This is a genomic window from Spirosoma agri (assembly GCF_010747415.1).
Taxonomy (GTDB): domain Bacteria; phylum Bacteroidota; class Bacteroidia; order Cytophagales; family Spirosomataceae; genus Spirosoma; species Spirosoma agri.
Window position 1 is genome coordinate 3,863,984 of sequence record NZ_JAAGNZ010000001.1, and the last position, 57,671, is coordinate 3,921,654.

The window sequence follows — 57,671 nt, forward strand, 5'->3', positions numbered from 1 at the left end:
AAAATGGACAAATGGGAAGCCACTAATTAATGAGCGGTGCGACTGTGTACGGACGTTGGCATTGCTCTCTCTTGCCTGCTGTTCGGGGCAGTCGATCACAATAAACGGTATTTCAGTGCCTGTACGTACGCACACAACACGGATAGTAGCACTACTACATCGTCAGTAAAAGCCTGTAAATGACGCTAGTAGTTACAACCCGTTTGCTTGCGAAACGCAGTTTAGTAAAGGTAGTGATTCGCAACGCCGAATACTAATTAGTTCAAGCGCACCAGCGTATTCGTGTACGTGAGCGTTGCCTCGCTTACACCCGTAGTACCCGTCAGGGGTGCTGCACTATCGGGATTGGAGGTGCAGGCCAGGGGAATGTGGCCTTCTGTAGCCAGCATACCCGATGTGGCATCCAGTCCGAGCCAGCCCGCGCCGGGTACGTACACTTCCGCCCAGGCGTGTAGAGCCAGCGAGTTCTCTTTCGGGTTAGACGGATCGTCCTGATCAGCTGCATCCGGAAAAACCTGAGCCAGATAACCGGACACGAAGCGGGCGGCCAGCCCAACATGACGTAAAATCTGAACCAGAAGCCAGGCGGAATCCCGACAGGAACCAATTGCCTGTAATAATGTCTCCTCGGGAGTCTGCACACCGGGCTGCAACCGGGTGGTATACTCAATAGCTTGATTAACCCGCCTGTTGAGGTCAATCAAAAAGTTGATCGTGCCCTGTTTTGTCTGATCGATTTGCTGTATCCACTGATTCAGTAAGGGGCCATCCTCCGTAATTTCCAGATAGGGAGCCAGGTCTTTTCGAAGCTGATCTTCGTATTGAAACGGGAACGATTCGGCATACGTGTCCAGAAAGAAGTCGAATGGATTGACAGGCTCCAGCAAGGCCGTAATTTCGACTTTTATGGACATCGCCTGCGTGGCTTCGGCAAAGTCGATCCGGGCAATGAAATTGCCGAAGGGGTCCTGCTGCCAGTGAACGAGATGATTGGCGGGCTCAATCGTCAGCGAATACGATTCAATCAAAGCAGGACTATGAGCCGCGGGCTTGAGCCGAACCAGATGAGGTGACAGAAAAACCATCCGATCATATGCGTAATGGGTATCGTGGTGAATAGCAACTCGGACAGACATGCGTGTTTACCTAAAGTGACGATAGCAATACGGGTACTTTTTCGATACTAGTTGGTCGCGTGTGCACCAGCTTTCGATTTGACCGACCCTGTGGTTCGGCTCATCGAGACGACCTGCGCGTGCTGGACGGGCCGACCCAATTTTTCTAAAAGGCGGTAATGCGAATAGAGCGCCGACCCGAATGTCTTATTTTCCAGATAAGGCAGGTCAAACTCGTGGGCTGTCTGTCTGACAATATTGGTGATAGCCGGATAGTGAATGTGGCAGACTTTAGGGAATAGATGGTGTTCGATCTGGCGATTCAAACCGCCACAAAAGAACGCAGCGGTTGCACTGCGGGGCGCAAAATTGGCCGTTGTCTGCATCTGGTGAATGGCCCAGGCATTCTGTATGTCGCCCTGATTATCGGGAAGTGGAAAGGAAGTTCCTTCAACAGCGTGCGCCAGTTGAAACACAAGGCCAAGCACCAGTCCTTCGGCCAGGTGCATCAGCACAAAACCGATCAGTAACTGCCACCAGGTTATGTCGAGAACCAGAAAAGGAATGACCAGAAAGAAAAGATAATAAAGCCCTTTGGAAACAAACAACTTGATCATTTCTTTCCGCGGGTGCGCTGACGTATCATGCTGACCAATCTGACTCTTGAAGAACTTCACGTAGTCTTTACGGAAAACCCACGACAGTGAAGCCAGCGAGTACAGCGGAAACGTGTACCACTGCTGATAACGATGCCACGGCTGAAGCTTATCATCGGGGTCTAGCCGAACCAGACCGGGAGCCACTTCAATATCTTCGTCATGGCCGGGAATGTTCGTGTACGTATGGTGAACAATGTTGTGCGTAATCTTCCACACGTACGGATTCGCTCCCAGCAGATAGAAACTACTACCCAATAGCCGATTCACCCAACCCCGTGACGAAAAGGCGCCATGAAGCGCATCGTGGGAGACGTTGAAGCCAATAAAAGCAGCAAACATACCCAGTAAAACGGCCATAGCCAGCATAGTCCACAGACCAAACTGGTTGGACAGAATCAAACCATATAACAGCGCGTAGCCGGTTAGGAAGAAAATTGCTTTGCTCCACATGGCACTATTGGCATGTGGAGAAATCGCCTGCTCACTGAAGTAAGCGTCAACTCGCTTTCTGGCCGTAACAAAGAACTGCGAACGGTTTGTGTTTCTGAATTTTACTTGTGTTAGCACCTATTGGATCAGTTAAAGATTTGTCCGATTTCCTGAATTTTTCTCAGAATCGGTAAGGCCAAATGACCTTTTTTAGTTAAAGAATATTCTACCCTCGGCGGAATCTCGGCATAGGCAGTCCGCTCTAGAACGCCCAACGCCACTAACGATTTTAACTCGCTGGCTAGTACTTTTTCGCTTACACCGGGTAGCATTTCACTGAGTTGTCGGTAACGAAGCGTTTTTTCACCCAATAACAGAATAATGTACAGCCGCCATTTCCCGGAAACTATCCCTAGCGCGGTAGTGATCAACTGAAAGTCGGGTTCAGGAGGCAACTCGCTTCGGTTACTTTTTGTCATGATAGGCAGTGATGGACTACACCGAACCAACAAGATCAACCAAATTAAGACGGTCTCAGCATAGTCAAAAATCTTCGTTTACAGGCTGAACAGCGTTGCCTATACCTTCGCTGAACAAGTTGCGGACTATCCTGAGCAGGACATTAAAATTAGAAACCTTAGATGTGCTCGATAAAATCAGAAAATTAGTACTGTGATTAGCAAAAGGAGTTGAGTATGAAAAGACGGGTTATCAGCAAATTCTCGATAACGCAACGTTGATAGTTTTATGCGCCTGCAACCTATTCGTCGTTCTGGTGATTCAAGGTTGGCACAAAAAACAAAATGAAGAGAGACGGACAGCAACTGTTTGCCACTATACGAATGGTAACTATCTTACTTGCCAGTTAGTTCCTTACCATTCGTAAAGCAAATATAGGCAGATATTTATCGCAACAATTACGTCGCCGTGTATTTAACGTAAAATTCATTTTTGATATACGATAATTCTTACAAAACAGATGAGTACCTAACAAAAGTAGTACACAAAATACCGTAATCAACTGTATACAATCAGGATTAAACGGTTTGGCCAGCCCATCTCCGGCCTTAATCATTTACGCTACTAAACGGCCTTACGCGGATGTAGCGCAAAAAACGCTACCTGGGCACGTAAGGTAGTTCACGACCGATAGCCGTATTTCCTTACTTACCCAAGTAGCGTCCGTTCTACTGTTATACCATTTACCTAGTCTTCGGTAGTGACGAATAATTGTGGTTTGGGCGATTCGATGCCGTCTTTACCGAACTGCCGGGCCACATTCTCGAGCATGTAGTAATAGGTCGCCCAATACGTTTCGCTCTTTGTCCAGACCCGCACATCGTAGTCGCGCGAGTTGGCGTTCAGTTTGGCGATCAGTACATCGTGTGCCCGATCCTTAAGCGCATAGGGACAGCCATCGACAACATTCTGAAAACAGGCTTTTGTACTATCCAGATCGTTCTGGCTGCCTACCGTATATACCTGATCAACCCGAATAATCCCCCTGGTGCTGATGTTAACAATTGACGTTGTTGATAATGGACCGTTCGGCAGAATAATCGTCTTGTTATCCAGCGTGACAAGAATGGTGTCAAAGATCCGAATGGCTTCCACGCTGCCCGTAAACCCCTGCGTCGAAACTAGATCGCCAACCCGAAACGGCTTGAACGTCAGAATCAGAACGCCCCCCGCGAAGTTGGCTAAACTACCCTGCAAGGCCAAACCGACGGCTAATCCGGCCGCACCAATAATCGCCACAAACGATGTTGTTTCAACGCCCAGTGTACTGGCGATACTGAGAAGCAGCAGCACGCGCAAAACGGCGTTGAGCAGCGACAGCAGGAATGGTTGAACGTCGCGATCGACGTGCCGTTTCGTCATCACAGACGAGAGTAGCTTTGTCACCCAGCCAATGAGCCAGAGTCCGATAATGAGGGTCACGATAGCCAGCAAGATGCGGCCACCGTAGAGCGTAGCAAAAGTAAGCACCTGATCGTAGATGCGCTGGGCATTCGTTTGCGCCTGTTCCATACCTAGTGAAGGGGATTGATTCCACAGTCAGACGTGAACAGGCTGACTAAGTAACTCACTGAAACGCATGTTCCTTAGTACATTTATCCATCCCCTCACTCATCAAAGCCACTTTTTCCGGCGGAATATCCAGACCGTCAGGGCCGACGATAATACCATCATAGCCAGCGCAAACGCATAGCCGTATTTCCAGTGGATTTCCGGCATCTCATCGAAGTTCATACCCCAGATACTGGCCAGCAACGTTGGTGGCAGAAATACCAGCGACACGACCGTAAAGATTTTAACGATGCGGTTTTGCTCCAGGTCAATCAAACCGAGGTAGGTATTTTGTAGAAACTCCAACCGTTCGAAAATGAAGTTCGTGTGATCAATCAGCGAATTTATGTCCTTAATGAGTGTCCGAAGGCGTTGCTGTTCGATGTCATTGAACCAGCCATCGGAGCGAATCATGGACGAAATAACCCGTTGTTTATCGACCACATTTTCCCGAATCGACATTGTCAATTCCTGGTAATCGTTGATATTCAGCAGCATTTCGCGATCAAGGTTCGCGTCGAGGTCGAGCATCCGGTTGATCGCTTTGATTTCGCTGGATACCATCTCGATCAGGTCAGCGTCGTAATCGATCCGTGATTCAAAAATTGAGATCAGAATTTGCGCGCCGTCGCTGAACACCGCCCGACGCGATTTGATCCGTTTGACCGTGTCGGCAAATGATTTCAGATCGGCGTTACGATAGGTGAACAGCGTGTCATCTTTGAGCAGAAAACTGACCGGAACCGTCACGTACCGCTGTTCTTTATCGGGAATCAGGAAGTTGGAATTGGCAATCAGGAAATCGTCCTCTTCAATGTACCGGGAACTGCTTTCGATTTCCAGCTGCTCCTGCTGGCTCAGAAAGTCCACATCAAATTTTTCCTCGACGCTCTTGATTTCGCTGGGCGTTGGATTTTGCAGGTCAACCCAAAGCGTTCGTGCCGTATCCGAAAAAGAGTCAATATCGCGGACTTTGCGGACGGAGGTTTCATCAAGCTGAAAAATACGAATCATGAAGTTGAGTGCAGCCAGTTATTATGGCTGCAAAGTTCACAAAAAAACGGAGCAGTGGCTAACTGCTCCGTTTTTAAACAAATTAATAACATAGACTAAGCACCTATTTCTGCTCGTATTTGTCTTTGTAGGTTTTGTATAGCCGCTTGTGCCGATCGTCAAGATTCACCTTGCGGCCCTGGATAAATACCTGCTCAACAACGTTGGTACGCATGTCGAGCGCGTCGCCTGCCGATACGAACAGCGTAGCCTGTTTGCCTTTTTCCAATGTACCGGCCACGTTGTCGATGCCCAGAATTTTGGCGTTGTTCGAGGTAATGAGCTTCAGGGCTTCTTCCTTATCAGCGATGCCAAAGCCGGAAGCTGTTCCGGCCAGAAAGGCCAGATTGCGCGTCCGCCACCAGCCATCGGCGTAGCTAAGGCCAACGAGTACACCCGCTTTGTGCAAAATGCCCGGCATCCGATACGGCAGGTCAACATCTTCATCTTCGCGGTTTGGCAACCGGTGCAGTTCGCTCAGGATGACGGGGACATTGTTGTCCTTCAGAAAGCTCACGACCCGATTGGCTTCTTCGCCCCCAACGATGACCACTTTAGGAATACCGAGCGATTTGGCAAATAGCACCCCTTCGACAATATCTTTACCATAATCGGCCCGAACGAAGAGAGTCTGCTTGCCCGAAAACAAACCGCGCATGGCTTCCAGTTTCAGGTTCATCGACGACGGATTCGACAGTGCTGCGTAGGCTTTCGCATCGTTGAAGGTAGCCTGCAACGCGCTGATCGCTTCGGTCCGCTTCGAGTTTTTGCGAATTGTCAGCGAGAAATCCTCAAAATTAAACTCACGGGCAAAATAGCTCGGCCAGTTGAGCCAGATACCGTCATCTTTTTTCAGAACGGCATCTTCCCAGTTCCAGCCATCGGCCATCATGATACTCGAACTACCCGACACGATGCCGCCCTGCGGAATGGCCTGCGTGAGCAGAACGCCGTTATTGCGGATCGTCGGAATGATTTCCGAGTCGGTATTATAAGCAATCAGCGAGCGAATGTTTGGGTTCAACTCCCCGATCTCCTGTTTATCAACCGTCGCCTTTACGGCCCCGATTTCCTGCAAACCCACCGTCGATGCGGGGGAAATAAAGCCGGGATACACGTGCTTACCCGACGCGCTGATCACTTCGGCACCGGCCGTTGGTGTGCTGCCATCGCCCAAAGCCGTGATGACGCCTTTGTCGAACACGATGACGCCGTTCTGGATCACCTGTCCATTGCCGACGTGAATGGTTGCACCCGTCAGCGCAATGGCCCGCTCCTGGGGTCTGGCCGGGGCCGGATTCTGGGCGTAACTCGTAAGTACCCCCAGTGTGAGTATTGATGTTAGTAGTCTTTTCATGGTATGTCTATCAGTAGAATCCGGTGCGGTCACCAGCCTATTTTTCTTCTTCCCCTTCGGCCATAAGCCCTTCGACATCTTCGCAATGCCACATCCGTGACCGGCGGAACGTCGGCCGCTGCGTAGGTGTACCGCTTGCTTTGGCCGCTAACGTTTTCTGGATCAGGCGGGCACGCTCGGCCTGCATGGCATCGCGTTTGGCATCTTCGTCTTTCAGGCTGAAGTAAATCGTCCCTTCGATCATCGTGATTTCAGGACGGGCATAAATAGACAACGGATGCGCGTTCCAGAGCACCAGATCGGCATCTTTACCGACTTTGATACTACCCATGCGGTTATCCAAATGCAACAGTTTGGCCGGGTTGAGCGTCACCATTTTCCAGGCATCTTCTTCGGGAACGCCACCGTATTCGACGGTTTTAGCCGCTTCCTGATTCAACCGGCGGGCCATTTCAGCGTCGTCGGAATTGATCGAAACGGTTACCCCCTGCTTGAACATCAGCGCAGCATTGTACGGAATGGCATCGTGTACTTCCATCTTGTAGGCCCACCAGTCCGCGAACGACGAACCGCCTACGCCATGTTTGGCCATCTTATCGGCCAGTTTGTAGCCCTCCAGAATGTGGGTGAACGTATTGACTTTGAAACCCAGCGAGTCGGCGACTTTCAGCAGCATGTTGATTTCCGACTGCACGTAGGAGTGGCAGGTAATGAACCGTTTCGAGGCCAGAATTTCGGCCAGCGCGTCCAGTTCAATGTCCCGACGCGGCACCGTTGCGGTTGCTTTTTCCTTGGCAGTCAACTTGTTGTAGCTAGTCCACCCTTTCGCATATTCCTTCGCGCGTGTGAAGTGATCCATGTATACCTGTTCCACCCCCATCCGCGACTGCGGAAAGCGAAAGCCTGCGCTTGGGTTGTTGGCCTGTTTCACGTTCTCGCCCAAGGCGAATTTGATAAAGCCATCCGCTCCTTTGATGAGCATACCTTCCGGCGACTCGCCCCATTTCAGCTTTACGATGGCCGATTGACCGCCAATGGCATTGGCCGACCCGTGTAGCAGTTGCGACGTGGTAACGCCACCAGCCAGTTGACGGTAAATATTCACGTCTTCCGAGTTGATCACGTCCGACATTCGAACCTCAGCCGAACTCGACTGCCCGCCCTCATTGATGGTCAACAGCGCAATGTGCGAGTGTTCGTCGATGATGCCGTTGGTCAGGTGCTTACCGGTGCCATCAACGATTTTGATGTTGGCTGGCGCGGAAAGGTTCTTACCGATCTTAGAAATTTTACCATCCGTAACAAAAACGTCCGTATTCGTTTGAATACCATCTTTTTCGTTGGTCCAGACCGTTGCATTCCGGATCAGGATGGTTTCCGCTTTGGGCTTTTGCAGATTGCCCATCCCCACGAATGGATACACAACGGCCGTTGACGACGTGGCACTGGTAGACCGGGCTGCCGTCAGGGTTGCGCTAACAGCCGTAGTCGATTGGGGGGTGTCCGCCGATTTGGTAGCCGACCAGGTGATGCGTTTTCCGTCCGGTGTTTCGCCGTCGCCTTTGATGCTCGTTGGCGATGTGCGATAACCGGTCAATCGTGTCGTGCCCGAACCGGGGCGACGGTCAAGTTGAGTCTGGATCGAAATGATATCTCCGCTAACGGCTACTTTCGGCGTAATTTTTACCGTATCGATCTGAATCTGATACTCGGGCTTATCCGCCGTTTTGCCGGTGATGTTCAGTTTGATGTTGCTCCGGTCACCGACGGTCAATTGCCAGGAGCCCCGCAGATCAGCCGCGTCTTTCTGGTTAACGATGTATTGCTTGCCGCGTATCCAGTTTTCGAAGATCACATTATCCGCGCCGAACAGATTGCCCGATGTGATAATAAAGTTGGCGACTTTACCTTTCTGCAACGTGCCGACCTGATCATCTGCTTTCATCAGCCGCGCCGGAACAATGGTCAGTGCTTCCAGCGCTTTCTGCTCCGACAACCCGTTTTCGATGGCTTTACGCAGATTGGCCCAGAATTCGGTTTTGGCACGCAGTCCCGCCGTTGTGAGCGCAAACGGAATGTTTGCCGTGGCCAGACGTCCTGGATTGAGCGGAGCCATTTCCCAATGCTTGAGTTCGGCGATGGCCACATTATCGGCATCCCACGCATCTTCCACATCGTACGGTTGCGGGAAATTTACCGGCACGATAAGCGACGCGCCGGTTGCTTTTATTTCGTCCAGCCGCTGGTATTCATCGCCTGATCCTTTGATAATGTATTGAATCCCGAACTCGTCCCCAATCTTATCGGCCCGGAGAACGCCCAACTTATCGCCAGCTTCGAAAATAGCGGGTAGCGGCTGATTCCGGTTCAACGCATCGAGCGACAGGTTGGCTTGCTCTTTGCTACCACCCCGCTTGTACCAGTCGGCATCGTACAGGGCCTGCCGGAGCAAGGCTACCGACCCCATCAGGGAGTTTGGGTAACTCTGCCGCGACGTACCTTTACTGAATGAGTAATGAGCCGTCGCGTTTTCTTTCAGAACGAGTGTATTTTCCCGATCATCGGCCAGCGTCACCAAGGCACCCGTACCCCGGGCAATTCCATCGTGCGGGTGCGTCAATACGGCACCGAAACCCAGTTTCCGGAGTTCATCGGCTTTGGCGGGTGTTGCCTTGAACAGCAAACTGGCATTGTTTTCGGGCTGAACGGCCTGGTTCCAGTAGTACGCTCCTTTCTTGTTCGATTCCAGTTGAGGAGCACCACCCCGACCACCACCGGGTCCACCGGCAGCGGGAATTTCTGGCATACCGTAATCGGAATCGATGTCGATCAGCGCGGGGTAAATGCGTTTGCCCTTAAGATCGGCAACAACGGTTCCGGCGGGTAAGCTAACCGTACTACCGACTGCTTCAACGCGACCATCGCGAATGAGCAGCGTAGCGTTTTGTAGTGTCGTTTGCGGATCGACAACGATGGTGGCGTTGGTGAACGCATACAATCCTGGTCGTTCATCATAGACACCATTGCGGGGGAAGGTTGTCTGAGCCATAGCAGAATAGGTCAGACCAGCCGCAAAGAGTGCCGTCAGGAAATGTCTTGTCATGAAATTGATTGATTGGTTGATGATTGGGGTTAACTGCCAAAAATACAGAAACTATTACATTCATCGATCTTTACCAAAGAATATATTGCCACAAGCAGCGAGAACGAATAACTTTATTGTTTTAGTAAAATTCTTTCTTTGCATTGATCAACCTACCGCTCGTCTTGCAAGCGTAGTGCTACCCTCTTTCCGGCCTGATAGTATGGATACGTTCGACTTCGTTTCGTAGAATCAACCGGTTTCGCTCCGCCATATAGCACGGCTTAACTTAATAGTAGGTATCTAACGAGCCGGTATGAACAGTTTTTAACCGACAAAATGAGCGAAGGTCCATACTGTTTCAAGCGCACTCGTTACCAGGCGAAACACCCTTTAATCACATTTTAACCACTGATTACCAGAACTATCACAGCATGGTTTTTGGATTTGTTCGCATTTGACTTAACATTGGTCTGGCTTATTATCTGCTTACCAACACTAAGCTGAATCAGTGAATTTTCTACGCTATTTGCCGCGTCTTTTTGGCTCCACCCCTAGTCGCGTGAGCCTCGTTGCCGGTCTACTCTTGCTACGGCTATCGGCCAGCATCAGCCATGCCGAAAGACAGGATTCTACTGGTCTATCCCGGACAAAGTCGGATACCAGCTTCGTCAGAACCGGCCCTCATTATCAGGACATTTCTGACGTATTTAAACGCTGGTTCCCCCGCCTGCCGATCACGCTGCATGATTCCGCATCGCTCCAGGAAGGTAAACGCTTTTTGCTGGTAATTCCGCAGATCGGGTATACGCTACAGACTCGGGGTCTGGCTGCCGTCGTTGTCAATACCGCCTTCCGAAACCCACGCGCCAATATGTCGACCATGATGGGCACCTTGTCCTACACGCAAAATAATCAGGTTATCCTGATGGCCAATTCGGCGATCTGGAGCGCGGACAACCGATTACTGTGGACCAATGACTGGCGGTTAATGCATTATCCACAAGCCACCTATGGGCTGGGTATGTACACGTCTACCGATCGGGTGATCAACATGGATTATGCCTATTTCCGGTTTTACCAGAGTCTGTTACGTCGTTTCGCCAGAAATTTTTATGCCGGAGCCGGTTATCAGTTGGATCTCCACTGGAATATTGACAGCTACAACAATCGGCGGGAAGTCACCCGTATTTCCCGGTATTCATACGGTGTTGCAGGCCGTTCCGTGTCATCGGGTCCCACGCTACAGGTGTTGTATGACAACCGGCGCAATGCGATCAATCCCAACGGCGGTTTGTATCTGAATGCCGTTCTTCGCGCCAATATGAGTTGGCTGGGCAGCGACGAAACCTACCAATCGTTGTTGATCGAAGCCCGGAAATACGTCCACATGCCAGCGCAGTCGGACAACATTCTGGCATTTTGGTCTTACAACGCCCTCACAATCAATGGCGATCCTCCGTTTCTGGATTTACCCAGCACGGGATGGGACAACAGTGGAAACGTAGGGCGTGGCTTCATTCAGGGGCGCTTTCGGGGGAAGAATCTGCTCTATGCCGAAACAGAATACCGGTTTCACCTAACGGGTAACCGGCTCCTGGGTGGTGTCGTTTTCGCCAATGCCCAAACCGTGACCGAACAGACCAGCGGACAATTCGAGAAAATTGTTCCGGCGGTAGGTGCGGGCCTTCGCTTGAAAATGAACAAGATTTCCCGCACCAATCTCTCTATTGATTACGGCTTTGGCCTCGACGGGTCGAAAGGATTATTTTTTAACCTGGGGGAAGTTTTCTAATGAACGGACTACAGTATACGTTTACTCTAAACCAGCGAATTAGGGAGTAAGTAGTTTGCGTAAGTATAATTTCTTCAAAATCCCTATACTTTATAGTTTATCGGAGATAAATTGCGGCTTTGGTGGCCTCTTCCATTACATCCCGTTATTAATTCATCGCACTGGTGAAACTTCGATCTATTCTATTAATTGCCCTGTTTCTGTCGGGCATTTCTTCGCTGTATGCACAGAAGAAGAACGAGTCCTACCAGCTTCATATCAGTCAGGCAACCTCACCCATTGTGGTTGACGGAGTTGCGGACGAACCCGCCTGGCAGGCAACCGAGTTAGCCACCGATTTCTGGATGGTGCTGCCCATGGATACCAGCCGCGCGAATGTCCGTACCGATGTTCGGATGGCTTACGATTCGCAGAATCTGTACCTGAGCGCCATTTGCTACCACGGTGACGTGAAGGGGCCTTACATTGTCGAATCGCTCCGGCGCGACTGGTCCTTTCCCAAGAACGATAACTTTATCTTTTTTCTGGACACGTTCGACGACCAGACCAATGGATTCGCGTTTGGCACGAATGCTGCCGGAGCGCAATGGGATGCCCTGTTGTATGAGGGCAGCAAAGCGAATTTGAGTTGGGATAATAAGTGGACATCGGCCGTACGTAACTACCCCGACCGGTATGTCCTTGAACTAGCCATCCCGTTCAAAACCATCCGCTACAAACGGGGCATTTCGCGCTGGGGCATCAATTTCGGCAGACAGGATCTAAAGACAACCGAAAAGTCGTCCTGGACACCGATCCAGCGTCAGTTTCCAACGGCCTCGCTGGCCTACACGGGCGTGTTGGTCTGGGATCAGCCACCACCACAACCCGGCCCTAACATATCCATTATTCCTTATGCGCTGACGGGACTGGCTCGCAACTACGAGGAGAAGACACCCACCCAAAACCGCTTCGACGCCGGGCTCGACGCTAAAGTGGCCGTCACCTCTTCCCTGAATCTGGACCTGACGGTAAACCCCGATTTTTCGCAGGTAGACGTTGATCAGCAGGTTACGAACCTCGACCGGTACGAGTTGTTTTTCCCCGAAAAGCGGCAGTTCTTTCTGGAAAACGGCGACCAGTTTACCAATTTCGGCTATTCAACGATACGTCCTTTTTTCAGTCGTCGGATTGGCCTGGGTGGTGTACCCATTCGTTTTGGGGCCCGACTCAGCGGAAAACTGAACAAAGACTGGCGCATTGGCGTGATGGATATGCAGACAGGGCGGGTTGACGAGAACGGCTTACCGGCGCAGAACTTTGCGGTTGTGGCCCTGCAAAGACGCGTCTTCGCCCGGTCGAACGTGGGTTTTCTGTTTGTCAATAAGGAATCGCTGGACTATGAGCCGGTCGTCGACAAACCCACTTATTCGCGTTACAACCGGAATTTTGGGGTAGAATATAATCTGGCGTCGGCTAACAACCTATGGTCCGGAAAAGCAATGATCCTGAAGTCGTTCAGCCCTGAACCGGCCAACTCATCGACGTCCGGCAGCGATGCCGTTTATGCCGCCAATTTACAGTACAACAGTCGCAAATGGCTTATCAGCGGGCAGGTCGAGACAGTGGGTGCTAATTACAGTGCCGAAGCGGGCTACGTGCCTCGCCGGGGTTATGAACGAGGTACGGCAACCATCGGCTATACCTTTATTCCAACCGGTGGACCCATTCTCAGCCACGGCCCAATCCTGACGTCTACGTACTTCTTCGATCCGGCCGGGCGGCAGAGTGACAACGAAACATACGCCAGTTATGCGCTTACATTCCGGAGCCGAAGTATCCTGACCGGCTGGGTTGCCACGGATTATGTTCGGCTACTCCAGCCTTTCGATCCCACCAACTCAGGACGTGAGACGCTGAAAACCAACTCGGAGCATAACTGGACGGCCTGGGGTACTCAGTTTACGTCGAAACCGCAGAGCCTGCTGACGTATGGGTTTACCACGCGTTATGGCGGGTACTATGCCGATGGAACCCGACTGAACCTGACTGCCGATCTGGGGTATCGTTTTCAGCCCTACGTTAGTCTGGCGGCCAGTGCCAATTATAATGACATTCGGCTGCCTGGCCCGTGGGGAACCACTAAGTTTTGGCTCGTTGGTCCGCGCTTCGATCTAACCATGACCAATACGCTTTACCTGACAACTTTTCTGCAATACAACGAACAGGTGAAGAACATGAACCTGAACGCCCGGATTCAGTGGCGCTACAAACCCGCTTCGGATCTGTTCATCGTTTACACCGACAATTATCTGCCTACGATGGGTCAACCCGGTTCGTTTTCCGTTAAAAACCGGGCGCTGGTTATCAAGTTTACCTATTGGTGGAACGTCTGATGATCAGCATTTAAAACAAAGCGTTCGACTAGCTGTTATCTGAGAAATTGTCCCGCCATAAGGGGCTCATTTACTACACAAAAACAGTTAACGTTATGAAAACTTTGTTGCGTTTTTTCCCACTGGCCTCTGTGGCCCTGTTCATGACCTTCTTCCTGACTAGCTGCGCGGCTATCGGTGATATTTTCAAAACGGGCGTCTGGACTGGCGTGATCATGGTCGTTGTCGGTATTGGTGTCGTGATCTGGCTTGTATCAAAACTATTCGGTGGCGGAGGCAGAAACGTCTAACCCATCTTTCAGAAAATGCAATAGAGTCAACCCCGTTCAGGAGTTGACTCTATTGCATTTTAAGCCAAAAATCCAGTCTTTTTTCAATCAATATAGTTGTATACCTATTGCCAATAAGTTATACTTGCTCCACAGACAAACTAAATCCTAGAACGATGTGGAAGTCTTTATTTCTCCTTCTATTGCTCCCCGGTCTTAGTCAAGCTCAGGACTCAACGCGAGCAATCAATTATCTGGAAAAAAGTGTGTGGCGGCTGGAATTCTTCGGACCGGGCGTTATCAATGAGAGTCGTTTGGGTCAGAAAACGACGTTCGTTTCTCAGCTGCGCTTTGTGTATTCGGGGGCTTTCGAACAGACCAAAACAATGGGTGTGACGGAGCAGCGTTCGGCGTTCAAAATTTATCCTCAACTGTCGGTAGCCGGACGCTATTTTTACAACTTCGAACGTCGGCTGGCGAAGGGAAAATCCACCCGGTACAATTCGGGCAACTACGTCACGGCAAAGCTACTATATACGCTTCCATCCGTCATCGAGCGTTCGTCGGGCGGGTTAGAAGCACCCAATGTGCAGGGTACAGCGATACAGGGTATGTGGGGTTTTCAGCGGACCTACCGCAAAAATTTCTACCTCAATCTTGAAGTAGGCTTAGGGCTGCGATCGTACACCAGTTACCCCCTATACCTACCATCGTACTTCACGCTCGGTTATACATTCCCGAAACGGAGCTAACCTAAAAAGCCGGTTCTTGGTGCAAGAACCGGCTTTTATTTAGTAAGATGGAACAGACTGCAATCCATTACAACTCCTTCATCCAGTAGACCATCGTCTTGGGCGTCGATACCGTTTCGCCACGATCTGGCCAGTCCAGCGTGCTGCGCAGTGATTCCTGTTTTGCGTAACCCCGCTTTAGCCAGAAGGCATCGTTCGGACGATAATCAGCCGGTTTGGCCGGATGGTCTTCACCCCGCTCAACGGCACAGAAACAAGTCGTGGTAAAGGTCCCGAACTTACGGGCATGGGCTTCGCGCTCATCAAAAAAACGGTGACCCAGACCTTGACCCCGATACGTAGGCAACAAAATACTTTCGCCAAAATAAAAGACACGATCAAGGTCATACGATCCCTGCTCGAACGGTTGGCGCACGTCAGCGGTTTCGTCCCGTAGCGGGATCGCCGTCGTTGCGCCGACCATCGTTGCGCCATCGTAGACCGCAAACAGAAACGACCGCTCCGACTGGGCGTAGGTGTTCAGGTACTCTTTTTCGTAGGCTGTCGTTCCTTCATACAGGTACGGATAGTCGCGAAAGACAGCGATGCGTAACTTGGCCAGCTCGTCGAAAACCGAAGCGATTTCGTGCCCTCTTTTTGTGTTAAACGATAGTGAACGCATGGGCCTACGCTGACACCAGTTTGATCCAGAGCGGCAGGTTGTAGTAGGTAGTTACCCGCGAAATTTTCCCAGCTTTCACTTCCAGAAAGGCAGCGGCTGGCAATACATACGGTTGGTTATGCGCTTCGGGTAAGCCTTCTTCGGCTTTCTTATAGACTCCGTTCACGACGAATTCAACGGCAACGCGCGTATCGGTCGGTTCACTCAGGAACACCATATCAGTCAGCGTTTCTTCGTAGGAGGTGTCCATCGTTTTCATAAACTCCGTAAACTTCTCTACCCCAACCCGAGCGTCGCCCTGGTTCGGCTCGTGCCGTACTTCGGGGTCCAGCAAAGCCAGCATGCCGTTCCAGTTCTTCTGATTAAAACAGGTATAATACTCCTTTACAAGCTCAAGGGCAGTCATAATAAAAAAAATAAGTTGGTCGATGTTGTGCACCTACGGTGCGTGTGAGCGCCAAAGATACGAAGCGATCGACTGGAACGGCCACCGAAACCGTAGATTCGGGAGTCCTGTTTCGTGCTAAAAAATCGTGTTCTTGCTCGGGCATCAATCGTAGTCGGCAATCCCTGCCATTTGGCCGACTGATCCACTATTATGTATCACTATATCAACGATCTATAGAATTTTATTTCTCCGCCGAGGCATTGTAAAAAATTAAATAGCTTATTTAAGTCTCAAATTTGAACTACTCAAGTTCAGTTGGTACTTCCTCGTGTTGCAACCCATGAAAACATTTGTTCTTTCCTGCCTACTCACAGGTCTTCTTTTCGTGCACAGTTTTCGGTCTGACGCGCAGATCTTCTCCTTGGAAGCGATCAAAAGTTACCCGTTCCCGTCCGACCTGACCAGCTCGGCGCAGGGCTCGCGCATTGCCTGGGCACTCAATGAACAGGGAAAACGAAACGTATACGTAGCGCAGGGCCCCGATTTTACACCCCGAAAATTGACCAATTATGCCAACGACGATGGCCAAGAGATCACCAGTTTATCGATCTCAGACGATGGTCAGTGGGTAGTATACGTGCGCGGTGGTGATCATGGCTCCAACTGGGACGACGACCAACCCGTAAACACCACCTCGTCGCCCGTACAACCCAAAGTACAAATCTGGAGTGTGCCGTTTGCGGGCGGTGACGCCAAAGCCGTTGCCGATGGTGATGAACCAGTTATTGCCCCAAAAAATAACCAGGGCACGCCCGCCCGGATTGCCTTTAGCAAAGGAGGACAAATCTGGGTCGTACCCGCCGATGGCTCATCGGCGGCTAAAGCCCTGTTCAACGCGCGCGGGACTAATGGCTCTATCGAATGGTCACCCGACGGATCGAAGTTAGCCTTCGTTTGCGACCGGAAAGACCACGCGTTTGTCGGCGTTTTCACCAACGAAACAACGCCCATTACCTGGATAGCTCCTTCTTTTTCACGCGACCGATCACCACGTTGGTCGCCCGATGGAACGAAAATCGTATTTGTCCGTACGCCTGGTGCCGGTGGTGCTCCTGATTCCAGCCTGACCCGAAAACATCAGGCCTGGTCGCTCTGGACAGCCGACGCAGCTTCCGGAACAGCTACCCAACTCTGGAAGGCACCGAAAACGCTGGCGGGGTCGATTCCTACCACACACGGTGGAGTCAACCTGCATTGGGCGGCCAATAACCGGATTGTGTACCTGTCATACCAGGATGGATGGCCGCATTTATACTCCGTCCCGTCAACCGGTGGTACGCCGTTGCTCCTCACGTCGGCCCCGTTTATGGCGGAGCACATTACGTTAAGTCACGACCGCAAGTGGTTGCTGTTCAGTGGCAATACCGGCCCGGACAAACTGGATATCGACCGTCGGCACGTGATACGCGTTCCGGTCGACAAAGCTGACCCAGAAGTCCTGACACCCGGTTCTGGACTCGAATGGACACCCGTTGTAACGGGCGATGGTTCGACCGTTGCCATGATCAGCGCTACGGCTCAACGCCCTCCCTTACCGACGGTCATGGCGTTCACCAAAGGCACGCCTAGAGTTCTCGGACAGCACCTGATCCCAGCCATTTTTCCTCAAAATCAACTGATTACGCCGAAGCAGGTTACGTTCAAATCGCCGGATGGCATGACCATTCATGGGCAACTCTTTGAACCGGCGGCTGGTGAGGCATCGAAAAAATCAGTCGGGCCACGCCCGGCCAGGCGTGGCCCGATTGAACGCAGCCCGGCTGAACGCAGCCCGGCCCTCATTTATGTGCATGGGGGACCACCCCGTCAGATGCTGCTGGGCTGGAATTATTCCGATTATTATGCCAATTCTTACGCGCTCAATCAGTATCTGGCCAGTCAGGGTTTTGTCGTCTTATCGGTGAATTACCGGCTGGGCATTGGCTACGGCTACAACTTTCATCAACCTGCCAACGGCGGGGCAAACGGTGCGTCAGAATATCAAGACGTTAAGGCGGCAGCCCTGTGGCTAGCCGAACAACCCCAGATCGATGCGACTAAAATCGGTATTTACGGCGGCTCATACGGTGGCTATTTAACAGCGCTGGCCCTCGCCCGCGACTCCAGACTGTTTGCCGCTGGTGTCGATATTCACGGTGTACACGACTGGAGTCAGCAACGAACGGGTAGCAGCCAGACTGACCGGTACGAAAAGATTCCTGACGCCGACAAAGCCGCTAAGGTCGTTTTTGAGTCGTCGCCCATTTCATCGGTCAGCACATGGACCTCGCCGGTGCTTATCATCCACGGCGACGATGATCGGAATGTGCGTTTCAACCAAAGCACGGATCTCGTCCAGCGGCTCGAAGCAAAGGGTGTACCCATAGAAACGCTCGTGATCGTTGACGATACCCACCATTGGATGAAGCACACCAATGCGCTTAAAATGGGCAATGCTACCGCCGATTATTTCAAACGTATTCTGATGAAGCAACCAACGGCAATCAAATAATTGATTTCAGATGCGAAGTCATTGTGAGCACTGAGTTAACGGAAAATCTCCGTGTCCTCTGTGTCTCGGTGGGGCCGAACAAACTTACTACCGCACACACCGAAAGCCCAGATTATTGCTGCCGCTGCTCACTTCGCCTTTTCCACGGCTGCCTGCTTTGTAGCGAATGCAATACTGATCGCTGCACAGAAACGAACCGCCCCGCTGCACACGCTTGACGGCTCCCGGCTCTTCCGGATCATAACTATCGGTGGGCCCCTGCGGATCGTGTTTGGGTGACTGGCTGTAATAGTCAGGCCGGTATAAGTCCTGACACCACTCCCAGACATTGCCTTCCATGTCGTATAGACCATATGGATTGGCCGGAAACGATTTAACCGGAGCGGCTTCCGTATACCCATCTTCCCGCGTATTCTTATCCGGAAAATGGCCCTGATGAATGTTGGCGACCCAACGGCCTTTGGGTTTTAATGCCGATCCCCAATAGTATGGCTGATTGGTCATGCCTCCGCGAGCGGCAAACTCCCATTCTGCTTCCGTCGGCAACCGTTTCCCGGCCCACCGGGCATAGGCCGCAGCGTCCTCATAACTGACCTGCACGACCGGCTCCTGTTCGTGCCCGCTAATCGTGCTTTTCGGCCCATTGGGTTGCTGCCAATTGGCACCAGGAACGTAGGTCCACCACTGCAACGGATTGTTCAGCGACACCGCCGATGCGGGGGGCGTAAATACCGCTGATCCCGGCACCAGTTGATCGGCCGCCACACCCGGATAATCAGCTGGATTCAGGGGGCGCTCAGCCACGGTTTTATAGCCCGTTGCCTTGACGAACCGGGCGAATTGCGCATTAGTCACTTCGTGTTCGTCCATCCAGAACCCCTTTACCGAAACCGGGTGTACGGGTCGGGAATCAGCAAACTCGTCAGCGCCCATCTCAAACATGCCACCCGGTATCCAGACCATTCCGTCTTTCGTTTCGCCAGGTTTTCCGGCGGGCGTTTGTTGATGAACCTCCGGGTCAGTCGTACCACTACGCTGCGATTGATCGGCTTGCCGGGACGAATCACAGGCCACCAGCCCCAAAACGAAGCCCAGCATCCGAAAGCTTTTTATAACCGAATGAACGCGCATAAGGAAAGTGGTATTTTTTAACAAAACTATCGACTATTAGCCGAAACCCCTGATCGTAGTACTCCGCCGGGTCTATTCGCAATCGCCAATTGGCCCAGCCAAATCATCTACCAGATTGCTGGCTAGCGTTTCGCCACAAAATCAGCATAGGTTGCACACTCGCGCAGTATTTCGGACTGAAACTGGGTTTGTTTATACGCCATCGATAATCGATCGAAGTAGTGGCTATACTGCTCCCGCCGAAGCTTGCGTTTCAGGGCAATCTTCTCTTTATCGTCAAAGTCGATGTAGCCACGCTTCACTTCGTCAATAGCCAGCCGGATCGTCAATTCGTTTTGTTCGCATTGGGCCGCCATAAAACACGCTTTCGCTGCCAGATCGGGTTGACGGGCGGCTTTCATCGCCTGTTCAAAAAACGCTTTGGCCGGTGCCGTTGAGTAATAAGAATTCTGAGTCAGTTGCTGCTCAGCCTGTTGACGCTGATCTTTATTGATGCCAAAAAGAGACGCCCCCAACTCGGCCGAACTCCTCGATCGTTTTACCAATAACCACGCATTACCAAACCAGCTGAGGTTATAAGCACCACACCCCAGTTCGTAATACGCGTTGGCGGCTGCATCACCCTCCAGTTTACCCGCCTGTTGCTGTAGCTGAGCCATGCGCTGCGTAAACTGAACAGGCGTGTACGGATTTTTTTTGGCAACCATCCGTTTTGTGAAGGGTACCTCAAACGGGTTCCTGTTAAAATTGGCAGCAAACGCTTCGTCACGCCAGACCGTAGGACTGACCTTGCCAAACGCAGTTGCGGCTTCGGCATACCGATGCTCGGCCAGTAACCGGCGACCCAGCAGGGTGTGCAGATAGTCCGCATCAAACCCGGTCAATTTTAGCAGTCGTTTATCGAAATCGGTTGGCTTATCCTGCTGCGCAAAATCGACTACCTGCTGGACGGTAGCCGCCGAGGTGGTGTCTTCAATGGCTAGCTGGTCGGTGTTGACGTTCACATAGGCTCCGCTCCTGTTCAACTGCGACGACGTCAGCATTGTCAGCAAAAACGATTTGGCAAGCGCGGCCTTGTTACCTACCTCTGCTTTCGGGCGACTGCAACCGGAAAACCACCCACCCGATTTGGTTACGTTGTCGGGCTGTTGATAGCGCTGCCCAAACTGCTGGCAAACGGCCACGAATGCGTTATTCATCCGAAAGTTTTTCCCGTTACTAAACTGTTCGAGGTAGCCGATGAGCTGACTCTCGATCGGTGGGCTGATGGTTTCGGTTTGAGCGGCCAACAGTAACATTCGTTGAAGAACGATCTGTTTTTTTAGGTCAGCGTTATTCGTTTGCGCCTGTTCCGCTTTATCAAGTGTCGTTGCAGCCTCGGCGTAGTCCTTCTCCAGATAGGCCAGATATGCAGCCGCCGTATACCAGAATGCCGGATCGCTGAGTTGGTCGTTACCGGCCGCATCCAGCGCAAATTTCCGCAATTGACTGGCGTAGGTGGTCGACGCGTTTTTCCGGTCTTCAAACGCAATGGAATCACTTTTCGTCCTGTCGTCATACCCGTAAATCGGGTTTTGATTCGACAGAAAAAAATATTCATTCCGGTTGATTTCCCGCGCCATCACCAACTCTACCAATGGGTTTTTGGGGGTCAACTGAACAAGCTCCTTCAGTAAAGGTAGCGCATCCTGCCGGGGCTGAATAGCGCAGAGAGCATAGACAGCCGCCTTCTCCTGATTGGTTTTGGCATAGGTCAGCGCGGCCTCCCGAAACCGGATACCGTGTATGCGTAGACTCGCTTCGGCCTGCACCCGACGGGATGAGCAACGATCAAAAACCTGGGCAAACTCGTAGATGGCCCGAGCGGTATCTCCCAGTGAAAGCGTAGCCCCGGCATGGCGACACAAAGCCCAGTCACTAATGAATGTCTTTCGCGCAATGGGCGTTACGAGCTGGTCAAACAAGGTGCGAGCCTGCGCGTAATCGCCAAGCTGGTCAGCGATTTTTACGGCCTGAAATGCGTACCGTTCCCGGAGAAATGAATCGCTGGCCGAACCATACCTCGCCCGTACCTCCGTTAGCAACTGAGCCAGCTGCACCGTATCAGCAGGAATAGGATTCCACTGATCACCACCGCCACTGGCGCGCTGAATTCGGTTAGCCAGCCGGAGATAAGCCAGCGCCGGCGCATGACCACGGCTGAGTTGGGCAACAAATAAATTTCTCCCGCTTTCATCTCCCTCGTACAACGCCTTTGCCACAACGGAATCGGGAGCATCACCACCTGCGTAGACGACCCAGGCATCGAGGTTTTCGTCCGCTCCCTGAATCGTATCGGCTCCAACTTCAGTATTGTACAGCAGCGGGGTGAAAAAATAGCGTTGATCCTGCGGTTTGGCATTGCTGCTTTCGGGCAGAAAATAACTCAAAAACTCGTTTTCGTCGAAAAGGCCGGGGCCACAGGCAAACGCGAGCAGAATACCGATTGATAAGCTAATTCTCTGGATTCGGTTTGAGAAGGGTTTGGAGGTAGGCATGGTGGTAGGAAGCAAGAACAGTACTATCGAGATGGTACAAAGAAAACGTAAGGGATTGATTCTGAATATGACTCAGCAATTGATTCTTCGCCAGAGTCAGGTCCTGTTCCCGGCAGGATTCAGCCCGAAACAGATCGCCCGTCCGTACCGAAACCCCAAAAACCGTTGTGTCGCGGAGGGCTACGAATCGGCTGCTATCGGCCTGACGCTGTAGAAACGGAAACGGGCTCAACTGCTTTCCATCGACGTTATTCAGAATGGTTAAGAAACGGTTATTCCGATAAACAATTGTCCACCGGAACAAGGGTAAAACGGCATCCAGCGGTAACGGATACTTGTCGATAAAGCCAATGTATCGACGGGCTACATCCAGATCAAGAATGGAGTTACGCGTGTCGGCATTCTTCCAGTCGGCCATGTTATAGACCATCAGCATCCCCCGATCGACGGGCGGAATACCGGTTCGTTCGGCGTACTTGATCTGGTGCAATCGGATGGTCGCTGACACGGGAACGCGGAGTTGCTTTTTCACCAGTTTGAGCAACGTAAAGTAGCGGCTTCGGCTTTGGGGCGACCAGTCACAATCGAGCTGCACCTCACGCGGTGCCAGGTGATGCTGACTGGCAATCTGCTGAATTTTCGTCGCTATGTGCTGCGCCAGCGTCGGTACCGCCGAGGCCGGTAAGGCAAGCATCGTTCGATTCGTGATAAACACCACCGGAATAAGGGTCAGGTTTGTGGGCCGTTCGGCAAAGCGAATGACCGACTTGGGCGTAGGCTGCTTCCGTTGTTCGTCCCAATCTACATCGAAGAAGCGAACGTAAAGCCGCTGAACACCCGTCTGCCGCAGTACTTCTTTATCGGTAGGCGTTAGTTTGTAAACGGCTTTCCAGTGGTAAAAGGCGGGCGTCAGTTGTTTGGGTGGCTGTGGCGACTGGCAGGTCATGCATACCTGAACAATCGTCATCCAACAAACCAGACCGGCGTATCCACGCATAAACACCACTTTTCGTCATTCACTACCTGACAGCAAAGATACAAACCCGTTCGTAACGCGCGTAGAAACCCGCAAAGCCTCCGCGCAGGAGCAATGACCACTAAACGCGAAAAAAGCACGGTCACCATTAGTTACCTGCGCTCCCGGTCTTTTCCAGTAAATTCATGAACGAACCAGTATGAGAAATTTCTGTTTATTTCTATCGTTTCTCTGTTTCTCCGTGGCGCGCGCACAAACGCCCGTTGACTTATCCGGCTTTCAAACGACGAACGGAGCAACGGTAGTCAATCGAACAAATACGCTGGAAGTAAGCTGGCCAACTCACGCCAACGAAAAGGGCAAACTGATTCTCGATCTCGCCAATGGACAACCCCTGTTCAACAGTATTCAATTATCCCGACAGGGCGTGTTCCGGGAACTAGCCAAAGGCATGGATCCCGCGTTTGTGCTGACCGTCGGCAAACGCGATCTGGTCTCGCAAAATGGCTGGAATATTTTCTTCGATAAGACCAACAAGTTACCCCACAAAGCATACGCGGTTACCCTCGACAAGCGGTCGGCGAGTGTGCGCAGTGTCGGCTCCCGAACGGTCATTCGCCTGTCAGAGGTTCAAGCGGCTTCGTTCAGCGGGGCGGTCGAAATAACGGTTTATACGGGTAGCCCTCTGGTCAACATTGCGGCTGTGATGGCTACCGAGGTCGATTCGACGGCGATTCTCTACGACGCTGGTTTAGTCAGTAAGCAGCCGGTCTGGAACATGATTGCCTGGTCGGACACGCAGAACCAGATGCAGAGCGTGCCCGCCGATCACCAACAGCTTAATAAGGCGCAGGCCGTAAAATACCGCACGATCATCGGCGCGAATACAGCCGGAAGCCTGGCCGTATTTCCCGCCCCCCACCAGTATTTCTACCCGCTGGACGAAGCCTTCAATCTGGATTTTACGTGGTACGGCACCAACTACCGAAGGCTGATCCCCGATTTTGGCATTGGCATCCGGCAGGATCTGATGGGCGACAAACGGTGGGTGCCCTGGGTCAACGCCCCGCCCAAGACCCAGCAGCGACTCAACTTTTTCTGCCTGCTGAGCACCGATACGCCCGACAAAGCGCTGAACGAGGTGAAGAAGTTCACGCATAACGACAAATATCCGGCACTGGCGGGCTACAAAACCATGTCGAGCCACTTCCATAATGAGTACGTGATGAACGTGTTACTGGCCAACAAGCCCGTTCCCGAAACGCCTAACTTTGTCAAGGTCTTCAAGAATTCTGGCGTCGATATTGTGCATTTGGCTGAATTTCACTACACCGCCCACCCCAAAGGCCCCGATAATCAGCGGCTCCTGGAGCTAAAAACGCTGTTCGACATGTGTAAGCGGTGGTCCACCAAGGATTTTTTGCTGTTGCCCGGCGAAGAGCCCAATGAATTTTTTGGTGGTCACTGGCTCGACTTTTTCCCGAAGCCGGTCTACTGGATTATGTCCCGCAAACCGGAGATGCCTTTCGTGACGGACGATCCAACTTACGGCAAAGTCTACCGCATCGCGGACAAGACCGATATGCTGAAACTGCTGGAAGCCGAACATGGGCTGGCCTGGACGGCACACGCCCGCACTAAAGGCTCGACAGGTTTCCCCGATAGCTACAGAAACGAAGCGTTTTATACATCCGACCGTTTTTTTGGGGCCGCCTGGAAAAATATCCCCGCCGATCTGTCGGAGCCCCGCCTAAGCAGACGCGTGCTGGACCTGATGGACGATATGGCCAACTGGGGCCTAAAAAAGCATGTCATCGCCGAAGCCGACCTGTTTACGATCGAACCGGAGAATGAGATGTATGCCCACCTGAACGTGAACTACCTTCAGCTCGACAAACTCCCCGACTACAGCCAGGGCTGGCAGCCCATTCTGGACGCCATGCAACGAGGAAAATTCTTTGTATCGACGGGCGAAGTGCTCCTGCCCCGCTTCACTGTGAATGGTAAAGGTTCGGGCGAAACGGTAATGCTACCCCAAAATGGCAAAAGTACCATCGTCCTAAACGCAGACTGGACGTTTCCGTTAGCGTTTGCCGAGATCATTTCCGGCGATGGCCATCAGGTGTTTCGCGAACGCATCGACCTGACGAAAACGCGCCCTTTCGGCAAACAAACCTTCACCTTCACAACCAATCTCACTGGCAGAAAGTGGGTACGGGTCGAGGTGTGGGATGCCGCCGTTAATGGGGCTTTTACCCAACAGGTCTGGCTAACGGATAAGCCGTAAACTAGGGTGCCGGCAACCTTTTGGTGCTAACCGTCGTCGGACACATTATCTACATTTAGCACTTTCCAGGCAATACGTTTACTTTATTTTGATTTTATGGATTTATTTGAAATTAAATTCCGCACTGTCTTGATATAGTTGCCACATAAGCCAATATTTGGTAAATTTTATGCATAAAAATCTAACCGGTATCCTTTATGGCCTTTTCTACAAAGACCCCGTTGATCAGGCGGGTCTGTGCGCTGGCTGCACTCGGATTCACACTGACTGGCGTATCAGCCCAGGCTCAGTCAATCGACGAGACGTACAACCAGAAAATTAAAGAGTATACAACTGACAAACGGTTCCTGCCTTCTTCGGTCCTGGACCTTCCCAACGACCCGAAAATCCCCTCACCCCTCAAGTATTTCGGCCAGATTGTCGGCACGCCCGGTGTTCTGCATCGTACTCCAGAAATTTATGGCTACTACCAGAAACTGGCCCAAAGCTCACCAAACCTTACCGTTCAGCAGGTAAGCACCAGCGAAGAAGGACGGCCTATTCAGTTGGTCGCCATTGGCAGCGAAGACGCGATGAAACGGCTCGACCACTACAAGAAGCAGCTCGCTCTACTGGCCGATCCGCGAAAAATGAACCCGCAGGATTTAGAGAAAATCCTGGGTGACACCAAACTGGTCTATTACCTCAATGGGGGTCTTCACTCGCCGGAGATGGGTTCGCCGGAAATGCTCATGGAACTGGCGTATCGACTGATTACCAGCCAGCAGCCAGAGATCAAAACGATTCGGGATAATATCATTGTCCTGATCAATCCCGTGTCGGAACCCGATGGCTGGGACAAGCAGGTCGACTGGTACTTTCGTTACACCAAAGACCGAAAGAACTACGACGATGGTTTTCCAAAATCGCCACCCTACTGGGGCAAATACACCTACCACGATAACAACCGCGACGGTTTGCAGGTATCGCAGGCACTGACCAAAGCGTTGTTCAAAATCTTCTACGACTGGCACCCAACGGTCAGCCTCGATCTGCACGAATCCGTCCCCCTGCTGTACATCTCAACCGGTACGGGGCCTTACAACGAAACCATTGATCCCATCACGATCGGTGAATGGCAGACGATGGCCAATCACGACATTACGTCACTGGCTTCGCAGGGCATTCCCGGCGTGTTCACGTGGGCGTTCTACGATGGCTGGTATCCCGGTTATGCCCTCTGGATTTCCAATAATCACAATGCCGCCGGCCGTTTTTACGAAACCTTCGGGAATGCAGGCGCGACTACCTACCTGCGCGATTTGGGCGAGCAGAAATACGCGGGAGATGCGGTCACGTCCAAAGAATGGTATCGGCCCGATCCGGCTACGGAAAAGGTGTACTGGTCTTATCGGAATGGCATCAACTACATGGAAGCGGGTGTGTTGGCCTCGTTGACGTACGGCGCGACGAACAGCCGGATGCTACTGAAGAATTTTTACCAGAAAGGGCTTAACAACATCCGGAAAGGAACGGAAGAAACGCCACGCGCTTTTGTAATTCCGAAGAACCAGCGCGACCCCGCCATGGCCGCTTACCTAGTGAATCAGCTACGGGCGCAGGCTATCGAGGTCCACAAAGCGGAGTCGGGCAACAATCAGGGCGATTACGTGGTGCTGCTCAATCAGCCGTATCGCAATCTGGCCGTGTCCTTATTGACGAAACAGAACTACCCCAAAGAAGCGAAGTTCCCGCCTTACGACGACATTGCCTGGACGCTGGGTTATCTGTATGGGGTTGATGTGAAAGCCGAAGACAGCGTAAAATACGCAACCAGTGACCTGAAAATGATCAGCGACGACGTACGCTACGCCGGTACCATGAACGGCGACGGCAACAGTTATGTGCTTGACTACAAGGGTCAGAATAACCTGCTCCCCGCGTTGCTATGGGCCAAAACGCAGAACAAACAGGCGAAAGCGATCGTGCTGGATGCGCGCACGACCATTGCGGGTATCAAAGACACGCTGGCGGCTGGAGCCGTCGTGTTCAAAGGACTCACAGCTGATCAGTCGAAGAAGCTGGCGGCTCAGTTCGGGCTTGATTTGCAGGCAACAAAAGCCAGTACGGATGTCAAACAGCACGAAATCAGTCTGCCCCGTGTGGCTATTTACCACAGCTGGTTTAATACGCAGGACGAAGGCTGGGCCCGGTTTACATTCGAACAGCGCGGCATTCCGTACACATCCATCAACAAAGACCATCTGAAATCAGGCGACCTTCGAAAGAAATTTGACGTAATTCTGATTCCCAGGATGCGCGGATCGGCCATTAGTTTCATTCACGAGATCGACGCGAAATACGGGCCAATGCCGTACACCAAAACCGCCGAGTTTCCGTCGCATGGTTTTCCGGACGCCACCAGTGACATGACCGGAGGCCCCGGTTTTGAGGGCGTCGAGCAGCTAAAAAAATTCGTGAAAGCGGGTGGTGTGCTGGTCACGCTGGATAACTCATCGCTGATGATTGCCGAAACGGGTATTACCCGCGACCTGGAGCAGGTGAGTGCACCAACGCTTTTCCACCCGGGTTCGATTGTAACCGTAAAGAACCGAAAACCAGACAGTCCGATCATGTACGGTTTCCCCGAAACGTTCTCTATTTTCCGGGGTATCGCTCCGCTGCTGCAAACGAAGAAATACAACCGCGATATGGTTTTGATGCAGTACGGTACCAAACCCCTCAAGGACGAAGAAGAATACAAGGGAGCCATCATGGGCATGCCCGATCGGAAGCCGATAAAAGACAAGGCCAAGGAAGCCGCGAAAAAGGACGATCCGTATGTACTGTCGGGCATGGTGCGCAACGAACAGGCGATCATTGGTCATGGCGGTATTTTTAACGTGCCGGTTGGTTCGGGACGGGTGGTTGCGTTCACGTTTGACCCGTTACACCGCTACCTGAATCACCACGACGCGCCCCTTCTCTGGAACGTACTCATCAACTGGAATCACCTCGACACCCCGGCTGGTCAGCCTGCAACAGCCCAAGCAAAAGGAGAGTCCGCGACGAAAGTGAGCGGGGGCAATTAAGTGAACGAGCGAACGAGCGAATAGGGTGGCTAGTAATCACTCGTTCACTCAATCACTCGTTCGCCCAATTATCGCTTGAATTGCGTTAACAGGTATTCATAGAAATACTCGACGTTGACGTCGGTCGCGATTTTGACGGAATAGCCTGCGTCATCCAGATAGGTTTGTCCGGCGTTGGGTGGCCGGGTGCTCACCTTTGCTTTCACGACTTCCGTTTTGAACTGCTCCGGCATAGCCAGATAACTCGTTGCCAGAATATCCCACATGAAATAGGTGTAATAATAGCCCGGTATCGTGTCGATCGTCAGCGCCCAGAACTGACCCGTCAGGTTCGATAGGTTGTAGTCGATCTGCGTAGCTAACGTGGACAGGAACGCTTTTGTCACGGGTACGTGGTTAGTCACGTCCAGCGGTATGAATGTCAGCGGCAGTTCAAGCTCCAGGAGTTTTTTTGTGCTGATCGGGTCCCATAATACATTCCATTCGGCGGAGCCATCGTGCTGAAACGTCTGCACATTGCCGGATACGTTGAAAGCCCCCGCCATCCATACAACTTCCTCTAGTTTGGCCGCCAGCTCAGGGGCTTTCTCCAGCGCCAGAACCAGGTTGGAACAGGGGCCGGTCATCAGCATCGTTACGTTTCCGGGAGCGTTGGTGAGCCGGTCGATGATCAGGTCGGGAGCGCTCAGGTACGTATACGGATCGGGCGCTTTGGGCAGATTGATAAGCATCGGCAGCGCGTTGATGATCTCCGGCCGCGCGCGCCATTCGCTCGGAAACGCGTTGATGCCATAGTAATCACCCCTCCCCAGCGGAATCTGTTCCTTGCCCATCAGCTGAAGTAGCTTGTAGGTCGATTCGAGCGCAGGTTCAATGTAGCAGTCGGCGGGTGTTACGGTAACCCCAATCAAATCAACATCGGGCATTGTCAATACGAGCAGTTGGGACAACAGATCATCGATGGCGCCATCATGATCCATCAATACAGCCTTGGGCATTGCAGGTAGTTTGTCTGGTGTTGGTCGCAATATAGACTACGTGGTCCGTTCGAACAAGCGCCTGCTTACGCTCACCATCGGATCAGGGAACGCGCCCGGACCAGGACGGTAGGGATTAGGCAGATCTACCCGTCACTCTTTTCAACGGCTCCATTCGTCCGCATCCAGCGCGCATTCCAACGGTTCACTTTATGAAGTAGTCTTCTCTATATTTACCGAAATAGAAACCGATACACCCCTACCAACAGGCGTTTGAACGGCTACTACATACTGGCTGCGCACGTTCTGTATAAACGATTTTATCGTTAATGACGCTATCCGAGAAGCATTTACGTATATTTTTAGCCATTTTAGTGCTATTAACAACACTCACCTATTACCACCGAAACCCGACCGGCGATGATGCCTGGTTTGCCGAGCAATCGTACTGGTTCGTCAAGGACGGTATCATCCGATCCGAATTTTTCAGGGGGTTGCTGGGCTGGGAGAATCAATTACTGGTTAGTCATAAATTGTTTTTGCTGTTCGGCGCGGGCCTGATCAACCTTTTTGGCTATCATCTGCCCGTGGTTCAATTCGTCGGGCTGCTTTCGTTCGGCGTCATTATAGCCGAAATTATCGCTTACATCCGCAACAAAGAAGGTCGCTACGGTTCCTGGTCTTTTCTGGCTATTCTGATCCTGATCTTCTCGAACCGGCTGCTCATAAAAATGAGTTTCGAGAACCGGCCTGAGCTTATGCTGGCGGCCCTGGGATTTGGGTCTTTTTTGTGTCTGAACAACAAACGCCCGTCGCTGGCCGGGAGTCTCATAGCCGGTGTACTGGCGGGCCTGGCGATGCTGTGCCATCTCAACGGAGTCATTTACCTGATCGCCGGTTTTGGAACGCTGGTGTATCTCCGCCTGTACAAACAAGCCCTGCTGTTTGCCGTAGCGGGTGGCCTAACGGCCCTGTTCTACTTTACGGATATTGTTCTGGCCGACAATGGATTTGCTATCTGGTCGTATCAGTTTCGCAACGATCCGGCTACGCAAAGTGCGTTTGGCTGGTATCCCAAACTGATAGTAATACTCACGTTTCCCAAGCTCTTTTTCGAATCGCCGGAGCAGATAGCGTTGTCACTGTTGCTGGTATTCCTGCTCTGGCATCAGCGTAAATACCTTCGTGCGTTACCGGTTGTGCTGAAAGTCTATTCCAGCCTACTGATCGTCTCATTCTGGCTCATTACCAAACACGGATCGGGTACGTATATGCCCTTGTTCATACCGTTTATGCTGGTGCTGGTGTATGAGTTATATCGTTCGAACCCATTCAAAAATTGGGGATTGGCCGTAGTACTTGCCGCTTATTTTGGTATCGGCATTTACGGAACTATTGAAATTATTTATAAAAATTTCAGTTCAGAATTTTTACCTGTTTCCTATAAAAATCTGCGGGAGAAGATCCCGACCAACGAAAAAGGACTCGTGCCGCTAACCTACTTTTTCAACGAATATGATCGTCATCCAGCCCTGTTGAGCAGCGAGAACTTCAAGCACCATGCCATACCGACAGCCAATCCATCAGCGCAGCTGGCACAGTGGGCGCACCAGCAAGGCGTTGGTTTTATTTTAATGGATTACGCGTACCGACCGGAAGATTTTTACCCGAAACCCGGTACATCCAGCTTACCTTCCTACAGACTCACCTATTTCGATGGCCGTTTTGCCGTCTATCGTCATTCCGGCAACACTGCCCACTAGCCGGTTCAAAATCTGTCTTGACTTTCGTATTTGGGACTATTATTATCGCATTAGGGACAAACTAGCAAATACTGATGACTATTGACTAGAATTGCCGTCTTGCCTTGTGTCTTATTTAACACCGAATCAATAAGTAGACAGATGTCGAAGGGGGCATTCACGTTTTATGCTGATTACGGATAGATAAGGCTGTAATATTTCCACATTTAACGTCACCTGCTATGTTAAGACAATTACTTCCATAATCGTTAAAAAAGCCAATTAAACAAACGTATACCCGTGTCGTAGATTACAGTGAGCTACTTCTTGGCTTACGGGATGCATTGACTCCCCCTCGCTCCAAAATTTTTATTGGCGCCGGGGACTTCAAGGTAGTTGGTCAGGAATTCAAAAAACTCTTCATCGACATCGGTGGCCTGAAGCCTAACGAATCCGTTCTGGACGTAGGCTGTGGTATTGGTAGAATGGCCATTCCCCTGACCAATTATCTAACAGCACAAGGAAGTTATGAAGGCTTTGACATTGTTGAACAGGGTATAGCCTGGTGTCAGCGTATGGTTACGCCCCGCTTTCCCGGTTTTCACTTTCAATTGGCGGATGTCTACAACAGCCATTATCATCCGCAGGGCCGTTACCAGGCGCACGAATACCGGTTCCCGTTCGAAGACAACCGCTTTGACTTCGTCTTTCTAACGTCCGTTTTTACGCACATGCCCGTTCGGGAAACGGCACACTATCTGGCTGAAATCAGCCGGGTGCTCAAACCGGGTGGTCGTTGTTTTGCGACATTCTTCCTGCTCAACGAAGAATCCCGGACGCTTATGGTCACCGAACAGAGTACGTACAATTTTCAGTACGAGTTAGAGGGGCGGTATATTTTCAACCCGCTGGACCCTGATCTGGGGACCGCTTTCGACGAATCATGGGTGTTGACTACCTTGATTCAATGTGGCTTATCATCTCCGGTATCTGTTTACCCAGGTCGCTGGTGTGGTCGAAAAAACGCGACCACCTTTCAGGATATTGTCGTAGCTTATAAGCGCTAACACTATTCTGTCCGATGAATCGAATCACTACCATCGACGTAACCCGCGGTCTGGTCATGATCATCATGGCATTGGACCACATTCGGGACCTTTTACATATCACGGCTATTTCGCAGAACCCAACCGACCTGACGACCACCACCGCCCCGATCTTCCTGACGCGCTGGATTACGCATTTGTGCGCACCAACGTTCGTTTTCTTATCGGGCGCGTCGGCTTATCTGTCCTTGAAGAAAAACCGGAATTCGGCTGCGTCACGAGGCTTTCTGTTCAGGCGGGGGCTGGTTTTGATCCTGCTTGAATTGACGGTGATCAACTTCGCGTTCTGGTTTGACATTCAGTTTCGGAGTCTGCTGTTGCAGGTAATTTACGTGATTGGTGGTGGGTTGATTATTCTTTCGATCCTCTCCCGACTGCCGGTCAGATGGGTTGGCCTACTCGGTCTGGTGATCGTTTTCGGCCATAATCTGCTGGCGCTGCTGCCACCCATTACGAATCCCACGGCCCGCTTTGTGAGCGCCTTATTTTTCCGGGTTGATTTCTTCCCGTTAAGTCCATCGTTCGCGGTGGTGACCGGCTATCCGCTGATTCCCTGGCTGGGTATTATGCTGGTCGGTTTTGCGCTCGGCTCGCGTCTTGATCAACCCATTACCGTTCGCAGGCGGTTGCTGTTTCGCCTTGGCCTCAGTGCGTTAGGGCTATTCGTTATACTCCGTTTTATCAATGTATATGGCGATCCCGCGCCGTGGTCCACTCAGAAGGACGCGCTCTTTACCGTGCTGTCATTCATCAACGTAACGAAGTATCCGCCCTCGTTGCTGTATGATTTACTGATGATTGGCATTGCCTTGGTCGTTCTGGGGCTGGCCGATGGCGTTGATAATCCCGTTACGCGCTGGTTGATGGTATATGGAAAAGTTCCGATGTTTTATTACATCATCCATTGGTACTCCGTTCACCTGCTGATGATTGCGATGGTTCTGCTCCAGGGATTTAGCCTGAACGATATCCAGGCCGGTACAATGAGTTTCGGACGCCCTGCCGGAGCCGGTATTTCGCTTGGCCCGATTTATCTGGTCTGGCTTGGACTGGTGCTGGCCCTCTATCCCTTATGCCGGTGGTACGGTCGGTATAAATCGGCCCATCCGGAGAATGCTGTCTTGCGTTATATTTAAATTTTTGACTATCAGTTTGTAAACCAGGGGTCATAGGCCGTATCTTGGAGATACGGCCTATGACCCCTGGTTTACAAACTGATACCGTACTACACGACCTGCACATTCACATCGTAATAGTCAACCGTTGGTGGTCCGGCGAAGTAGTCTTTCATTCCTTCTAAGACATTCTGCAAAAAGCCATTGGACTCGGCGTCTTTTCGGCTCTGCTCAGACTCCCAGATCGTTACCATCAATCCTTTGTTCGTCTCGGTATTCGTCAGATAACGGCTGTTCTTAAAGCCGGTCAATTCGTTAAGACCGGGGCCAACTGAATCACGAAAATAATCGATCGACTCGGCTATCGTATCCGGTTTTAAGGGCACCTGAATGACTCGTGCGTACATGAAACTAGTTGTTAAAAGGGTTAGCCTAAACAAAGAGGACTGGGTGCAAAGTACATCCATCCTACCGAAAAGCAGTGCTGAACGGAGATGATCCGGCCCCAATTTATCCAAAGGCCAACCTGACTTTACGTTCTGCATTTGCCCGCGTAACCTGTCATCAGCTACTCCGTCGTATTCATTCCGGTTATCCCGCATTACCATTTCTCATACCGGATTGCTGCCCTGAACCGGAGTACTCGCTCTACCTTTACGGCAGGCTTAGTACCCCGGCCAACTGGCTTTTCACGGCACGTCTCCAACGCTTTTGGCCAGATTACCGGTGAAAATGGGGAAGCCGCTTGTCGAATACTACTATGATCACTACAGATATTTGCATCATTGGCGCGGGTCCCGTTGGCCTGTTCGCCGTCTTCGAAGCCGGGTTGTTAAAAATGCGCTGCCACCTCATCGACGCGCTTCCCCAGGTCGGTGGGCAGCTTTCGGAAATATATCCGCAGAAACCCATATACGACATTCCCGGCTATCCGGAAGTGAAAGCGCAGGAGCTGGTCGATAACCTGATGGAACAGATTGAGCCGTTCCACCCGACATTCACGCTGGGCGAACGGGTCGAAACGCTGGAACGGCAGGCCGATGAATCCTTCCTGCTGACTACCAACGAGGGCACAGCCGTTCATTGTCAGGTCGTTGTTATTGCGGGGGGACTTGGCTGCTTTGAGCCACGTAAGCCGGAGATTCAAAACCTGGAACAGTTTGAGGGTAAAGGCGTCGCTTACATGGTCAAAAATCCGGAACAGCTCCGCGACCGGCGGGTGGTGCTGGCGGGTGGTGGTGACTCGGCGCTCGACTGGACGGTTTTTCTGGCTACGATTGCGAAAGAAGTGACGCTGGTTCACCGGAGCGACAGTTTTCGGGGAGCACCCGACTCTGCCGAAAAAGTGTTTGACCTGGCGAAGGAAGGCCGCATCAATCTGGTACTGCAATCCACGATCACCAGCCTTCAGGGCAACGGCCATTTGCAGGAAGTGAGTATTACGGCCAAAGACAAAACCGTGACGACGCTGGCTGCCGACAACCTGATTCCGCTCTTCGGCCTAACGCCAAAGCTCGGTCCTATTGCCGACTGGAACCTGTCGATCGATAAGTCGGCCATCAACGTCGACACCACCGATTACTCAACTAATGTTGACCGGATCTATGCCATCGGCGACATCAACACGTATCCGGGCAAGCTGAAGTTGATCCTGAGCGGATTCCACGAAGCTGCGCTGATGTGCCAGAGTGCCTTCAAATACGTATACCCCAATCAGAAGCTGAGTTTCAAATACACAACAGTTAACGGCATTCCCACCTTTTAAAGTAGCAGCTTTGGGGCGGGGATTCGGAGCCGGGATGTGTTAAAAGCGGGTTTCCACGGCGACGGCCGACCGTCCGCGCTACAATACGATATGATTCAATTCACGATAGAAGACCGCGATGGCGAGCCGCAAATGCTGGAAATTCCGGAAGGAATTAATCTGAGCCTGATGGAAGTGCTGAAAGCGTCGGAGTATAACATACTGGCAACCTGTGGCGGTATGGCACTCTGCGCAACCTGTCACGTGCAGGTGCTTAACGGATTCGATAACCTCCCTCCGGCACGCGACGCCGAACTGGATATGCTCGATACCCTACCCGATGCCGATGCCGACAGTAGGCTAGCCTGTCAGATTCGGGTCGATGAAACGATTGAAGGTGGTATTTTCAGGATCAGAGGGGAAGAGCAGTAGGCAGTTTCCTGACGACTAGATTTACTCCACTTCCACCACCATTTCGATTTCAACGGCGTAGTTTGATGGTAGCGCGGCCATGCCAACCGCCGACCGGGCGTGTTTGCCAATGTCGCCGAACAACGCTACCAGCAAATCAGAACAGCCATTGATCACTTTGGGCTGATCGGTAAAATCGGGCGTCGAATTCACGAACCCCGTCACCTTGACGATACGCTTCACCCGAGCCAATTCGCCGACTTCATTTTTGAGCGTGGAAAGCAACGAAATAGTCGTTACCCGAGCCGCTTCGTATCCCTGTTCCATGGTTAGTTCTTTACCGAGCTTTCCCGTAATGGCTGACCCATCGGCGCGGGTCGATACGTGACCGGCCAGAAAGATCAGGTTGCCAGACCGGACGGCTTTTACGTAGTTCCCTACGGATTTGGTCGGCGCATATAACTCAATACCCATGTTCTTCAGCGTCTGCTCAAGCGTTTGCCCGTAGGAGCGGTTGACACACGAAAGTACGAGCAGACAATAGAAGGCGTAGCGAATGTTCATAAACGGTAGATCGGTTTGTGTAGGAGTTAAGGCTGAGTGGTCGTAGTCGGCTTAGATACGAGCTTTTCCAGGACAATAAAGTCAAGTGGCTGTTTGGGGAAACCAAAGCGGGGGTCGTTCGGAAACGGTTTCGTTTCGCCGGTCGGCTGGTAACCACGCCGTTGATACCACGCGATCAATTCATACCGAACGGTGATGACCGTCATCGTAATGGCCCGGCAATGGTACTCCGCAGCCATTCGTTCGGCGGCTTCCAGCAGCTTCCGGCCAATGCCGTTGGCCTGGGCTTCCGGCGTCACGGTCAGCATACCCAGATACAGATCGGAATAGCGCATACCGGCATCCTTTCGTTCCAGATAAACGCACCCCAGTAGTTGACCAGACTCCTCATATTTCAGGATCGTTGCCGCCGGATTCTGGAGCATGATCGTCAACCCCTCATCATCCGTTCGGGCACCGCCCAGCAGGTCGGCTTCGGTTGTCCACCCTTTCCGGGAGCCATCGCCCCGATAGGCACTATTCACCAGTTGATTTAACGCAGGAATATCGTCTACCGTAGCGGTCGAAATAAGCGCATTGTTCATAGTACGCAAAGATATTGGGGTTCAGCTAATAACAAAACGGCCGGAGCGATTGCCACCCCAGCCATTTCAGTTGCTATTTGGACTGTATTCTTCCAACGTCAGCCAACTTGAGTGCTATCCAGCGACCATTGGGTAGTCAGCTTTTTGAAGTGGCCGTATTGTTTACTGGCTTGCGCAAAGGCTTCGTGTTGCGCTTCCGATAAGGGGTAGAAAAGTTTTGTATCGATCGAAACGGTGTCTTTTTTGATCGTCCGTTTCCAGGTTCCGACAACCCGTCCATCGACGACCAGTACCGGGTTGAAGATTCCATTTCCGGCACTAACGATCTGCTGAAGATCAAGCGCACCGAGTGCAGCACGACGATCTTTATAACCCACCAGATACTCATCGAAAGACGGTAGCAAATAAACGGCCAGTGCCGCATCGGGAACGACAGGCCCGGCTTGAGCCATCCAATAGGTTTGTCCATCAATTGTTTCCGCTATAAGTTGTGCTTTAGTCAGGTTAATTCCGGTTCTGGCTTCCGCCATCGTCAAGCCCGACCACCAGACGAAATCCGGTAGCGTGGCGGGTCCGTGGCTCGTAAAGTACCGTTTGGTCAGTTCGGCCAAGGCTTCGTCGCGCGCCATCGCCTTCGTTAGCGGCACCCATTCATCAAGCAGCGTATACGTATTTTCGATACCGCGCCGGACGCCACAACAGATCAGCCCATCGAACGCGGCTCGTCCAAGAAGCAGGTTCATACGCAAATCATGGACGGGAACGCCTGCCGCATCGAGGGCCCGTTTCAACTCCGTTCGTACTAGTTCGTTGCCGTCCCGTAACGCATTAACCAGTATGTCATAACTTTTGGTCAGTGTGGCTGCGCCGAGTTCGTATCGGCGCAAATAACCAGCCGACAACAGGTGCAGTCGGGGTCTGAGCAAAGCCAGCATCCAGTGAACATCGTTGGCGGCCAGCAGATGCAGGGTTCCCCGCATGGCCCAGGTACGAATGATCGACCGGTCAGCGATCGCCTGTTCAATTACCGTTTCGGTAGTGCCGGGCAGCCGAAGACCAAGCGCCCATTTTGCTGCGGGGAAATCCTGTCCCTGCACCGCCCCAAGCCAGGCCACCAGTGCACTGGGTTTCGCGAAGGTCGACCGGCTGATTTGCTGATTCGCCATTCTGAGCTGATTAATCGCGGAATCTGTCATCGTTGGCATGGACGGTTTGTAGCGCGGGCGGAAGCCCGCGTGGTCAATTATAGGTATTAAATTATACGTTACGCTTCGGCTATGCAGGCTTCCGCCCGCGCTACCTGCGGTATCGGACTAACCAATCTCCCGGTAGAAACTATAATCCGTCGTAGGCGCATCGGTCAGGCCAATTGTACGACCAATCGTTATGAGCTGTCCCCGATGGTAAGTGCCGTGGTTCATGCAATGGTGAATCAACGAAACGCGTGGTTGCGTACCATCAAACCAGGGGGTTATCAGGTTTATGTCGGCCTGTAATTCCGCTTCGCTCAACGACTGCACGTACGTTGCGAACGCGGTCGAGTGCTCCATGAGCCCGGTAAACACATCGGCCATCGACCCATAAAAACCCTGCCGAAACGACGCAGGCGCTTTTGTCCCTTGTAGCATCGTCAGGCAGATCCGCTGCGTATCCCAGATATGAACCAGGGTCCCTTTTATGCCCGCAAAACTCGATGGCACATCCAGTTCCATCAGGCCCGACGGCTTGCTTTGGAGCCATCGAACCAGCCGTTTGTTCGCCCATTCGTTGTAAACAGCATAATCACTGGTCAACGACGAGAGGGTGAGCGGGGTCTTCATTCCCGGTGTCTGTGTCATAGTGGGTAGTGGCGGTTGGTTACTGTACAAAATAACACCCCACCACTGACAGCCCTGTGTCAGCAGCGTTTTCGATTTTTCCGGAAAATTTTCAGCAAACAAGATCACGGAAAGAGAGTCGGTTTAGGCTACTTTTTGCGTTGGCAAGTAGGCCACTCTAAACCAATGCTTTTGGCGCTACAGCTCTACGAACCAGTCAATGAACTTCCTTCTTATTAGGCTTCTGTTGCTTATACTGGCAACCCCGGCAACGTGGGTACAACCGGTTCATTCGGGTGTCTACGCGTGGGCCAATGCACCGCTAACAACCAAAGCGAATGGGGTTCAGCGAACGATTCTGGACGGGACAACCACTGATTTCAGGCGTATGAGCATCCACGCGACGACGCTTCCTCCCCACCAGGCTCCGCACCCGTCCCATAAGCACGACGATGAAGAATTGATCATTATTAAAGACGGTCAGCTCACGGTTACGATCGAAGGGAAAACCAAGACACTGGGTACGGGCAGCGTTGCGCTGATGATGCCCGGCGACGAACACGGCTTCGAGAACAAGAGTGACGCATCCGCCACGTACTATGTGATGCGCTACGAGTCGAAGGAGCCTAAAGACCTTGGACGGGGCAAACAAGCGGGTGGATCGTTCTGGGTTGACTGGAACGAAGTGGCGTTTACACCACACGACAAAGGCGGAATCCGACGGATGTTCGACCGCGCCACCGCCATGACCAAGCGCTTCGAAATGCACGTCACCACGCTGAATGAGGGGTTGTGGAGCCATCCGCCCCACACCCACCGGGCGGCAGAAATCTTGCTTATGATCGACAAGTCGGCGCAGGAAAGTATCGATGGAAAATTAGGCCCGGCTACGGTTGGCGATCTGATTTTCCTGGAAGCCAATGTCCCGCACGCCATTCAAAACACCAGTAAAGGCAGTTGTACCTACTTCGCCTTCCAGTTCGAGTAAGGGGCGTCTTTTCATTGTTCTTATCGAATTATTTCCCACAGGGGCACGGCACAGAGAGTACTTGCTTTGTTCTCTGTGCTATGCCTCTGTGGGCATAACGCTAGCGAAACGCACAAACTGATTGTCAGTTACGTAGTCTGCGCGAAACCAGCAATCGCCAACGCACGAACCAGCTTTCAGGAACATCGGTTTAGTCTCTATCCGGACACCAGCTTGTTTGGGCTTACAGCGATCCGGCCTTAGTCAGTACAACCATGAATCTACAACTCAACAACAAGACAGCCCTGGTGACCGGCTCTACCGCCGGTATTGGTCTGGCCACAGCCCGGAAACTCCTCGAAGAAGGTGCCCGTGTGATCATTACGGGCCGTACCCAGGCGAAAATTCAATCCGTGATTCAGTCGCTGAAAAGTCAATTACCCGATGCGGATGTTCGTGGGGTAGCGGTTGATTTTTCGCAGAAAGATGCCGTCGATAATCTATTGACAGAGGTTCCGGAAGTCGACATTCTGGTCAATAATGCGGGCATTTTCGAACCGAAAGCCTTCGCAGATATTCCCGACGAGGACTGGTTTCGCTTTTTTGAAGTCAACGTCATGAGCGGCATCCGGCTGTCGCGGCAGTATTTCCCGTTGATGCTTAGCAAAAACTGGGGACGGATTTTGTTCATATCCAGCGAGTCGGCACTGCAAATTCCCGAAGAAATGATCCATTACGGCATGACCAAAACGGCTCAACTAGCGGTAGCACGCGGTCTGGCCGAGCTGACAAAAGGCACGGCCGTTACGGTCAATGCGGTACTGCCCGGCCCAACGGCGTCGGAAGGTGTGCAGGACTTTGTGTCTGACATGGCCAACCACCAAAACAAAGACCGGGCCCAGGTGGAGCGGGAGTTTTTTCAGAATGCCCGGCCAACGTCGCTCCTTCAGCGGTTCTCCAGCACCGATGAGGTTGCCAACATGATCGTGTACCTGAGCAGCCCGCTGGCATCGGCCACCAATGGCTCAGCCATCCGGGTGGATGGTGGCACAGTGAAAGCCATTGTCTAAAAAAACGTAACCTGGACCTCCGGTCCGGGAAGCCGTAGGCTAGGTTGTAGCGTAGTAATGTGAGCTACAGTTTAGCCTTCGGCTTCCCGGACCAGAGGTCCAGGTTACACCTATGTTGCCCTCTACGGTTTGGACGATCCGGCGCGGGCGGGTGCCGCAGTCGTCGTGGTAGACGCAGCCATCGGATTACCGTCCTTGTCCAGCTCGACCAGTTCGTAGCCCAGGCGTTCCAGACCGGGTTTGATCAACTCTTTATTGCCAACCACAGTGATGACCATGTTATTGATTGGCAGCCGTTTTTTAGCGATCGCATCGATCTGTGCTTTCGTAATACCACGCAGAATCTCGCTTTGCTGTTCCGTGAAATTGCGGGGCAGATCATAGTCGATTACGCGACCCAGAAAATATGCTTTTTGCAGCGATGTCTCGTACCGCAGCGCATCGACCTGACCCAGCGAACTCTTCACGAAAGCCAACTCCTGATCGGTGATTCCGGCCTTGCTGTAGTTGGTCATTTCCTTGATAAACTCAACGACCGAGCTGTCCGTTGCGGCTGCTTTTACACCCGCCTGCGCCGTGAACGGACCCGGTGTGTGCGTACTCGAAAAGCCCGAACGCGCTCCGTACGTATAGCCTTTATCCTCACGCAGGTTCATATTGATCCGGCTATTGAAGGCACCACCGAGCATGTAATTGGCCAGACCGGTCTTGTAGTACTCACCCGTTGCATCGTAGGGCATATCAGTCAGGTAACCGATCCGAATTTCAGACTGAGCCGCTTTTTCTTTATCGATCAGATAGATACGCGTCTTGTCGATTTTGCGGGTAACAGCCGCCGTTGGAACGGTCACTGGTTTTGCCGCCCATTTGTTCAGGAACGTTAGCTTTGGCAGTACAGCCGCCTGTTCGATATCGCCCACGATGACCAGGTTCGTAACCGACGGCGAGAAATACTTCGCATAAAACGCTTTCACGTCGTCCAGCGTGATCGCTTCCACGGATTTCGTCGTGCCGCTCACCGGTACGGAACGGATGTTATCGGTCCCGTAGATCAGTTTGTTATACGCCTTGTTGGCAATGACCACCGGCTGCGTGCCCTGGTTGGCGATCAGCTCCAGTTGCTGCTTTTTAAGCCGCTCGAAATCTTCCGGAGCAAATTTTGGCCGGAAAAGTTTTTCTTCCACCAGTGCCAGTGTCGAATCAAGATTCCGAGTCAGTGACTCAACCGACACGTTGATTTCTTCCGTATTGGCGCGAATGTCAACGCTGCTGCCCAGTTTTTCCAGTTTCGTATTGAGCTGTTCGTTCGAATAATGCTGCGTTGCTTCGTTCATCAACGCGGCCGTCAACTGCGCAATGCCCGCTTTGGCCGGATCATTGGCCGACAGCAGGTGACCGCCCTTAATCGAAAACAGCATGGTAACCGTTGGAATCTCATCGTTCTTCGTGCCGATCACTTTCAGGCCATTGGGTAGCTTGTCGGTCCAGAAAGGGGGTACTTTCAGCGTTGGATTCGGGCCAGGACCCGGCTTCGTTTTCCGCTCGAACGTATCTTTCGGCTTCGTGTAGGCCAGACCATTATAGCCGTAATCGGGGGCTTTATAACCAGCCGTCGAAACGGTATAGTTGTCGGGTTTAGCAACAATTTCAGGCTTTCCTTTCGGGTAAACGGTCAGAATAACCGCATTTTTGCCTTTGACGTACTGGTTATAAACCCGCATTACGTCGGCCTTCGTCACAGCTTTATACCGTTTCAACTCCTGCGGCAGGTAATTCGGATTATTCAGATAAGTCTGGAACGCAGCCAGTTGCGACACCTTTCCGGATACGCTCGATAAACCATCGATCAGCTGAGCTTCACGGGTTGCGGTAAACTGAGCAATATCATCATCCGTAACACCCCGTTTTTCGAACTCAGCCAGCGTCCGCCGAACCAGTGCTTCGGTGCTGTCCAGCCGCTTATCCGGGAAAGGCAGCACCGTCATGGCTAACTGACCTGCCAGCTCGGTTGCCGGGTGCGACGCATTCGCCTGCACCGCTAACTGGGCTTTCACGAAATTTTTGTAAAAGAGCGAGTTTTTGCCCCCACCCAGGATTTCGGCCAGTGCATCGAGTGGTGCTTCGTCCGGATGATAGGTTGGCACGGTTGGAAATACGATTTGCAGCATCGGAAACCGGACGTTGTCCTCGTACGATACATACCGATCTTTGTCGAGAACGGGCGATGGCACCTGCGTTTTTGTCACCTCGGGACCGCGCGGAATGGACCCGAAGTATTTTTCGGTCAAGGCCAGCACCTGTTTTGCGTTCACGTCGCCCCCGATGGTCAGCACTGCATTATTCGGGCTGTACCAGCGCAGAAAGAAGTTTTTCAGGTCATTGACGTTCACCCGGTTCAGGTCTTCGATGTAGCCAATGGTCAGCCACGAATACGGGTGACCGTAGGGGAACAGGTTCTTCGCCACATTTTCGCCAGCCAGTCCATACGGACGGTTATCGTAGTTCTGGCCACGTTCGTTCTTGACCGTTGCGCGCTGAATTTCAAATTTTTTCTGGGTTACGGCATCCAGCAGAAAGCCCATCCGGTCGGCTTCGAGCCAGAGCGCCCGTTCGAGCTGATTGCTCGGCAAGGTTTCGTAGTAGTTGGTCCGGTCGCGGTTGGTCGAGCCATTCAGCGTACCACCCGATTCGGTTACGATTTTGAAATGCTCATCATCGGCCACGTGGTCGGACCCCTGAAACATCATGTGCTCAAAAAAGTGCGCGAAGCCCGATTTGCCGATCTCCTCACGCGCTGAGCCAACGTGGTACGTCACGTCGACGTGAACGATGGGGTCGGAATGATCTTCGTGAACCACCAGCGTCAGGCCATTGGGCAACACGTATTTTTCGTACGGAATAACGAGTTCCTTCCCCTGGCGGGTAACTTTCTCGACCAACTTCGTTTGCGAATACGCAGCGTTTACCATTGTCCAGACCAGCGCAGCCGACAGGTAAACCGTAATTTTCTTCATGTTGATAAATGAACAGTATTGGTAAGCAAGTTACGCAGATTAAGGCAAATGAATAAGTAGCAACTGGATAAATGGGATAAGCGGTAAAGGCCCGTCTCTCCTGCTCAGCCCGTTACTTTTCTCCACGCTTTTACCGCTTTTGCGTCAGCTGTAATGAGCTGTCGTTAATCTCGAACGATTTCTTTTTGAGCAGGTTGATCACCTCAGCACCAGCCAGTAAAACCGGGCCGTAACCATGCGCAGCGTAAAGATTGATGGGACGGTGGTAGTAAAAAGCCGGATCGAAACCCATACCCGTTCCGACGCAGGTGCCATCGACCTGGCCTTTGTCGGTTACTTTAGTGGATACGGCGTTCCAGCCAAGCAACGCCATCGGCGAATAGGCAAGCGGGTCGAGCCAGCCACGATTGATTGCTCTGGCAATGGAATAGACGTAAATAGCCGTAGCCGATGTTTCGAGATACGAGTCGTTCCTATCGAGCAATTGATGCCAGAATCCAGACCCTGACTGGCAGGCAGCCAGCCCTCGCGCGTGTGCCTTCAGCAGTTCAAGCACCGCCGGGCGACCCGGATGATTTTCGGGTAGTACATCCAGCAATTCGACATTGGTCATGATACCCCATCCATTGGCGCGCGCCCAGTGAAACTCCGGATGAACAGCCATTCCCTCAACCCAGCCGTGCATATACAAGCCTTTGTCTTTGTTGAACATACGCTTTGAGAACTGGGTAACCTGTTTCACGGCTTCGTCGTAATAAGCCCGGTCACCAGTGAGTTTCCCCATCTGCGCCAGTGCCGGAACGCTCATAAACAAGTCATCGAGCCAGAGCGTATTCGGTTGGGGGCGGTTTCGGGCCAGCGTTCCATCTGATAACCGAAATTCTTTCTTGGTGATGTAGTCCATGTATGTGTTGATCTGAGGACGCAGATCAGTCTTCACGCTGCCCGTCCGGGCCGCTTTGATCATGGCAGCGCACATGGCCCCTGCATCATCGAGCGCATGCGGAGCCAGCATGGGCCGCAGAGACGTATTCGCTTTGGGGTCGGCCTTTACCTGATCGCGGAAGTAGGGAATCAGACTCGCCAGAAACGATAATCGCTTCGTTGTGTAATCGGCATAACGCGGATCGCCCGTGGCTTCGCTGGCCAGCAGCATACCTGCGTACGTAACGCCCCACTCGTAACTCGTCAGCCGAAAATCGCCCGGCTTGATCACCGCATTCGGATTGAATACAGCGAAATTGGTTATCTCCTGACCGGTCTGACGATCGATCACCTGCATGGGCGTGTTGCTTTCCAGGTACTCGTATACCCGGTTCAATACCTTGGTCACTTCCTCGACGCGTGGCTGACCGTAGGGAACGGGATAATCGGGTTGCAGCAGATGCAACGGTGTGGTGGAGTCGTTCGCCTTGAGCGGGGTAGTCTGCCCAAAGGCCAGTGAGGACGCAACAAGGGCGCTCAGAACGGTAGCCGTCGATCGTTTCGCGAGCATCGTCATAGAATCAAGTCAAGGGTTAAGTACAACTGCTTACAGGTAATTATGCTTAGTTTACTTAAAAGCCAGCCTAGCCGGGTAGATACTCTGTGTTGGGCGGTCAGGTGATTCTAGCGGCTGCTGCTGACGAGTTTGGGCCTAACAAACGTGCCGACGTTATGAGGACAAGTGCTGCGCCGGTTTTCGGGTATTCCTACTCGTTTTGGGGTATAATTCGGGCGTTCGGGCGGGTGCTTTTCTGTTTTTATTAGCACGTCAAAAAGACATTATCCGGTTTGGCTGGTTATGAGTTCTAAACAAAAGTCGATAACCCAACACACTACGTCGATGTCTTTTTATTCCATCCGACCTGAACTTCTTTTTTTCGATGCTGCCCGCCGGGGTGACGTTGCCACCATCAGACAGCTAATTGACACAAAAATCGATCTTAACCTTCGGGATGAGAAAGGATTTACGCCCTTGATCGTTGCCGCCTACGATGGTCACGTTGACGCGACCAGAACGTTGCTGGGCGCGGGGGCTGATGTTAACGCGCAGGACGCCAGCGGCAATACGGCACTGATGGGTGTTTCGTTCAAAGGCAACACGGAGATTGCCCAACTGCTGATCGACCAAGGCGCTGATCTGAATAGCCAGAATGCGACCAAGGGCACAGCACTGATGTTCGCAACGATGTTCGGGCGAAATCAACTGGTTAAATTACTACTGGATGCTGGTGCCGACAAATCGATTCAGGACGCCAGAGGGCTGACGGCTCTCGATCTCGCCAAACAGAAAGGAAACGAAGAAGCAATCCAGTGGCTGGGAGTTGAGTAAAAGAGCGAATGAGTGATTGGTGATTAGCGCATTGAATTTATTTAATCACCAATCGCTCAATCACCACTTACTTACCGCCGGGTCGGGTTGGGCGAACTTCGATCTTGCTGGGTAACGTACGGGCGGGCATACGGATAAGATCAACGACCATCTGTCCGATGTCTTCGGGCTGGATTTTCCACGCGTCTTTCTCGCTGGGCTGGTGATTATCGAAGTAGGTCGCTACAGAACCCGGCATAATCGTCGTCACTTTAATACCTTCGCTCCGTAGATCAAGCATGATTGCCTGTGAGAAGCCCACTAATCCAAACTTGCTGGCATTATAGGCCGCGCCTTTCTCGAAAAAGTTCGTTCCGGCCAGACTCGAAATAGTGATGAAGTACCCTTCTGTCTTTATCAGCGCATCGATCGTCGCTTTAGCCGTGTAAAATACACCGGTCAGATTGATATCGATTGTTTCGTGCCATTGCTCGGGTGTCAGCTCTTGGATCGGGGCAAAATGCCCAACACCCGCGTTGGCGATCACATAATCCAATTGTCCCCATTGGGCTAATACAGCCTCTACAGCCTGTTGTTGTGAAGCTAAATCCCGCACGTCGGCGGCAATACCGAGCGCACTGCCCGGCTTGATCTGATTGAGTGACTCAGCCGCAGCTGCGGCACTTTCCGCTGACCGACTAGTGATTGCTACATTAATTCCCTGCTGAATCAAGGCTTCGGCAATGCCGTACCCAATTCCCTTCGAACCGCCTGTAACCAGCGCGGTCTTTTGTCCATCTGCCATAAATACGTTGAGTTAAAAACTATCTCGGCAATAACTCGGGAGTCGATTCAAAGGTTTCGATTTTGTCTGGGTAAAGCCAGTGCCTGGCCCGGACACGACACGGCGTCAGTAGCTACTTTACCAGAACGGCATGACGATAAGGGCTTATTAGTTTTTAAATTAATTTACTATATCCTTCTATCTTTCGACGATCTTCCATAAAATGCTGGTGTTGGGCATTGCCAGCCCCTGATTTATCCGTATCATTCGCGATGAATCGTCCTCAGTTTACCGCCATTGCGATGGCCGCCCTGGCCTCACTTTACCTGTCAGCCTACTCCCCTCCGGCTGATACGCCCCCGCTCTACAAGAACGCGTCGGCTCCCATCGAAAGCCGTATCCGCGATCTCCTCAAACGCATGACGAAGGAGGAGAAGGTAGGTCAGCTATCGACGCTGCTAGGCTGGGAGATGTACGAAAAGCAGGGTGATTCGGTCCAGGTGAGTGAGAAATTCAAAAAGGCGGTCAGCGAACAGCGGATCGGTATGCTGTGGGCAACGCTACGGGCTGATCCGTGGACGCAGAAAACGCTGAAAACCGGCCTGAATCCGACTCTGGCAGCCCGCGCGACCAACGCGCTCCAGAAGTACGTAATCGAAAACACACGTCTGGGTATTCCGCTGCTACTGGCCGAAGAATGTCCACACGGGCACATGGCAATTGGCACGACGGTTTTCCCGACCGCATTAGGCCAGGGCAGCACCTGGAACCCCGCTCTGATTCAGCAGATGGCGACGACGATTGCCAAAGAAACCCGATTACAGGGCGCACATGCGGGTTATGGCCCCGTGCTCGATCTGGCCCGGGAGCCCCGGTGGTCGCGTGTGGAGGAAACCTACGGCGAAGACCCGGTTCTAAATGGTCAGATGGGTATTGCCATGGTCAACGGATTTCAGGGTATGAATCTCAACAGTGGCGTCAACATCATCTCCACGCTGAAGCATTTTACGGCGTACGGCGTTCCCGAAGGTGGTCATAACGGGGGGAGTGTCAGCCCCGGCACGCGCGAGTTGTTTCAGGTCTATTTGCCGCCTTTTCGGGATGCGGTCAAAGCCGGAGCCTTGTCGGTCATGACGGCGTATAACTCCATCGATGGCATTCCCTGTTCGGCAAACCCGTTTTTATTGAAGACCGTATTGCGCGATCAGTGGAAGTTTACTGGGTATGTCGTTTCCGATCTGGGCAGTATTTCAGGGTTAAGGAGTAATCATCGGATTGCCAGTACCCCCGCCGACGCGGCTGAAGTAGCGATTGAATCTGGCCTGGATTCGGATCTGGGTGGGTATGGTTTCGGAAAAGCACTCCAGGAAGCGGTCGATAAAGGTGCCGTTACCACAGCAGTACTGGATACAGCGGTAAGCCGGATTTTACGGATGAAGTTTGCCATGGGATTATTCGAGTCACCTTATGTCAGTCCCGAAAAAGCGGGCGCTGGAACCCGAACAGCGAAGCACGTAGAACTGGCCAGGCAGGTTGCGCGCGAATCGGTCATACTTCTCAAGAACAGCGACAAACTACTTCCTCTCACAAAATACGTAAAAAACATCGCGGTCATCGGGCCCAATGCCGACAACGTGTACAACCAGTTGGGCGACTATACAGCTCCCCAGGCCGAGGGCGCAGTCGTGACCGTTTTACAGGGCATTCGCAATAAACTCGGTACCAACGCCCAGATCAACTACGTCAGCGGGTGCGCGATCCGCGATACAATGACCAATTCCATTGCCGAAGCCGTTGAAGCCGCCAAACGAGCGGAGGTAGCGGTCGTCGTGCTGGGCGGGTCCAGCGCGCGTGATTTCAAGACGGAATACCAAAGTACCGGCGCGGCCAAAGTCACGGCAACGTCGGTGAGCGATATGGAAAGTGGCGAGGGTTTCGACCGGGCCAGTCTGGATTTGATGGGCAGACAACTGGAACTGTTGCAGGCCGTTGTAAAAACCGGAACACCCGTGGTCCTTGTTTTAATCAAAGGTCGCCCGCTCAATCTGAACTGGGCCAATGCCAATGTACCTGCCATTATCGATGCCTGGTATCCCGGTCAGGAAGGTGGCAATGCGATTGCCGATGTGTTGTTCGGCGATTACAATCCGGCGGGTCGTCTGCCGATTTCAGTGCCTAAATCAGTCGGCCAGTTGCCTGTCTATTACAACTACAAAAACCCGGCCCGGCACGATTACGTCGAAATGGATGCCCGTCCCTTGTTTCCGTTCGGGTATGGTCTGAGCTATTCAACGTTCGAGTACGGCAGTTTGCAAATTCAGGTGGCCCCAACTCCTACTAATGTGCTTGTTACGGCAACGTTCACGCTGAAAAACACGAGCGGTCGCGACGGTGATGAAGTCGCTCAATTGTATGTCAGTGACAACGTAAGTTCCGTAGTCAGCCCGTCGAAGCAACTCAAAAAATTTGCCCGCGTACATCTTAAAGCGGGTGAGCAGAAAACGGTCACGTTTCAATTACGGGCCGACGATCTGATGCTGTTGAATCCCGCCATGCACTGGGTCGCAGAAAAGGGCGATTTCACCATCATGGTCGGAGCTTCATCCGATGACATTCGCCAGAAGCAGGTATTTTCGTTACCAGCTGACATTCAGGTACGTATGTAATACAATAGATGATCCGGGTCCGTTTCTTTACATGATGTATGCCGTATCTTGAAGATATGGCATACATCATGTAAAGAAACGAATCTCTCCCTCGCTGACAACCTCAATCGGCTCATTCCACGACCTCTGCATCAAGCTGTGCTTTGACGGTATCGACACGCCGACGGGCAATGTCTAATTCGTGGGTGCTGTCCCCAAAGTGAACAATAACTGTACTATGTTTCTTTTTCATCATTCGCCAATGCTTTACGCAGTCCGGATTCACGGCAGCATGTTTGTGGATACGAATGAAGTGGGTGTGTTGCTCCAGAACACGGGATAGGGTTAATGTGCTTAGTATCCGGCTTCCATCGTGGTAATTGATGTAGGTGTAATTTCCGTAGCCAGACAGATAAGCAACTACCTTTTTAAGCATCGTTCGTTTTAGCGTTAATCAACCTCACAGGTTGAGCACTTCTAAGACAAGGTGCCTGCTCGATAGTTTATTTTCACTAGTCAATTTGGAATTAGAATCTGTCTAACCTACCTGGCTTCATCCAATTTCATCGAAAAATAAACCTTCTCCGGCGCATGAAACGACATAGCTATCCAGGCGATCACACGACCGACTTAATCCTTAGCCACCAGTCTTGCCTGGCCGTTCCGTATTGAGGGGGAAACGGTACGGGGTAAGAACAGTACTACGCCTGTGCAATTCGACTCCGGACGAACGACAGCAGGCTGTTACTGCGAAACGTTAGCTATTAAACCCAGCGGCTCAACCTGCGCAACGCTAAATCTTCTGATTAAGGATGACATGATCAATGGACATCCCGGTGAGTCTAGCGTTGTTCAGCGTCGTGAGTGTGATATGATAAGAGTCGGGATTATCACAGAATCGATTCCAAACCTTCTGAACATCGTCATAACTGTAACCCGTCTGCTTAGCGATATGAACAAGTCTGCGAGCATCCCAGACCGAGTAAGGTAACAGAAATGCTTTTAGATATCTGCCAATGAATAAAAGCTGTCTCATACCGTAAGCGTTGATGCGGAAACAAACCTAGGTATTTATCCCTACGTATACCAGCAGTCTTACATTAAATAATTATTAAACTAACATCAGTTGTATAGATAGAAACCAGAAAAAATGGGTGAGAATTGTTCATTTCGCGATCGATTCAGTCACTCATTATCATAGCGTACAACAGCAGGCGTGGACGATGGCTGCTCAGTCAACGCCAGACGATATCGATCAACAACGGGAATGGAGAAAGCGCGTATAGCCAGGCAGGATCAACGTACCCGGAAGAAGTAGGCTAGTAGCCTTTTATCACTTAATTCACTCAAAAAAAACACCTGTTCTGGTTATTCGTTGTAGGGTTATCATACATACTTATCGTCGTTATGGAAACGCAAACCGCAGCCTATTTAAACAGTCCCAGTCCCGTTGTTCTTATCGTGTATCAGAACGATGAATATCGATATCTTGCCGTTTTCGTTAATCAAACACGTGAACAGGCAGAAGCTCTTTTCAAGGAAAAATACCCAGTGGGGGCCTCGGACAAGTATGAAATAAAAGAATACGAAGATGTTGAAAGTTACTCCATAACCGAAGACGGGAACCTGTTCGTGAATGGCAGTTACAAATAAAATAAGGCCGGTCGAGTTTCGACCGGCCTTATTCATAATCAATTCACGCTTGCCTGACCAACCTGCACATCTCCTTCCGCTCCCGACGAACGCCAGTCATTATTCGTCTGCCTATCTTTTATCCCGAACAACCAGTTGTTGGATTGACTGCCAACAAATTGATCGTTTGATCACGTTAAGCTTCTCAGGACTCTTTGTCTGTTGTTGACCGGCCTCACTACCAAGGCAGCAGCTTTACGATGCATCAGCGGTCAGGCTACCGATTTGCCCATACAGACCTTGTTGTGGTTAAACCAGTTATCAGGTTCGACGCGACGCTCATTTTCTAAACGCTTCTGTTCTAAAAACTAACGGCACGCATTCATCGAGTTGACAGGAGCGGCATTGGTCGCGATTGGGGCTGAGCAATTCCAGTTTTCTTCGTCGGGTCGTCGTTACTTATTTTCTTTTTCGGGTCTTATTAACACGCTTTCTTCGGCGCAACCTGATCATAAAAAATCTAAACACAAGTGTCAGCTGATCCATGCTCATCCTAGGCCTTTTTGCAGCTGTGCTCCCGGTGGGCAAAGCAATGATTCTGGAAATGTAGAAGAAGCCTACCCTTTGTAAAATCCTATTATGACTTTCAAAATCAACTGGCTCCTGCCTGGTCCCTGGACGTTAGTAACGTTGATCAGCGGCTACCTGTTTTATCTGGCATTGACGTGGCTGGTCTCACTCGTCTAAGGCCGTTCGATCAATTCATCAAAATTTGATTAGCTCATACTGAGCATCATGTCTACTTTTCAGTGTCACAACCTGATAGAAGCCATGACCGGATTTAACATACTTGTTGCATTGTCGGCCTTATGGATACTTGTTAGTATCGTCTATCTATATCGTCATACTTCGTTCTCCAAGAAGTGTCCTATTTGCGGAGAAATGCATCCCGAGCGAAAGCCCCGTTCCAAGCTGGTAAAAGTAGTGCTCTTCGCTTTTCCGGTCAAAGCTTACCACTGTCAGCGCTGTTCGACTAGCTTCATTTGCATCGGGTCAGCTGCCAGGTCAAGCACTGAAGGATCAAGTTTAGTATGATGTTGTTAAAGCTGTGACTAGTGCCAACTGCCACCGTACCCGCAGGCAAATTTCCTCTTTCACAGAAGATCGAGCGAGACGAAGCAGCCCGGCTTATACGCTGAACACAAAAAAGCCTAACCTCAAGGACGGGCCAGGCTTTGTAGATTTTCCTCTTTAGTGTTATGATAGTAAAAGTAAGTATTTTTACTCAATACACCTTAAGTAATCTTTATAATCGGTGATTAACAAGTTGCCAGCCTATAGATTCACAAAAAAGTTATACTTCATACGCATTGGTTTACATACTCGTAAACGTAAACAACCAATGTTGAGAACTAGGGCAGAAGCTAAAAACTATCTATTACTGATGAGCCACTCTAAAACCGAATGTGTTTTCGACCACAACGCATACATTTGTAGGATTTCAGAGGCAGAAAAAATAACACGTTTTTGAGTAAAAACGGTCTGGATGTACGGTCGCTGTCAAGACGGCTACCGCAGTGAGGACAGCCCGGCTTGTTGGTGAATCGTTGAAAAGACAAGGGCCCCGTAAGTATCCGCATCGGCAGGCTCACTAAATAGAGCAGGACGTTCGAATTAAGTACCATATTTTGTTTAATTAGGTGTATTTTGTTTGCTTAACAGTAACAATTATACAAAGTAATATCCCTTTATCTAAAGTTATATCTTTAGAGTTTTCCTTAATTTATTAGATGGTTATCTTAGTAAAAAAACCTAGGTAACTGGATACACAAATACGGTCTATAGCGTCAGAACACGGTTTATCAGACTGGGTATATCTACTTCATTTCGACTAAACTCAATAGGTCTAAGTAGGCGAACGATCAGCCAGCAAACGCCACTCTAGGCCGTATGTATAATATAGCTTAGGATGACTCCCGACTTAACCACATTCGGTCTCGCTCGGATCGGCTGCGTAGAGCCTGCTGTCTGCACAGCGTATGACCAAATCTGTATGGTCTACCTACCGTACAAAGTAACCGGATCTCAGGAAGACCCGGCTAATTGCTGGTAAATAGCGTGCTCAATGCCCTATACAACCTGGCGGGATGCGGCTTGACAGAAAGAAGCAGAAAGTAATAAGGATTCGAGTCAACAAAACCAACCCTTGTTTTCCAGTAATCGGTACGGGCAAGAACGAACGAAGTGGTTGACTTCTGGTTGTTGTAAAAACAAAAGCCCGGCATCAGCCAGGCTTTGTATATACCCACCATTCACTATTTGTGCTTTAGTACACGTCATCCTTAACACGCCTTTTCAGACAATGGATAAAGTGTTGAGCTAGTGGTACAAAAACACAGTAGTGCAAGTGTTCGTACTAATCAAATCCCGGTTAGGGTTGACCAGCCAATACTTCGGTCAATTTTTTACCAAGTGCTTCACCACGAACATTTTTGGCTACAATTTTACCATCGGGGCCAATCAGGAAATTCTGCGGTATTGCCCGGATGCCGTATTGTTTGGCAACGTCATTATCCCAGAATTTTAGATCCGACACCTGCGTCCAGGTCAGATTGTCTTTATGAATGGCCTTCAGCCAGGCTTCTTTCGCATTGGGACGATCTAGCGATACGCCGAGTACCGTAAAGTTTTTGCTTTTGAACTCGTTGTAGTTTTTTACTACGTTCGGATTTTCGGCCCGGCAGGGTCCGCACCAACTCGCCCAGAAGTCGACCAGCACGTACTTTCCTTTGAAATCGTGTAAGGCAACCGCTTTTCCGGACGTATCGGCCTGGGTGAAATCGGGTGCCATCTCCCCTACCGACGTCGCTTTGATCCGGTTCATGACAGCGGTATATTCCTGACCGGCTTTGCTGTTCTTGACGGTTTCATCGAGTCCGTCGAATACCGGCTTAACATCGCCATATTCCGGGGCATAACCACCGAACGATTTCAGCGCGTCGAGGCTCACCAGACTCTTGGGCATGGCTTTTACAAACTGCGCATACACCGCTTTCTGCTCGGCTTCAATGGCTTCGTAACGTTTGTCGATCGACTCCTCAAACTCTTTCTTGCTGCGCTGTTCGGGCGTAGCCGACCGGTACTCCTGCATCAATTTTTCCATTTTCTCGCGGGTCGTTTTCAGCGACGCTTCCAGCTTCTGGTTGTCTACGTTAAGCTGCGTTCCGCTCACCAGCGCATTTTTGAGCGAGTCCGGGCTGATAACCTTGATCGTACCGGGTTCAAGGTACAGGCTGATCGACGGAACCGACGTGTTCTTGTTCAGGCTTGCTCCGTTTTTGACAACCAGCAGATTACCTTTCATTGGGTTCTCGACCGAGCCCTTAAACTCGAACTTTCCGTTCTGGATCGTTGTCGAGTCGAGCTTTACCGTGCTTCCTGCCATGTAGCGCAGGTAAGCTTTGGCGGGAGAACCGGAGGTCCCTAATTGTCCTTGAATCGTGTAAGGTCCGCTTTGGGCCCACAGCAACGAAGGCAACAGGCTTAGTGTCAGAGAGGCTAATTTTTTCATAGCTAACAGTATTTTAACGAAATAAGCAATAAAAATGCGCATATCAGCGAAATGACGCTACTTTATCGTGTTCGGCGGCTCCACAAACGACACCATTCATCCTCAAATAGCGTCAATCATCAGCGCCCACGTTCGGTAGAGGAATTTACGCAGAACCATGCTACGTCGGTGGCTATCTTGTCGCCCACATTCACTACAAATCGTCTATGTATGAAACAACTCGTTCTACTAACTAGCCTGCTTTGTGGGGCTTTTCTGTCGGCACAGGCACAGATTGACACCATCAACACATCGACGCTAAAATTGAACATGGCAGCGTTCAAGGAAGGCAAACGCTCGTATGCGGTGTTTTTTGAAGACAGCACTGGCAAACGCCTGACATCCGCCGACATCTGGGATCGGACGATCCTACTCTCCACATCAGCCACCGGACAGAAAACCTACGAGTTCGACTGGCAATGGTTTCAGAAAGATTCGCTGATCGCTCAGGTGACGGCAACAGGCTTAGTACCCTCACTCGCTCCGTTAACCCACAATGCCACCTATGCGAAGCGCGGCACTCGAAACTTCGTCTTTTCGGGTAATACGGTCACCATTCCGGCTGCCAGCCGCCGAACAGCGAAGGACAGTAGTTTCAGCGTAGTGATGACTCCACCAGCCTTCGAATTTCCGATGGATCTAGAGATTCTGCCCTTGCTGCCGCTCAAAAAAGTAGGTCAGGCGTTTGCCGTTGCCTTTTACGAACCGGGCACACCCAAATCCAGCTACTACCGCCTGACGGTGACGGGCAAAGAAGCATTACCCGTTGGTGGAAATGCCAAGGTCAATTGCTGGCTGCTGAAGATCGATTACGGGCAGCAGGGTGCCTACGCTACCTTCTGGATTTCGGACCAGTCGAGAGAGGTGCTCAAAATGCGCGAGTACTTCCGGGGCCGGTATCGGTACAAGGTAAAGCTGTTTTAACTTCGCTTTACCTAAAAAATTTCAATGGCGTTGGGAGGACAACCCTGACGCTGTTTGCTTAGTGCGCAACGGCTTCACCGGGCATTATTGGATTTTGCCGAAAGATTTCTTCCAGCCGTAGGAATAGCTCCGGGTGCTTTTCCTGCAACAAATCAGGTCGCTTGAAGAAGTACTCGGACACGACAGCAAAGAACTCCGCTTCATTCGTAATGCCGTATGGATTGATATCCGAATGGTTGGCTTTGATGTCCTGAATACTCCGGTGAATGAGTTGTAACCAGGGTTTGACGTGCTCTTTTTCGAGCATGTATTCCGGTAAGCCATCGGTAGCCCCGTCGGCCTTGTCGAGCAGATGCACGAACTCGTGAATACCTGTATTGCCTTTGCTGGTTTCGTTGACAAACCCATCATGCAAAGCAGGTTTCGACAGCACCATCGTGCTTTGTAAGGCACCCCCCTCGCCCACCATTCCCAGAATATTCCGGTCTTCGCCGGTCGTTTGGTAATCGGCGTTGAATCGATCTTCGTAGAGCAGCACATCGGTCAATGGATACGACCAGTCATCGAATCCGAAAATAGGAATGATGGCGCTGCTAGCGACCAGTGCTTTATCCAGATCGTCGACGGTCGTACCGACACCTTCAATTTTGGTGTGGTGTAGAAACTGGTTGACCCGATTTTCAAATAACCGCTTTTTGTCGTCGCTCAGAGAACGGTAGTACGCGACATGATCCTGCAACAGTTGCGGATACGTGGCGGGTAAAGGCAACGCATCCACCGCTTTGCGCTGTACATATTGCCAGACCAGCCCGCCAATAACAAGGACTATTATACCAATCAGAATACCCATAGTTCACTACGTTATATCAGATAAAATGTAAGCAACTGACCGCTTACCGTTCATAGTTTTTGGATCTGCACGGCTACTTTAGATTTAACCGTAATCGGCACCTGGATGCCGTCGGGTCGAACTGCAATTTTCTGCGGTATAAACTGAAACGATTCGATTCCCAGATCCGTCGTTTTTCCCGGACCCTTCTCAAACGCGGTATTGATCAGCTGGGGTAGTTGCGCAATCTTATCACCCAACGGTATCGTCAGCATACTTTCGAGCGCTTTCCGCAACCCTCTGTGCACGATCGATCCCACTAATTTCGACAAAGCGTCATCCGTTACAGCATCGAAGTCCAACTCCTTGACGTGCAATGTATTCGTTTTCGTATCGAACTCAGGACGGCCCCGAAGGTACAATACGCCATCAATCAGCCCGCTAACCTCGGTTTTCACGATAACGGTACGCTGCCCGCCATAGACGGCCGCTTTATTAATGGTCAATATACCCAGTGCCAACTTTTTGGGTTCTTTTGCCAGCGTACTGGTCAGCGTGCGGTTAATGGTAGCATACGGAATAAAATTCATAACGTGTAACTCGGCCAGTTGTGACACGGTATCCCGCTTCTGCAAGGGCGGGAGTGGCACATCCGGCGATTTTGGCTGTTCAGCGGTCAACGCTGTTTTTGTTTCGAGAGCAATTCGTAAATGCGTGGTTATTTGCTTGTTATTACCTGTGATGGGACTGGCGGCCACACTGATCGGCTTCGGCAACAACCACAGCCCATATTCTTTGTTGAGCGATATGGGTTTTTGAATGGCTTGCCAGATTGGGCTTACGGTCTTGTCGAGCCGCAGATCGCCGTAAATCGCCGAGTCGATGGCTTGCTCAATGGATGATCGATGCTTGTCCAGCACATTCTGAGCCAGATCAGCCAGCGGAATTTCTCTGCCCAGTATCCGAATCTCAGGCTTCTTGATCCAGTTAAAACTAGTGAACTTGACTTTTGTGGAAAGTCGCCAGTCTGCTGTTACACTCAACGGACTCTGAAAATTCGTATTGAGGGAACAAAACGGTTTCTTCTGAGACTCGTCGCCCGAACTGAATGGCTGATTCAACCATAGTTGCAGTGGCGCCGAAAATTGAATCTGCTGGTTGACATACTGAATACGCACGGGTCCCGACCGTTCTACCCGAAACGAAAACAGTCCTCCTTTCGTCTCTTTCCCTACCAGAACGGGGTCAAGCTCCCGATTGATTTTGGCTTCCAGTTCGGGTAACT

The 57,671-nt window shown here is 51.4% G+C and carries 43 protein-coding genes (1 of these 43 cut by a window edge); 18 read left to right on the forward strand and 25 right to left on the reverse strand.

Translation table 11 applies throughout. The features are described from left to right. Positions 1–257 precede the first annotated feature (257 nt). The 7 genes from GK091_RS16175 to GK091_RS16205 form a co-directional block, all read right to left on the reverse strand. On the reverse strand, positions 258–1,136 hold the full coding sequence (locus GK091_RS16175; protein WP_164040260.1) for a transglutaminase family protein: 879 nt from the start codon (positions 1,134–1,136) through the stop codon (positions 258–260). A gap of 47 nt (positions 1,137–1,183) precedes the next feature. Beyond that, entirely contained in the window at positions 1,184–2,341 is a 1,158-nt protein-coding gene (locus GK091_RS16180; RefSeq protein ID WP_164040262.1) for a fatty acid desaturase family protein, read from the reverse strand. 8 nt (positions 2,342–2,349) lie between these two features. Further along, on the reverse strand, positions 2,350–2,682 hold the full coding sequence (locus GK091_RS16185) for a winged helix-turn-helix transcriptional regulator (protein WP_164040264.1): 333 nt from the start codon (positions 2,680–2,682) through the stop codon (positions 2,350–2,352). A gap of 727 nt (positions 2,683–3,409) precedes the next feature. Beyond that, on the reverse strand, positions 3,410–4,234 hold the full coding sequence (locus GK091_RS16190) for a mechanosensitive ion channel family protein (protein WP_164040265.1): 825 nt from the start codon (positions 4,232–4,234) through the stop codon (positions 3,410–3,412). Positions 4,235–4,336: 102 nt separating this feature from the next. After that, complete coding sequence (gene corA, locus GK091_RS16195) at positions 4,337–5,287, reverse strand: magnesium/cobalt transporter CorA (protein WP_164040267.1); 951 nt, start codon at positions 5,285–5,287, stop codon at positions 4,337–4,339. A 103-nt stretch (positions 5,288–5,390) separates the two neighbouring features. Continuing rightward, on the reverse strand, positions 5,391–6,683 hold the full coding sequence (locus GK091_RS16200) for an amidohydrolase family protein (protein WP_164040269.1): 1,293 nt from the start codon (positions 6,681–6,683) through the stop codon (positions 5,391–5,393). 37 nt (positions 6,684–6,720) lie between these two features. After that, entirely contained in the window at positions 6,721–9,786 is a 3,066-nt protein-coding gene (locus GK091_RS16205) for an amidohydrolase family protein (RefSeq protein ID WP_164040271.1), read from the reverse strand. Between the two features lie 490 nt (positions 9,787–10,276). On the opposite strand from GK091_RS16205, the gene GK091_RS16210 reads away from it, so the two are divergent. The 4 genes from GK091_RS16210 (at position 10,277) to GK091_RS16225 (ending at position 14,956) form a co-directional block, all read left to right on the forward strand. Further along, on the forward strand, positions 10,277–11,560 hold the full coding sequence (locus GK091_RS16210) for a BamA/TamA family outer membrane protein (RefSeq protein WP_317166309.1): 1,284 nt from the start codon (positions 10,277–10,279) through the stop codon (positions 11,558–11,560). A gap of 164 nt (positions 11,561–11,724) precedes the next feature. Then, a complete protein-coding gene (locus GK091_RS16215; protein WP_164040273.1) occupies positions 11,725–13,935 on the forward strand; it encodes a carbohydrate binding family 9 domain-containing protein in 2,211 nt (736 codons plus the stop codon). A gap of 95 nt (positions 13,936–14,030) precedes the next feature. Continuing rightward, positions 14,031–14,225 carry a hypothetical protein gene (locus GK091_RS16220; RefSeq protein WP_164040275.1) on the forward strand — a complete coding sequence of 65 codons (195 nt, stop codon included), beginning with the start codon at positions 14,031–14,033 and terminating at the stop codon, positions 14,223–14,225. 155 nt (positions 14,226–14,380) lie between these two features. Beyond that, positions 14,381–14,956 carry a hypothetical protein gene (locus GK091_RS16225; RefSeq protein ID WP_164040277.1) on the forward strand — a complete coding sequence of 192 codons (576 nt, stop codon included), beginning with the start codon at positions 14,381–14,383 and terminating at the stop codon, positions 14,954–14,956. A 67-nt stretch (positions 14,957–15,023) separates the two neighbouring features. Here GK091_RS16225 and GK091_RS16230 read toward each other — a convergent pair whose 3' ends face one another. Continuing rightward, positions 15,024–15,617, reverse strand: coding sequence for a GNAT family N-acetyltransferase (locus tag GK091_RS16230; protein WP_164040279.1), 594 nt, complete (start codon positions 15,615–15,617; stop codon positions 15,024–15,026). Positions 15,618–15,621: 4 nt separating this feature from the next. Next, positions 15,622–16,023 (reverse strand): nuclear transport factor 2 family protein, encoded by a 402-nt coding sequence (locus GK091_RS16235; RefSeq protein WP_164040281.1) that lies wholly within the window; start codon positions 16,021–16,023, stop codon positions 15,622–15,624. Between the two features lie 322 nt (positions 16,024–16,345). On the opposite strand from GK091_RS16235, the gene GK091_RS16240 reads away from it, so the two are divergent. After that, positions 16,346–18,556 (forward strand): S9 family peptidase, encoded by a 2,211-nt coding sequence (locus GK091_RS16240; RefSeq protein WP_164040283.1) that lies wholly within the window; start codon positions 16,346–16,348, stop codon positions 18,554–18,556. Positions 18,557–18,643: 87 nt separating this feature from the next. Here GK091_RS16240 and GK091_RS16245 read toward each other — a convergent pair whose 3' ends face one another. The 3 genes from GK091_RS16245 to GK091_RS16255 all read right to left on the reverse strand — a co-directional run bounded on the left by GK091_RS16245 (position 18,644) and on the right by GK091_RS16255 (position 23,221). Beyond that, positions 18,644–19,519 carry a formylglycine-generating enzyme family protein gene (locus tag GK091_RS16245; protein ID WP_394351879.1) on the reverse strand — a complete coding sequence of 292 codons (876 nt, stop codon included), beginning with the start codon at positions 19,517–19,519 and terminating at the stop codon, positions 18,644–18,646. A 290-nt stretch (positions 19,520–19,809) separates the two neighbouring features. Next, complete coding sequence (locus GK091_RS16250; protein WP_164040287.1) at positions 19,810–22,224, reverse strand: hypothetical protein; 2,415 nt, start codon at positions 22,222–22,224, stop codon at positions 19,810–19,812. Continuing rightward, positions 22,181–23,221, reverse strand: coding sequence for a hypothetical protein (locus GK091_RS16255; RefSeq protein ID WP_164040289.1), 1,041 nt, complete (start codon positions 23,219–23,221; stop codon positions 22,181–22,183). The genes GK091_RS16250 and GK091_RS16255 overlap by 44 nt, the downstream gene beginning before the upstream one ends. A 178-nt stretch (positions 23,222–23,399) precedes the next feature. Between GK091_RS16255 and GK091_RS16260 the strand changes: the two genes are divergently transcribed. Both GK091_RS16260 and GK091_RS16265 read left to right on the forward strand, forming a co-directional pair. Then, positions 23,400–25,487: a CehA/McbA family metallohydrolase domain-containing protein gene (locus tag GK091_RS16260; protein WP_164040291.1), complete on the forward strand. Its 2,088-nt coding sequence runs from the start codon at positions 23,400–23,402 to the stop codon at positions 25,485–25,487. Between the two features lie 197 nt (positions 25,488–25,684). Next, positions 25,685–28,558: a M14 family zinc carboxypeptidase gene (locus GK091_RS16265; RefSeq protein ID WP_164040293.1), complete on the forward strand. Its 2,874-nt coding sequence runs from the start codon at positions 25,685–25,687 to the stop codon at positions 28,556–28,558. A 68-nt stretch (positions 28,559–28,626) separates the two neighbouring features. On the opposite strand, the gene GK091_RS16270 is transcribed toward GK091_RS16265, so the two are convergent. Then, positions 28,627–29,556 (reverse strand): nucleoside hydrolase, encoded by a 930-nt coding sequence (locus tag GK091_RS16270; RefSeq protein ID WP_164040295.1) that lies wholly within the window; start codon positions 29,554–29,556, stop codon positions 28,627–28,629. Positions 29,557–29,864: 308 nt separating this feature from the next. Here GK091_RS16270 and GK091_RS16275 point away from each other — a divergent pair, with 308 nt between their 5' ends. The 3 genes from GK091_RS16275 (at position 29,865) to GK091_RS16285 (ending at position 33,519) form a co-directional block, all read left to right on the forward strand. Next, positions 29,865–31,298 carry a hypothetical protein gene (locus GK091_RS16275; RefSeq protein WP_164040296.1) on the forward strand — a complete coding sequence of 478 codons (1,434 nt, stop codon included), beginning with the start codon at positions 29,865–29,867 and terminating at the stop codon, positions 31,296–31,298. A gap of 323 nt (positions 31,299–31,621) precedes the next feature. Beyond that, the gene (locus GK091_RS16280; RefSeq protein ID WP_164040298.1) at positions 31,622–32,344 is read left to right on the forward strand and encodes a class I SAM-dependent methyltransferase; all 723 of its coding nucleotides are present in this window, start codon (positions 31,622–31,624) and stop codon (positions 32,342–32,344) included. A 14-nt stretch (positions 32,345–32,358) separates the two neighbouring features. Then, the gene (locus GK091_RS16285) at positions 32,359–33,519 is read left to right on the forward strand and encodes a DUF1624 domain-containing protein (RefSeq protein ID WP_164040300.1); all 1,161 of its coding nucleotides are present in this window, start codon (positions 32,359–32,361) and stop codon (positions 33,517–33,519) included. Between the two features lie 89 nt (positions 33,520–33,608). Here GK091_RS16285 and GK091_RS16290 read toward each other — a convergent pair whose 3' ends face one another. Then, positions 33,609–33,905: an antibiotic biosynthesis monooxygenase family protein gene (locus GK091_RS16290; protein WP_164040302.1), complete on the reverse strand. Its 297-nt coding sequence runs from the start codon at positions 33,903–33,905 to the stop codon at positions 33,609–33,611. A gap of 353 nt (positions 33,906–34,258) precedes the next feature. Here GK091_RS16290 and GK091_RS16295 point away from each other — a divergent pair, with 353 nt between their 5' ends. Further along, positions 34,259–35,263, forward strand: coding sequence for an NAD(P)/FAD-dependent oxidoreductase (locus GK091_RS16295; RefSeq protein ID WP_164040303.1), 1,005 nt, complete (start codon positions 34,259–34,261; stop codon positions 35,261–35,263). A gap of 90 nt (positions 35,264–35,353) precedes the next feature. Then, positions 35,354–35,674 carry a 2Fe-2S iron-sulfur cluster-binding protein gene (locus GK091_RS16300; protein WP_164040304.1) on the forward strand — a complete coding sequence of 107 codons (321 nt, stop codon included), beginning with the start codon at positions 35,354–35,356 and terminating at the stop codon, positions 35,672–35,674. 21 nt (positions 35,675–35,695) lie between these two features. On the opposite strand, the gene GK091_RS16305 is transcribed toward GK091_RS16300, so the two are convergent. The 4 genes from GK091_RS16305 to GK091_RS16320 form a co-directional block, all read right to left on the reverse strand. Next, positions 35,696–36,217 (reverse strand): RidA family protein, encoded by a 522-nt coding sequence (locus GK091_RS16305; RefSeq protein ID WP_164040306.1) that lies wholly within the window; start codon positions 36,215–36,217, stop codon positions 35,696–35,698. 26 nt (positions 36,218–36,243) lie between these two features. Further along, a complete protein-coding gene (locus GK091_RS16310) occupies positions 36,244–36,801 on the reverse strand; it encodes a GNAT family N-acetyltransferase (protein ID WP_164040307.1) in 558 nt (185 codons plus the stop codon). Between the two features lie 98 nt (positions 36,802–36,899). Then, the gene (locus GK091_RS16315; RefSeq protein WP_164040309.1) at positions 36,900–37,997 is read right to left on the reverse strand and encodes a winged helix DNA-binding domain-containing protein; all 1,098 of its coding nucleotides are present in this window, start codon (positions 37,995–37,997) and stop codon (positions 36,900–36,902) included. Between the two features lie 117 nt (positions 37,998–38,114). Next, positions 38,115–38,747, reverse strand: a complete 633-nt coding sequence (locus GK091_RS16320) for a DinB family protein (protein ID WP_164040310.1) — start codon at positions 38,745–38,747, stop codon at positions 38,115–38,117. A gap of 91 nt (positions 38,748–38,838) precedes the next feature. Between GK091_RS16320 and GK091_RS16325 the strand changes: the two genes are divergently transcribed. Beyond that, on the forward strand, positions 38,839–39,606 hold the full coding sequence (locus tag GK091_RS16325; RefSeq protein WP_164040312.1) for a cupin domain-containing protein: 768 nt from the start codon (positions 38,839–38,841) through the stop codon (positions 39,604–39,606). A 254-nt stretch (positions 39,607–39,860) separates the two neighbouring features. Then, positions 39,861–40,655 carry an SDR family NAD(P)-dependent oxidoreductase gene (locus GK091_RS16330; RefSeq protein WP_164040313.1) on the forward strand — a complete coding sequence of 265 codons (795 nt, stop codon included), beginning with the start codon at positions 39,861–39,863 and terminating at the stop codon, positions 40,653–40,655. Between the two features lie 122 nt (positions 40,656–40,777). Here the strand turns inward: GK091_RS16330 and GK091_RS16335 are convergent, their stop codons facing one another. After that, the gene (locus GK091_RS16335) at positions 40,778–43,669 is read right to left on the reverse strand and encodes a M16 family metallopeptidase (RefSeq protein ID WP_164040315.1); all 2,892 of its coding nucleotides are present in this window, start codon (positions 43,667–43,669) and stop codon (positions 40,778–40,780) included. A gap of 130 nt (positions 43,670–43,799) precedes the next feature. Further along, positions 43,800–45,170 (reverse strand): glycoside hydrolase family 88/105 protein, encoded by a 1,371-nt coding sequence (locus GK091_RS16340; protein ID WP_164040316.1) that lies wholly within the window; start codon positions 45,168–45,170, stop codon positions 43,800–43,802. A gap of 324 nt (positions 45,171–45,494) precedes the next feature. Between GK091_RS16340 and GK091_RS16345 the strand changes: the two genes are divergently transcribed. Beyond that, positions 45,495–45,983 (forward strand): ankyrin repeat domain-containing protein, encoded by a 489-nt coding sequence (locus GK091_RS16345; protein ID WP_164040318.1) that lies wholly within the window; start codon positions 45,495–45,497, stop codon positions 45,981–45,983. Between the two features lie 67 nt (positions 45,984–46,050). On the opposite strand, the gene GK091_RS16350 is transcribed toward GK091_RS16345, so the two are convergent. Then, the gene (locus GK091_RS16350) at positions 46,051–46,767 is read right to left on the reverse strand and encodes an SDR family oxidoreductase (RefSeq protein ID WP_164040321.1); all 717 of its coding nucleotides are present in this window, start codon (positions 46,765–46,767) and stop codon (positions 46,051–46,053) included. Positions 46,768–47,018: 251 nt separating this feature from the next. Between GK091_RS16350 and GK091_RS16355 the strand changes: the two genes are divergently transcribed. After that, a complete protein-coding gene (locus GK091_RS16355; protein WP_164040323.1) occupies positions 47,019–49,412 on the forward strand; it encodes a glycoside hydrolase family 3 N-terminal domain-containing protein in 2,394 nt (797 codons plus the stop codon). 112 nt (positions 49,413–49,524) lie between these two features. Here the strand turns inward: GK091_RS16355 and GK091_RS16360 are convergent, their stop codons facing one another. Then, on the reverse strand, positions 49,525–49,827 hold the full coding sequence (locus GK091_RS16360) for a LytTR family DNA-binding domain-containing protein (RefSeq protein WP_164040324.1): 303 nt from the start codon (positions 49,825–49,827) through the stop codon (positions 49,525–49,527). Between the two features lie 971 nt (positions 49,828–50,798). Here GK091_RS16360 and GK091_RS16365 point away from each other — a divergent pair. After that, the gene (locus GK091_RS16365; protein WP_164040326.1) at positions 50,799–51,044 is read left to right on the forward strand and encodes a hypothetical protein; all 246 of its coding nucleotides are present in this window, start codon (positions 50,799–50,801) and stop codon (positions 51,042–51,044) included. A gap of 2,410 nt (positions 51,045–53,454) precedes the next feature. Here the strand turns inward: GK091_RS16365 and GK091_RS16370 are convergent. Beyond that, complete coding sequence (locus GK091_RS16370) at positions 53,455–54,594, reverse strand: TlpA disulfide reductase family protein (RefSeq protein ID WP_164040328.1); 1,140 nt, start codon at positions 54,592–54,594, stop codon at positions 53,455–53,457. Between the two features lie 210 nt (positions 54,595–54,804). On the opposite strand from GK091_RS16370, the gene GK091_RS16375 reads away from it, so the two are divergent. Further along, on the forward strand, positions 54,805–55,557 hold the full coding sequence (locus GK091_RS16375) for a hypothetical protein (RefSeq protein WP_164040330.1): 753 nt from the start codon (positions 54,805–54,807) through the stop codon (positions 55,555–55,557). A gap of 58 nt (positions 55,558–55,615) precedes the next feature. Here the strand turns inward: GK091_RS16375 and GK091_RS16380 are convergent, their stop codons facing one another. Both GK091_RS16380 and GK091_RS16385 read right to left on the reverse strand, forming a co-directional pair. After that, positions 55,616–56,407: a M90 family metallopeptidase gene (locus GK091_RS16380; RefSeq protein ID WP_164040333.1), complete on the reverse strand. Its 792-nt coding sequence runs from the start codon at positions 56,405–56,407 to the stop codon at positions 55,616–55,618. Positions 56,408–56,457: 50 nt separating this feature from the next. Next, on the reverse strand, positions 56,458–57,671 hold the 3' portion of the coding sequence (locus GK091_RS16385) for a DUF4403 family protein (RefSeq protein WP_164040335.1). It continues 157 nt past the right edge of the window; only the last 1,214 of its 1,371 coding nucleotides appear in the window; the start codon falls outside the window, past its right edge — the gene reads right to left on this strand; the stop codon is at positions 56,458–56,460.

Bases quoted from the DNA above. Each gene is read 5' to 3' on its own strand.
- GK091_RS16175 (WP_164040260.1), bottom strand. From the start codon at position 1,136: ATGTCTGTCCGAGTTGCTATTCACCACGATACCCATTACGCATATGAT.
- GK091_RS16185 (WP_164040264.1), bottom strand. From the start codon at position 2,682: ATGACAAAAAGTAACCGAAGCGAGTTGCCTCCTGAACCCGACTTTCAG.
- GK091_RS16190 (WP_164040265.1), bottom strand. From the start codon at position 4,234: ATGGAACAGGCGCAAACGAATGCCCAGCGCATCTACGATCAGGTGCTT.
- corA (WP_164040267.1), bottom strand. From the start codon at position 5,287: ATGATTCGTATTTTTCAGCTTGATGAAACCTCCGTCCGCAAAGTCCGC.
- GK091_RS16200 (WP_164040269.1), bottom strand. From the start codon at position 6,683: ATGAAAAGACTACTAACATCAATACTCACACTGGGGGTACTTACGAGT.
- GK091_RS16205 (WP_164040271.1), bottom strand. From the start codon at position 9,786: ATGACAAGACATTTCCTGACGGCACTCTTTGCGGCTGGTCTGACCTAT.
- GK091_RS16220 (WP_164040275.1), top strand. From the start codon at position 14,031: ATGAAAACTTTGTTGCGTTTTTTCCCACTGGCCTCTGTGGCCCTGTTC.
- GK091_RS16225 (WP_164040277.1), top strand. From the start codon at position 14,381: ATGTGGAAGTCTTTATTTCTCCTTCTATTGCTCCCCGGTCTTAGTCAA.
- GK091_RS16230 (WP_164040279.1), bottom strand. From the start codon at position 15,617: ATGCGTTCACTATCGTTTAACACAAAAAGAGGGCACGAAATCGCTTCG.
- GK091_RS16235 (WP_164040281.1), bottom strand. From the start codon at position 16,023: ATGACTGCCCTTGAGCTTGTAAAGGAGTATTATACCTGTTTTAATCAG.
- GK091_RS16240 (WP_164040283.1), top strand. From the start codon at position 16,346: ATGAAAACATTTGTTCTTTCCTGCCTACTCACAGGTCTTCTTTTCGTG.
- GK091_RS16245 (WP_394351879.1), bottom strand. From the start codon at position 19,519: ATGGTCTGGATACCGGGTGGCATGTTTGAGATGGGCGCTGACGAGTTT.
- GK091_RS16250 (WP_164040287.1), bottom strand. From the start codon at position 22,224: ATGCCTACCTCCAAACCCTTCTCAAACCGAATCCAGAGAATTAGCTTA.
- GK091_RS16255 (WP_164040289.1), bottom strand. From the start codon at position 23,221: ATGCGTGGATACGCCGGTCTGGTTTGTTGGATGACGATTGTTCAGGTA.
- GK091_RS16260 (WP_164040291.1), top strand. From the start codon at position 23,400: ATGAGAAATTTCTGTTTATTTCTATCGTTTCTCTGTTTCTCCGTGGCG.
- GK091_RS16265 (WP_164040293.1), top strand. From the start codon at position 25,685: ATGGCCTTTTCTACAAAGACCCCGTTGATCAGGCGGGTCTGTGCGCTG.
- GK091_RS16270 (WP_164040295.1), bottom strand. From the start codon at position 29,556: ATGCCCAAGGCTGTATTGATGGATCATGATGGCGCCATCGATGATCTG.
- GK091_RS16275 (WP_164040296.1), top strand. From the start codon at position 29,865: ATGACGCTATCCGAGAAGCATTTACGTATATTTTTAGCCATTTTAGTG.
- GK091_RS16285 (WP_164040300.1), top strand. From the start codon at position 32,359: ATGAATCGAATCACTACCATCGACGTAACCCGCGGTCTGGTCATGATC.
- GK091_RS16290 (WP_164040302.1), bottom strand. From the start codon at position 33,905: ATGTACGCACGAGTCATTCAGGTGCCCTTAAAACCGGATACGATAGCC.
- GK091_RS16295 (WP_164040303.1), top strand. From the start codon at position 34,259: ATGATCACTACAGATATTTGCATCATTGGCGCGGGTCCCGTTGGCCTG.
- GK091_RS16300 (WP_164040304.1), top strand. From the start codon at position 35,354: ATGATTCAATTCACGATAGAAGACCGCGATGGCGAGCCGCAAATGCTG.
- GK091_RS16305 (WP_164040306.1), bottom strand. From the start codon at position 36,217: ATGAACATTCGCTACGCCTTCTATTGTCTGCTCGTACTTTCGTGTGTC.
- GK091_RS16310 (WP_164040307.1), bottom strand. From the start codon at position 36,801: ATGAACAATGCGCTTATTTCGACCGCTACGGTAGACGATATTCCTGCG.
- GK091_RS16315 (WP_164040309.1), bottom strand. From the start codon at position 37,997: ATGACAGATTCCGCGATTAATCAGCTCAGAATGGCGAATCAGCAAATC.
- GK091_RS16325 (WP_164040312.1), top strand. From the start codon at position 38,839: ATGAACTTCCTTCTTATTAGGCTTCTGTTGCTTATACTGGCAACCCCG.
- GK091_RS16330 (WP_164040313.1), top strand. From the start codon at position 39,861: ATGAATCTACAACTCAACAACAAGACAGCCCTGGTGACCGGCTCTACC.
- GK091_RS16335 (WP_164040315.1), bottom strand. From the start codon at position 43,669: ATGAAGAAAATTACGGTTTACCTGTCGGCTGCGCTGGTCTGGACAATG.
- GK091_RS16340 (WP_164040316.1), bottom strand. From the start codon at position 45,170: ATGACGATGCTCGCGAAACGATCGACGGCTACCGTTCTGAGCGCCCTT.
- GK091_RS16345 (WP_164040318.1), top strand. From the start codon at position 45,495: ATGTCTTTTTATTCCATCCGACCTGAACTTCTTTTTTTCGATGCTGCC.
- GK091_RS16350 (WP_164040321.1), bottom strand. From the start codon at position 46,767: ATGGCAGATGGACAAAAGACCGCGCTGGTTACAGGCGGTTCGAAGGGA.
- GK091_RS16355 (WP_164040323.1), top strand. From the start codon at position 47,019: ATGAATCGTCCTCAGTTTACCGCCATTGCGATGGCCGCCCTGGCCTCA.
- GK091_RS16360 (WP_164040324.1), bottom strand. From the start codon at position 49,827: ATGCTTAAAAAGGTAGTTGCTTATCTGTCTGGCTACGGAAATTACACC.
- GK091_RS16365 (WP_164040326.1), top strand. From the start codon at position 50,799: ATGGAAACGCAAACCGCAGCCTATTTAAACAGTCCCAGTCCCGTTGTT.
- GK091_RS16370 (WP_164040328.1), bottom strand. From the start codon at position 54,594: ATGAAAAAATTAGCCTCTCTGACACTAAGCCTGTTGCCTTCGTTGCTG.
- GK091_RS16375 (WP_164040330.1), top strand. From the start codon at position 54,805: ATGAAACAACTCGTTCTACTAACTAGCCTGCTTTGTGGGGCTTTTCTG.
- GK091_RS16380 (WP_164040333.1), bottom strand. From the start codon at position 56,407: ATGGGTATTCTGATTGGTATAATAGTCCTTGTTATTGGCGGGCTGGTC.